The following is a 57,671-nucleotide window of genomic DNA, read 5'->3' on the forward strand; positions in this document are numbered from 1 at the left end:
GCCCAGGCCCCCGCGCAATGCCGCCCCCGCACCGTCCCGGGTTCGCGCGCGTGGCGTCGGGCCGGTTCGTCGTTGGTTGGGCTCCGGCCATGAGCGATCATGTGCGGCTGCCCTGCATGCGGCACGCGGAGTCGGAGAACGTCGTCGCCGGGACCCGCTCTCACCTCGATCACCGCGGCGCATCCCGGCGCGACGGTCGTCGTGGTGGGCCACGTCGCGAGCCTGACGACGGGGCTCAACGCCCTGTGCGGGCTGGGCGCGCGGGTGTGGGGGGCGCCGTTGCCGCACGCGGAGTCGTTCGCCGTGAAGTGGGACGGGCGGTCATGGCGGTGCGGGACGTGGCCCGGCTGAACTCGCGTGCAGAATGTGCGGTGTGATCTACCTTGCCGAAGGCCCTCGCGTGGCGCTGCGTTTCATCGGCCTGCAAGACTTCGATGAGCTGGCCGCGCTGCACAAGGAGAGCGCGGACCTGCTCGCCCCCTGGATGCCCGGCCGGCCGGTCACCGCGTCGTACGCGTCGTACGAGTCCTACGTCGCCCGCTTCGACCAGCCGTCGCACGAGGGCTTCCTGATCTGCCTGCGCGGCACCGGCGCGATCGTCGGCCGGGTCAACATCAACAACATCGTGCGGGGCACCCACCAGTGCGGGGTGATCGGTTATTCCGCCTACGCGTCCACGACCGGCCGCGGATACATGACGGAGGGGCTGGGCCTGCTCATCGCGTACGCGTTCGGCGAGATGGAGTTGCACCGGCTGGAGGCGAACATCCAGCCGTCGAACGCGCCGTCCCTGAGGCTGATCAGGCGCCTGGGGTTCGAGCGCGAGGGGTTCTCGCCGAAGTTCCAGTTCATCGACGGGGCCTGGAGGGACCACGAGCGCTGGGCCATCACCGTGGAGATGACCGCAGCAGCTCGTACGCCACATAGGCGGTGAGCCCGTACGCGAGGTGCGGGACGACGTCCGAGATCCAGGACGACACCGGCCATTCGCGCGGGTCGGTGACGCCCAGCACCGTCATCGGCACGTTGGAGCCGGCCATGGCGAGCGCCGTGAGCGCGCCCACTCCGGCGGGCCAGGAGGGCCGGCGCCGCGACGAGAGCAGCCCGTAGCAGAGGGCGGCCCCCGCGCCGGTCGCGTAGCCGGTGAGCGCTCCGAGCGCCTCCTTGCGGTGGCCGGCGCGCTCGTCGTGCCCGAGGTCGACGTCGGCGAGGCCGGCCAGCCGTTCGACGGTCTGCTGCGGCGTGGTGCTGGCGGCCCGCGCCCTGATCGCCATGTCCAGGTAGGTGGCGAGATTGAGCGCGCTGGTCCCGGCGGCGCCCGCGATCAGGCTCTTCACGATGGTGTGCATGAAACCGGTGCTACCCCTGGTTCAGCCCTTGATGGCCCCCACGATGACGCCCTTGGTGAAGTGGCGCTGCACCAGCGGGTAGATGATCAGGGCGGGTACCACGGCGATCACCACGATGGCCATCTTGATCGCCAGCGTCGGCGGGGCGTCGCCCGTCACCCCGGCGGTGGCGCTGGGCAGCGGGTTGGAGTCGACGACGTACTGCCGCAGGATCAGCGCGAGCGGCCACTTGCGGGTGTCGTCGATGTACAGCATCGCGTTGAACCAGGCGTTCCAGTAGCCGACCGCGTAGAACATCGCGATGACGGCGGTGACCGCCTTGGACATGGGCAGGACGATCCGCCACAGGATGCGGAACTCCCCCGCCCCGTCGATGCGCGCGCTGTCGAGGATCTCGCCGGGGATGTTCATGAAGAACGAGCGGAGCACGACCACGTTGAACGCCGAGACGGCCGTCGGCAGGATGAGCGACCAGTAGCTGTCCTTCAGCCCGAGCCCGCTCACCATCAGGTAGACGGGGATGATGCCGGGGAAGAACACGAACATCAGCAGCACGCTGAACAGCAGCGGCCGGTGCAGGAACGAGCCGGGCCGCGACAGCGAGTAGGCCCCCAGCACGCTCACCCCGGTGCTGATCAGCGTGCCCACGACGGTGACGCCGGTGCTGACGAGCACGGCCTTGCTGACCACGGTGTCGGAGAAGATCTGCCGGTACGCCTCGAACGTGATGCCGTCGGGCACCAGCACGAGCCCGCCCACCCGGTTGACGGTCGCCGACGAGCTGAGGCTGGTCAGCACGATCGTGTAGAGCGGGCCGAGCACGGCGAGGACGATCAGCGTCACGAGCGTGCCCTTGCCGAGCCGGGCGACCGGCGAGGGCCGTTCCTCCCAGGGCGCCAGCCTGGCGGGCGTGCTCCTGCGGCGTCTGGACGTCAGCACTGTCATGATCGTGAATACACCCCTCGCTCGCCGAGCGCGTGCGCCACCCGGTTGGCCGCCAGGATGAGCAGTAGGCCCACCAGGCCCTTGAACAGCCCGGCCGCGGCGCCGTACCCGAGGTCGCCGGTGCGCAGGCCCGACCAGTAGACGAACGTGTCGAACACCTCGGACGCCTCGCTGCCGACGGCGCTGCGTTGCAGCATGAACTGTTCGAACCCGACGTTGAGCGCGTCGCCCAGCCGCAGGATGAGCAGCAGCACGATGACCGGCCGCAGTCCGGGCAGGGTGATGTGCCACATGCGCCGCCACCGGCGGGCGCCGTCGACGGCCGCGGCCTCGTACAGGTTCGGGTCGATGGTGCTGAGCGCGGCCAGGAAGATGATCGCGCCCCAGCCGGCGTCCTTCCAGATGGTCTGTGACGTGATGAGCAGGATGAACGTGTCGGAGTTGGTCATCCAGTCGACGGCCTCGCGCCCGTTGTCCCGCAGGATCTGCGCCAGCAGCCCGGCGCCGCCGAACATCTGCTGGAAGATGGCGACGACCAGCACCCAGGAGAAGAAGTACGGCATGTAGACCACGCCCTGCACGAACGCCCTCAGCCGGACCGAGACGATGCTGTTGAGCAGCAGCGCCAGCATGATCGGCACGGGGAAGTAGAAGACGAGCTGGAAGGCGGTGATCGACAGGGTGTTCAGCATCGCGCGCAGGAACTGCGGGTCCTGGAAGAGCAGCGCGAAGTTGGTGAACCCGATGACCGGGCTGCCGGCGATGCCGCCGGTGTAGGGGTTGTAGTCCTGGAACGCGATGACGTTGCCCAGCGCGGGGATCCACCAGAAGGCCAGGACGACCAGCAACATCGGCAGGTTCATCACCAGCAGCGGCCAGTCCCTGCGCGCCTTGGCCCGCCAGGAGAGCCTGTTCGGTGGTGCGGCGTGCCCGGGTGTACGGGTGCCGCGCCGGACGGGCCGCTTGGCCGTCATCGCTCCCATGGGAGGTCCTTCGCGCCCATGGACTTCAAAGCCTGCCGTTCTCGCGGGCGACCTTCATGTAGAACTCGCGCGCCTCGTTGCCACCCTGGTCCTGCCACTCCTTGACGATCTTGGGCCATTCGGAGAGCGGCCGCTTGCCGCGGAACACCTCGTTCATCTTGTCCTCGGTGGGCGTCGCCAGGGCCGCCATCTTGGAGGGGGTCTCCACGCGCATGCCCACGAACGGGTCGTTCTCCAGGATCGCCGCGGCCTTGGTCTGCCAGTCGTGCTGGGCCTGGACGAGGCCGTCGTACTGGCTCATGGAGTTGGCCGGCGGCCGGCCGGACAGGAACATGTACGTGGGCGCGATCTCCTTGCGCCCTAGCGCGGTCTGCTTGACCTTGCCGTCCTCGACGTCGTAATGCTTGCCTTCGACGCCGTTGTTGACCAGCTCGTACTCCTGCGTGCCGAAGGGCCCGGAACACCAGTTGGCCAGCGCGAGCAGCTCGCGTGTGCGGGCGTCGCCGAGGCCCTTCCTGATGAAGCAGAACATGCCGGCCGGCTCGTTGCGCCACATGATGTTCCTGCCGCCCGGCTTGGCCGGGTAGGGGGCGACGGCCTGCATGTCGAAGGCGGAGTTGTCGGGCAGGAACCGGCTGAGGCTCTCGTGCCAGGCGCCCAGCCCGTCGCGGTAGATGACGATCTGCCCGCTGCCGAAGATGCCCTTGTTGTCGGCGTCCTTGTTGGCGACGACGTCGGGGTGCACCTGGCCGGCCTCGAAGAGCTTGACCATGAACTCGACCGACGCGGCGAACTCGGCGGTCTCGTACTTGTACTCCAGCGTGCCGTCGCTCTTCTTGCGCCACTCGCGCGGCGCTCCGAAGGCCCGCTGCAGCTCCTGTTCCATGCCGCCGCCGAAGGCCCAGCGCTTCTTCCTGGCGTCGGTGATGGCCTTGCCGAGAGTGACCAGGTCGTCGCCGCTCTTGGGCTGCTCCAGGGCCAGCTTCTCCAGGATGTCCTGGCGTACGAAGGTGGCGAACGGGAACGGCTCGTTCTGCCAGGGGATGCCCTGCAGGACGCCGCCGAAGACGCCGTACTGCCAGGCCGCGGTGTCGTAGTTGGCCAGCAGGGGGAACTCCTTGGCCTTGTCGCCGGCCAGGTAGGGCGACAGGTCGGCGAACAGTTTGTTGGCCGCCTCGGTGAACCGCGCGATCGTGATGATCTCCCAGCCCGGGATCTGGATCATCTCGGGTACGTCGCCGCTGGCCAGCAGGGTGCTGACCTTCTGCCCGTAGGTGTTGCCGTCGGAGATGTTGAAACGCACGGTCCCGCCGAGGCGTTCGTTGACGGCGTCGTAATAGGAGTTGTCGCCCAGGCCGGGCGGCACCGTGCCCCACAGCGGCGTCATGGCGGTCACCTCTTTGCCGCTGGTCAGCGGCTTCGTGGTGACGGCCTGGACCATGGTGGCGGGGCGGGTCAGGAAGCCGGGCGCGACGAACTCGCTGCCGGGCAGGTCGGGTTTGAGCCCCGGGATCTCGAACGGCACGCGGGTCGGCACCAGGCCCTTGAGCTTGTCGGCCGCCACGGCCGTGCCCTTGGAGGTCGCTTTCTTCTCGGCGCAGCCCGCTACCAGAACACTCGCTCCGACCAGGCCGAGGAACCCGCGGCGAGTCGTGGTGGTTGGCATGGCTCGCTCCCTTCTCCGAGTGAGGGATGGCCTTCTAATTAGTTGGTATTTCAGCCAAACAAATTAGTAGACTGTCGGCACAGGCCACAAGGATCGGGACGGTCACAGGTTGGTACTGATGGGAAACCTGCTACGCGGAGGGGCCTCCACGAGCACGTTCCTCGTTAGGGAAGGGAGCCTGCGATGCGGCATGCTGGGGTCATCTGGGAACGGGGCTCATATTGATCACTTCTACGACCGGCCCGCAGCCGGCCGACTTCGCCGACGTGCGCGCCACCAACCTCGCGGTCGTGCTGCGCTTCGTGCGCGAGCACGCGCCCTGCTCGCGGGCCGACATCGCCGCGTCCACCGGGTTGAACAAGGCGACGGTGTCGAGCCTGATCGCCGACCTCATCGACCGGAGGCTGGTGCGCGAGACGGGCCTGACGGAGAACCGCGTCGGGCGACCGGCCACGATGCTCGTGCTCGACGGCTCGCCGTACGCCGCCATCGGCGTCGAGATCAACGTCGACCACGTGTCGGCGGTGGCCACCGGCCTGGCGGGCGAGCGGCTGCTGACGTGGCGGCGCGCGTTCTCCGGGGGCGAGTCCGTCAACCAGGGCATGGCCAATGTCGGCGCGATCATCAGGCGCGTGCTCGGCCGCATGGCCAAGGAGGAGCGCCAGGTGCTGGGCCTGGCCGTGGCCGTGCCCGGCCTGGTCGACGTGCAGGGCACCGCGCGCATCGCGCCCAACCTGGGCTGGCGTGACGCCGACATCGGCGGCGACCTGGCCAAGGCGCTGCGCGACCCCGGCTTCCCCATCCAGGTCGACAACGACGCCAACCTCGCCGCGCTGGCCGAGCAGCGCTTCGGCGCGCACGCCGGAGCCTCCGACCTGATCTGTCTCACCGGCGAGATCGGCGTGGGGGCGGGCATCATCCTCGACGGGCGGCTGCGCAGGGGCCGCCTCGGCTACAGCGGCGAGATCGGCCACGTGCAACTCGATCCCGACGGGCCGGCGTGCCACTGCGGGCGGCACGGCTGCCTGGAGGTCATGGCGGGCATCGGCGCCGTGCTGCGCAGGGAGGTGTCTCCCGCCGAGGTGCAGATGGAGATCGAGGAGGCGGTGCGGCTGGCCCGCGCCGGCGACGCCGGCACCCTGGCCACGCTCGACGCGGTGGGCAGGAGCCTGGGCAAGGGCGTGTCCATCCTGGCGAACCTCCTCAACCCCGAGGTGGTGGTCCTGGGAGGCTACTACGTTCCGCTGGCGCCCTGGCTGCTCCCGGCGGTGCACGACGAGATGGGCGAGCGGGTCATCGCCTTCGAGGCCGGCGGATGCCAGGTCGTGGCCTCGACGCTGGGGCACGACGCGGCGGCGCTCGGGGGTGCGGCGCGGGTGCTCGACTCGATCGATTCGGGAAGATTGCCGGGAGGATTGTCGCGAATCCCTTGACCTTGGTCACCGGGGCGTGCACCCTTCAGTCAACCCACCGAAATGTCCGCGTAACTTCGCCAGGCCGGTCGTCGAAGCGCTTCGACACTCTCCGAGGGATGACCATGCAAGAACCCTTCCGCGACCCAGCGCTCCCGCTCTCCGCCCGGATCGACGACCTGATGCGCAGGCTCACCCTTGAGGAGAAGACGGGCCTGCTCCACCAGTACCAGGCCCCGGTCGAACGGCTGGGCGTCGGCGCTTTCCGCACCGGCACCGAGGCGCTGCACGGCCTGGCCTGGCTCGGCCCCGCCAGCGTGTTCCCCCAGGCCGTCGGGCTGGCCTCGACGTGGGACCCCGACCTCGTGCGCCGGGTGGGCGAGGCCGTCGGCGACGAGGTGCTGGCCTTCCACCACAAGGACCCGGCCGGCGCCGGGCTCAACGTGTGGGCCCCGGTGGTCAACCCGCTGCGCGACCCCCGGTGGGGGCGGAACGAGGAGGGCTACTCAGAGGACCCGTGGCTCACCGGCGTCACTGCCACGGCGTTCGCGCTCGGGCTGCGTGGGAGCGCTCCCGAAACGCTGAAGACCGCCCCCACGCTCAAACACTTCCTCGCCTACAACAACGAGACCGACCGCTGCACGACCTCCAGCAGCCTGCCGCCCCGGGTGCTGCACGAGTACGAGCTGCCCGCCTTCAGGCCCGCCATCGAGCAGGGCGCCGCGGTGGCCGTCATGCCGTCGTACAACCTGGTCAACGGCCGGCCCGCGCATCTCAGCCCGCTGATCGGGCAGGTGCTGCGGGCCTGGGCGCCCGGCGACCTGCTGGTGGTCAGCGACGCGTACGCGCCCGGCAACCTCACCACGCTGCAGGGCTACCACGACACGCTGCCCGAGGCGTACGCGCACGCGGTCAAGGCCGGGATCGACAGCTTCACCCAGGACGACGACCGCGCGGAGGCCACGCTCGGGCACCTGCGCGAGGCGCTGCGGCTCGGCCTGCTCACCGAGGCGGACGTCGACACCGCCGTACGTCACGCGCTGTCGATCCGGTTCCGGCTCGGCGAGTTCGACCCCGCCACGCCCTACGACGGCATCACCGACAACGTGGTCAACTGCCCCGAGCACCAGGCGCTGGCCAGGGAGGCGGCACGGCGCTCCTTCGTGCTGCTGAGGAACGACGGCCTGCTCCCGCTCGACGGGACCGGCACGGTCGCGGTGATCGGGCAACTCGGCGACGCGCTCATGGAGGACTGGTACAGCGGCACCCTCCCCTACGCCGTCACCGCGCGGGCCGGGCTGGCCGAACGCTGCCGGACGGTGTTCTGCGAGGCCGTGGACCGGGTGACGCTGACCGCCGAGGCCGGACCCGTCACCGCCGACCCCGCCGGCGGCCCGCTCGGCGTGGGCGGTGCGGCGCCGGAGCCGGCCGCGGGCGGGTTCGACCTGTTCGACTGGGGCGGCGGCGCCTACGCGCTGCGGGCCGTGACGACCGGACGGTTCGTGTCGGTGGACGGCCGGACGCTGGTCAACGACCAGCCGGGGCCGAACGGGTGGGAGGTGCGCCAGACGTTCCGCATGGAGGAGCGCCCGCGCGGCACCCTCGCCCTGCGCCACATCTCGACCGGCTGCTACGTCGGCGCGGGCCCCGAGGGCGTGCTGCGCCTGGTCGACGACGCCGACCAGGCGGTCTGGCTGGCCATGGACGTCGTCAGGAGCGGCGCGGAGCAGGCCGCGAGGCTCGCCGCCGGCGCGGACGTCGCCGTCGTCGTGGTCGGCGACCACCCCCTGGTGAACGGCAGGGAGACCGAGGACCGCATGACCCTGGCGCTCGCCCCCGCCCAGGACGCCGTGGCGCGGGCCGTACGCGCGGCCAACCCACGTACCGTCATGGTCGTCACCAGCGGTTACCCGCTCACCTGGACCGCCAGTGAGGTGCCCGCCGTGATCTGGTCGGCCCACGGCGGCCAGGAGTACGGCCACGCCCTGGCCGAGGTGCTCCTCGGCGACGCAGACCCGGAGGGCCGCCTCACCCAGACGTGGTACCGCTCGGAGCAGGAGCTGCCCGACCTGCTCGACTACGACATCATCGCCTCCGACGCCACCTACCAGTACTTCCGGGGCGTGCCGCTGCACCCGTTCGGCCACGGCCTCAGCTACACCACGTTCGGCTACGCCGGCCTGCGCGTGCGCCTCGACGGCGGCGTGCTGCGCGCCGAGGTCACGGTCACCAACACCGGCACGCGGCCCGGCGTCGAGGTCGTGCAGTTCTACACCCACCAGCGGCGCTCGCGCGTCAAGCAGCCGCTGCGCCGCCTGCGCGGCTTCGAGAAGGTACGCCTCGCGCCCGGCGAGAGCCGTACCGTCACCCTGGCGCTGCCCGTCTCCGAGCTGGCCTTCTGGGACGTGACGAGGAGCAGGTTCGTCGTGGAGCGCGCGCCGCACCGGCTCATGGTCGGCCGCAGCGCCACCGACCTGCGCCTGAGCGCCGCCTTCGAGGTCGAGGGCGAGACCATCCCGCCCCAGACGGGCCCGCTGCGGGCGGCCTGCCACGACGAGTACGACGCGATCACGTTCGTGGACGAGACGAAGGAGGACGGCGACGCCGTAAGGTCCGACGCGGAGGGCGCCTGGATCCTGTTCCGGCAGGTCGACGTGACCGGCAGGGTGTCGTGCGTGGCGACGGCCGGCAGCGCGGAGGGCGGGATGATCACCATCCGCCGCGGCGACCCGCTCTACGGCCCCGCCCTGGCCACGCTCCCCGTGCCGCGGACCGGCCGCCACACCTACCACTCGGTCACGGCTCCCCTTGCGGACGCGGACGGTGTGCACGATCTTTATGTCGTGTTCGAGAACGACGGTGTGAGGCTGTCCCTGCTCGACTTCGGAGCCGGGGCTTGAGCGGGCGCGCGGTCACGATCTCCGAGGTCGCCAGGCACGCGGGCGTGGCCGTCAGCACGGTCTCCTACGTGCTCAGCGGCAAGCGGACGATCTCGGCCGGCACCAGGCGGCGGGTGCTCGACAGCATCAACGCCCTCGGCTACCACCCGAACGCCGGGGCCCGCGCCCTGGCCAGCCGGCGCTCCAACGTGATCGCGCTGGTGCTGCCGCTGCGGGCCGGCATGCACGTGCCCGTCCTCATGCGCTTCGCCAGCGCGGTCGTCACCGCCGCCCGCCGTTTCGACCACGACGTGCTGCTGCTGACGGCCGACGAGGGCACCGCCGGCATCCGCCGGGTGGCGGCCAGCGCGCTGGTGGACGCGCTCGTCCTCATGGACGTGGAGCTGGACGACCGCCGGGTGCCGCTGCTGCGCGAGCTGGCCGAGCCGAGCGTGCTCATCGGCTTCCCCGCCGAGCCGGCCGGTCTTACGTGCGTGGACCTCGACTTCGCCGCGGCCGGCGCGCGCTGCGTCGAGCACCTGGCCGAGCGCGGTCACGACGAGATCGCCCTGCTGGGGGCGCCGTCCGTGGTCTACGAGCGGGGCACCGGCTTCGCCAGGCGCACCCGTGAGGGATTCGTGGAGGCGGTGGACGCCCACGGCATCAAGGGGGTGGCGCTGGCGTGCGAGGAGACGTTCGACGAGGTGTACGAGACCGTACGCGACCTGCTCCTCGACCAGCCCGGCCTGTCGGGGCTGGTCGTGCACAACGAGGCCGCCGTCGGGCACGTGCTCGCGGCGCTGCGCCAGCTCGACCGGCGGGTGCCGCACGACGTGGCCGTGGTGGCGATCTGTCCCGACGACGTGGCCGAGCGCGCGAGCCCGCCGCTGACCTCGGTGCTGATCCCCGCTGAGGAGGTGGGCAGGGAGGCCGTCCGCCTGGTCATGGACAAGCTGGAGGGCCGCGCGGTGCCCGAGTCCACCCTGCTCACCCCGCAACTCGCCGTACGGGCCAGCACCTGAGCCCGCCGCCGGTCAGCGCCGGTGGGCGATGACGCCGACGGGGACGGCGGCGGCCTCCACGGCGCGGATCACCGGCGCGGCGGCGTCCGGCCCCGGCGTGCCGTAGAGCTCGATGAGCTGTAGGTCGGCCGCCATCTTCCCGGCCAGTTCCGCGGCCGCCTCCGTGTCCGGCACCCCGACCACGGTGGTGGTGCCGCCCTCGTCCTTTTCGAGCACGACCCGGTCGGTCGCGGGGTCCGCGCCCTCGTGCACGATGATGAACGCCTCCGACAACGCGTCGCCGGCTTCGTAGCGCGCCTTGAAGGACGCGATGGCGGTCAGCGACTCGAAACCGTAGTAGATCGCGCCCACGGGCACCCTGCCGCCCACGGCCCTGACGGCGTCGGCGTGCGGGAGGGCGCCGAACCCGCCGCAGAGCTCGATCTGGTCCACCCCCTCGGCCACCAGGCGGCTCACCAGTTCCAGCATCTGGGCGGGTTCCTCCACGGCGCGTAGGCGGGTACGTCCGCTCGCGTTCTCGATGACCAGCGCGTCGGTCGTCGGGTCGGCGCTGCCCGCCTCGAAAATGATCACTTTGTCGTCAGCCATGGTGCTCTCCTTGTCTCTCACGATCTACTCTGCAACCTCGATCATGGTTGAGGTCAACCCCCGCGGTGGTCTGGCGCGACACCTGGATCGAGGGAGGTTGATGAATATGGCCCGCCACGGCCTTCGTCAGCATGCCCTTGACCGGGTCGCGCGAGCGTAGCGCCCGCGACCCGGTCGTCCCATCGACGACCAGGAGTGTCGCGTGTCCATCATCACCACTTGACCACTGGCCGCAGGACCGCGAGGTGCTGCTGATGATCGCCTGGGCCGATCTCCGCTACGAGGAGGTGGCGCGGGCGCTGGGCATCCCCGTCGGCACGGTGCGTTCCCGCCTGCGCAGGGCCAGAAGGAGGACCCGTACGGCGCTGGGCGGCGTCGACCCTTCGGCCGTCGCCGGCCCGGCTTGCGGGGGAGATTCTTGCTGTTGCCGTCGGTCCTGGCCGCCGCGACGGCCACCGCCGCTGTCGTCGTGGCCGTGAACGGCACGCACGATCCGCACGAGATGCGGCCGGCCACCAGCGTGGAGACCATGCCGTTGCGGGCCGAGACCGTGCTGGCGAAGGCGGCTCGGGTCGCCCAGCGGCGCGAGCCGGCCGGGGCGCCCCGCCCCGACCAGTGGCTCTACCGGAAGGTCGCCGTCAGGCAGGCAAACGGGGAGGCGAACGAGATCCAGGAGTACTGGACCCGCTACGACGGCACACGACAGGCCGCCCGCCTGGGTGAGCGCCCGATGCGCACGCAATCGATCACGCCCGACGAGGACGGCGGCAACCTGGGGCCGCGGGCCTACGCGGCCAAGTTCGCCGCGCTGCCGACCGACCCTGGCGAACTTCTCGACCACGTCAGAGTCGACCGGCACTGGATCGACAAGCCGAAGGAGGACCCCGGCGGCGCGGAGCACCCCGACGCGCGGGCGTACCGCGTGTTGTCGGTCTGTCTGTCGCAGGAGGTCGCCATGCCCCCCGGGCGGGCATCGGCGTCGCCTACGATCCCGGCGGCAGGCACGACGCGCAGGGGCGGCTCGTCGAGCGGACGTACACCGTGCTCGACCCCACGACCTTCCACTACCTCGGCCGACGCAGCGACAACCTGCAGGACGTCGTGATCGACGGCGAGGTGGCCTTCCCCAAGGGCAGCTTCCACGCCACCGCCGAGCTCGCGGCCGGGGTCGTCGACGGGGCCGCAGGTGCCGTAAAGCGGGCGGTCCTGCGCGGAAGAGCGTCCTGGCGACGTCCTAGCATCGGACGGGTGGAGGTTCCCGGCGCGGAGGAGCGGCTCCCGGCGCCCGTGGCCGTGTTCGAGCAGCAGCGGCCGCGGTTGTTCGCCTTGGCCTACCGCCTGCTCGGCTCGGCCGCCGAGGCCGAGGACATGGTGCAGGAGGCGTACGTCCGGTGGAGCCAGGCCGGGCCGGTCGAGGTGCCCGCGGCCTGGCTGACCAGGGTGGTCACCAACCTCTGCCTGACCCAGCTCGCCTCGGCGCGGCGGCGGCGGGAGAGCTACGTGGGGCCCTGGCTGCCCGAGCCGGTGCTGACCGGCGACGGCGCCCTCGGGCCGCTGGAGACCGTCGAGCAGCGCGAGTCGGTGTCCCTGGGCGTGCTCATCCTGCTGGAGCGGCTGACCCCGGTGGAGCGGGCGGTGTTCGTGCTCCGGGAGGCGTTCGGGTACGGCCACGCGGAGGTCGCCGGCATCCTCGGCATCACCGAGGCGCACTCCCGCCAGCTGCACCGCCGGGCCAGGGCGCACGTCGGCGAGCCGCGCAAGCGGTTCGAGAGCGACCGCGAGCACCATCGCCGGATCGTGCGGGGGTTCCTGCGGGCGACGCTCGGCGGCGACGTGGCGGAGCTGGAGCGGCTGCTCGCGGACGACGTGGTGGCCTGGGCGGACGGCGGCGGCACCGCGACCGCCGCCCGCCGCCCGGTGCTCGGGAGGGCGAAGGTGCTGCGTTACCTGCGCGGGCTCGCCGGCCGGCGGGAGGCGGCCCGGATCGCGTGGGACATCGTGGAGGTCAACGGCGAGCCCGCCGTGGTCGTACGCGACGCCGGCGGCGACCTGTGGGCGATCTTCACCGTGGAGATCGCCGACGGGCGGGTCAGCGCGATCAGGACCATCCTGAGCCCGGCCAAGCTCGCCTTCGCCGCCACGCAGCTCATGTGAGCACCGTCACAGGCCGGAAGTGTCACGAACGGCCCGGCTCGCCGGTTCAGGTGGGGACTCGATCGGAGGAACCATGACGAACCACATCGTGGTGCTGGGAGCCGGATACGCGGGGCTGGGGGCGGCCAAACGCGCCGCCCGCCGGCTCCGCTCGACGGGCGGCCGGGTGACACTGGTCAACGCGGCCGGCCGGTTCGTGGAGCGGGTGCGGCTGCACCAGCTCGCGGCCGGGCAGCGGCTGCCCGATCTGCCGCTGGCCGGGCTGCTCGGCGGCACCGGCGTCGAGTTGGTCGTGGCCCGGGTGACCGGCCTCGACCTTCATGCGCGGACGGTCCTGCTGGACGGACCGCCGTACACGCTGGGCTACGACGTGCTGGTCTACGCCCTCGGCAGCGCCGCCGATCTGGACACCGTGCCGGGCGTGCGCGAGCACGCGTACCCGATCGCGACGGCGGGCGACGCCGTACGGTTGCGGGCCCGGCTGGCCGGGCCGGGGCCGGTGACCGTGGTGGGCGGCGGGCTCACCGGGATCGAGACGGCGGCAGAGCTCGCCGAGACCCGCCCGGGGCTGCGGGTCGAGATGCTCTGCGCCGGCCCCGTCGGCCCTGACCTGTCCGTACGGGGCCGCCGCCACGTCCACCGGGCCTTCGCCCGCCTGGGCGTCGTGGTCCGCGAGCACGAACCCGTCGCCAAGGTCGGCCCCGACGGCGTCCTGCTGGAGAGCGGCGGCGAGGCGCCCGCGCGGACGGTGGTGTGGGCGGGCGGGGTCCGCGTCTCCCCGCTGGCCGCCGCGTCGGGGTTGCGCACCGACGCGGAGGGCCGCCTGGTCGTCGACCGGTCGCTGCGCTCGGTGTCGCATCCCGAGGTGTTCGGCATCGGCGACGCGGCGGCGCCGCCCGGCGAGCGGTCGAGCATGTCGTGCCAGATCGGGCTGCCGATGGGCCTGTGCACGGGCGACGCCGTGGCCGACCTGGTGGCCGGGCGGGAGCCCGGGCCGGCCTGGTTCCGCCACGTCTGGCGCAACGTCAGCCTGGGCCGCCGCGACGGCGTCACCCAGTTCACCCGCGCCGACGGCAGGCCGCTGGACGTCGTGCTCACCGGGCGGGCCTCCGCCGCGTTCAAGGAGCGCATCATCCGCGGCACCGTCCAGGCCATGCGCCATCCCGGCCCCTACCGTCCCTGGGCCTGACGGCCGGTCCCCCGTGCCCGGCCGCTCGGGTCAGGACGGCGTGCAGGTGAGGGTGGCGGGTGGGGTGTGGGTGGCGCCGGAGCCGCCGTTGAAGCCGAACGACGCGGTCCCGTTCGGTGACAGGTTGCCGTTGTAGGCGGCGTTCCTGACGCTCACGCCGGCGACCGTCCGGCTCACGGTGCCGTTCCAGAGCTGGGTGATCTGCTCGTCACCCGCCCATGTCCAGGTGACGGTCCAGCCGTTGATCGCGGATGCGCCGGTGTTCGTGACCGTCACCTCCGCCTGGAACCCGCCCGGCCACTGGTTGCCCACCTCGTACGTCGCCGCGCAGCCCGCACCCGATGTGGGCGTCACGGTGGGCGTGGCGGTCGGGGTGACGGTGACGGGTGGGCCCGTGCGGTCGCCGTAGATGATGCCGCGGCCGTTGGTGCCGAGGTAGACGCGGCCGTGGACGCGCGGGTCGCCGGTGAGGGCCTCGCCCATGTTGCCCCACTGGTGTTCGTCGTCGTTGATCCTGACCCAGCTCGCCCCGGCGTCGTCCGAGCGGTACAGCCCGGTGACGCCGTCGATGGTGGCCACGGCGAAGACCGCCATGTACGTCCCGCCGGGGGCGGCCTTGCCGAAGCCGATGTTCACCGACCCGCTGATGCCGGGCACGGCGGAGAAGGACGTTCCGCCGTCCGTGGAGCGCCACAGGCCGCCCTCGCCGGCCAGCCACAGGTCGCCCTCGCGGCCGGGCACAGCCTTGAACTTGCCGCTGGTCGGCAGGCCGGTCGCGGGGGTGGCGGCGAACGTGGCACCGCCGTCGGTGCTGCGGTAGAGGCGGCCGCCGCTCAGGCCGTAGAACGTCATCGGGTCGGCCCGGTCGGACTCGACGACGGCGTCCGTGGGCAGGCCTGAGGCGGGCTGCCAGGTGTTGCCGTAGCCGGCCGAGTAGACCGGCGCCACGCCCTTGGGGGCCCAGACGAAGCGGGATCCGTCTGCGGCCGCCGCGACCGTGCCGCCCTCGTCGACGCCGCCCGGCTCGCTGCCCTGGAACCAGGTGGCGCCGCCGTCCGTGGAGAAGGCGACGTGGCTGTCGTCCGGCCGGTCGGCGTCGGTGAAGTTTCCGGCCCGTACCATGACCGACGAGTTCTGCTCGGCGTAGTCGAGGCTGGTGGTGGAGGTGAACGTCGGGGAGGTGAACATCGTCGGCGGCACGGCGTCGAGGTCGGTGTGGCGGAAACCGGCGATGTCACCGAGGCCGCTGACCAGGGGGGCGCCGCTCGGCGGGCTGATCAGGTCGAGCACGGCGGTCTCCTCCAAGCCCCTGGCCATGGGCTTGATCGTGAACTGCCCGCCGGTGTCCCACCGGGTGAGGTTCTCGGAGCCGTAGACGGTGGCGCCGGTGCCGTACATCATCCTGTCGGAGTCGAACGGGTCGATCTCCAGCGACTCGGTCATCCAGCCGAGTTTCGGCGCGGTCTCGGGCGGCTGCGGGTTGCCGCCGAACGTCAGCCACGGGTTCTCCGAGATGTCCATCGTGTAGCGGAAGCTGCGGTTCGGGTACGACGTCCAGTCCCACACGCGGGTCCACGTGGCGCCGGAGTCCGTTGAGCGGAAGAAGATCACGTCCGGCCACCAGGAGATCTGCGTGGCCACCATGATCGTGGACGGATTCCGCCGGTCGATGGTCAGGCCGCTGTAGCCGAAGTAGTCGTCCTCGCTGGAGGACGGGATGGGGCTGATCTGCGTCCACGCGCCGGTCGCGGTGGTGTAGCGCCACACGTCGCCCTTGGCCCCGTCGTACGGCCCGCCGGTGTCGCTGGTGGCGATGTACAGGTAGCCGTTCTCCGGGTCGAGCACGCCTTTGTGCGGCAGGTAGCCGGTGGGCTGGCCGGCCACCCGCTGCCAGGTGGCGCCGGCGTCCGTGGTGCGGTAGACGCTGTTGTCCTTGTCGGCGACGCCCACGTAGATGGTCCTGGTGGCGCTGCCCGCGGCGGACGAGCGCGGGTCGTAGGTGACCCAGAGCACGCCGGGCTCGTGGCTGAGGTAGCCGTTGGGGTCGTTCGGGTCCTGGGCGTAGTTGCCGGGGTTGGGGAAGCTCGTCACCTCCGACCAGGTCGCGCCGTGGTTCGTGCTGCGCCACAACCCGTTGCCGTTGGGGGCGCCGAAGTACAGCACGCTGTTGTCGTTGGGGTCGACGGCCAGCGCCTCGCCCATGCCGCGGCCGGGCATGTTGCCGCCGAGCTTGAACGGCAGCTCCGTGACCTGCCAGTTGTCGCCTTTGTCGGTCGAGCGAAGGATGGCGCCGTTGTTCGGGTCCCAGCTGTTGGTGTACATGCCGACGGCGGCGTACACGCGGTCGGTGTCGACGGTGTCGGTGGCCAGGCTGATCACGCCGTTGTAGCCCCACTTGTCCCAGCCCACCCAGTCGAGCAGGGGCTTCCACGAGCGGGTGGACGGATTCCAGCGGTAGGCCCCGCCGATGTCGGTGCGGGCGTAGATGAGGTCGCGCTCCGACGGGTTGAAGATGATGCCGGGGACGAACCCGCCACCGTCGATCCTCACGTTCTTGTACGTGTACGGATCCGAGGCGACGGCCGACACCGGTGACATCCGCACGACCCCCGCCACGAGCAGCAGGGTGGCGGTCGCGAGCAGGATGAGCAGTCGTCTTCGCATGCGCGGCTCTTCCTTTCCAGGGCACACCGGCAGGGCGCCCCAAAGGCGTCAGATGACCCGCCATGCACGAGCAGAGTGCAGGACCCTGACCGTCGCCGCGCCTTCGCGCATGAGCTCATCAGAAGGCTCACACACGCTCGCGCTCACGGTCAATAGTTTGGATGGACGACGAATTAAATCGCGCCCACAGAGCCGCCGGACGTTCCGCGGCCCAGAGTGCGATCCCGATGTAGAGCACCTGCTCGGGGATCCGCTGCCACAGCGGCGAGGCCTCACCGCCCGCGAACGGCACGTCGGCCAGCGCGGCGTGGATGTTTGCCGGCAGCATCGCCACGAACAGCAGCGCCAGACAGGTGCCCGCGGCGCCGCGGGTGCGGGCGAGGACGAGCCCGGCCGCCCCGGCCAGCTCCAGCACGCCGGTCAGGTACACCATCAGCGCGGGGAACGGCACGAACGGCGGCACCATGGCAACCATGTCGGCATGGTTGGGCATGACGGTCACCCCCGCCGGCACGAAATGGGCACTGGCGGTCATGACGAGCATGACGGCCAGCCCGTGGGCGGCACTGACCCGCCACGTGGCGAACCGTCGCACCTTCAGCATCCCGAGCAGCCGGAACACCAGCGTGGCGACCAGCAACACGATCACAGTCATACGCACCCTCCTGTTGGATAGCACCACTATCCCATAAAATGGATAACCGCGCTATCCAATTATTTGACGGCGCCGACCGTCACCCCCCGGGTCAGCGTGCGCTGGAAGATCAGGAAGAAGGCGATCGCCGGGACGACGCCGAGCAGGGCCGAGGCGCTGGACATGGTGGCGTCCATGTACCTCTCGCCCTGCAGAACCCCCAACGCGACCGGCACCGTCTGGGTGTCGTTCGACACGAGCAGGATCAGCGGCAGGAAGAACTCGTTCCAGGTCCAGATGAAGAAGAAGATCAGCAGCACGCTGAGCGTGGGCCGGCTGATCGGCACCACGATCCGCACCAGCGACCGCAGCCGGCCCGCGCCGTCGATCGCCGCCGCCTCCAGGATCTCCTTCGGGAACCGGCCCAGCACCGCGCTCAGCAGGTACGTGCCGAACGCCGCCTGGATCGCCGTCATGACGATGATCACCGACAGTCGGGTGTCGTACAGGCCTGCCGCCTTGGCCAGGTAGTAGAGCGGGTAGGCCAGCGACTCCTGCGGCAGCGTGTTGGCCACCAGGAACACCACGAGGATCGACAGCCGGCCCTTCACCCTGCCGATGCCCAGCGCGTACGCGTTGAGCACCGACAACACCACGGCCAGCACCGACACCGACGCGCTGATGACGAAGCTGTTCCAGAGCTTCGTGCCGAACTCCACCCGGTTCCAGAAGTCCACGATGCCCTGCCAGTAGAGCCCGTCGGGCAGGCTCAGCGGTCCCTGGGAGCTGTACTCCGCCGGCGACTTGACCGCGTTGATCGCCACGATCGCGAACGGGAAGAGCATCACCACCGCCAGCACGGCCAGCGCGAGCACCACCGCCCAGCGCCCCGGCCCTCTCATGGCTCACGCTCCTGCACGCGCAGGAACAGGAACGTCACCACGACGATGACGAGGGCCAGCACCGTGGCGATCGCGGAGCCGTACCCGACGTTGCTCTTCTGGAAGAAGTTCAGGTAGGAGAAGTACGACGGGACCATGGTGGCGTTGCCGGGGCCGCCGCGGGTCAGCACGAAGATCGGCCCGAACACCTTGAGCGCGGCGATCGTGCACGTCAGCAGCACCACGAAGATCTCCGGCCGGATCTGCGGGATCGTGACGTGCCAGAACGTACGCCACCACGAGGCCCCGTCGATCTCGGCCGCCTCGCGGTAGGACGGGTCCGTCCGCTGCAACCCGGCCATGAAGATCACCACCGGATAGCCGAGCTGGAACCAGACCATGACCGCCATGACGGTGGCCAGGGCCAGGTCGGGATCGCCGAGCCAGTCGAGCTCCAGCCCGAGGATCTGGTTGACCGCGCCGTACGACGGGTGCAACATCCAGCCCCACACCACGCCGGCGATGGCGACCGGCAGCACCTGCGGCAGGTAGTACGCCGCCCGCATCGCCGAGGCCGTCCGCGGGCCGAACCGCCTGCCGACGTAGTCGAACAACGCGGCGGCCAGCACGAGGCCGAGCGCGGTCGGCACGACGGCCATCGCCACGATCAGCCCCACGTTGTGCTGGAACGACTCCCAGAACCGCTCGTCGCCGAGCAGCCTGGTGTAGTTGTCGAGGCCGATCCACCGCGGCGTGCCCACCCCCGACCAGCGGGTGAAGCTCACGCCCACGTTCATCAGGAACGGCACGACGATGACGGCGAGGAACAGCAGCAGGCTGGGGACCAGGTAGAGCCAGTACCCCCTCGTACGCTTCCTCATCTAGAAGCCGAGGTCGGCGAGGTTGTCCTCGTACGGCCCGGCGATCTCGTCCAGCACCTCGGCGGTGGTCTTGCTGCCGTTGATGAGGTTCTGGACGCCGGCCACGAGCACGTCGTAGTAGCCGGGCGCGGGCCAGTCGGGGTAGAAGGCCAGGCCGTCGGCGGCGGTCAGCTTGTTGAAGCTCTCGATGAGCTCCTTGCTCTTCTCGTCGCTGATCGCGGCCGGGTCGGCGGCCACGGGCACGCCGCCCGAGTTGCCGAGCAGGTTCTGGATCTCCTTACTCATCGTGATGTCGATGAAGTCGTAGGCCAGGTCCTTGTTCTCCGACCGCTCGGGCACCACCCAGAGGTTCCCGCTCGAACCGGGCGACATGGTGGCGCCGGGGAAGAGGAAGTGGCCCCACGCGAAGTCCTTGATCTCCGTGGCGAGGCGGCCGTACCACCAGCTACCGCTGATCATGATGGGGAACTCGCCGTTGATGAACGCCACGCCCATGTCCTCGGCCTTGAGCCCGGAGGAGTTCTCGGCGAGGTATCCCTTCCCCACCCAGTCGGCGAACGTGTCGGCGCCGTAGGTGAACTCGGGGCCGTGGAAGTCGACCTTGCCCTTGTAGGACTGGAACGCCTCCAGCCACGGCTTCTGCGCCTTGGTGAGCGCGAGCTGGTAGAGGATCTGCTGGGCCGGGTATTCGGCGCCGGCGTTCGCGATGGGCGTCACCCCGGCCTTGACGAACGTGTCGAGCGCGGCCGTGAACCGCTCGAACGTCTCGGGCACCTCGACCTTGTGCTTCTCGAAGAGGTCCTTGTTGTAGTAGACCATCACGAACTCGCCGTAGTTGGGGATGCCGTACCACTGGCCGGAGCCCATCACGCCGCGGTCGTCGTACCTCGCGGTGGTCTGCAGACCGCCGGTCAGCAGCTTGTCCCAGCCACGCTTGGTGGTCTCCTCCGTCAGGTCGGCCAGCAGGCCCTGCTTGGACAGCAGGCCGGCGGTGGCGTTGCCCTTGTTGTACTCCATGAGGTCGGGCGCCTCGTCGGAGTTGAGCACCATGCTCGCCGTCTTCTGGATCTGCTCGAAGCTCTTCTCCTCGAACTCGACGGTCACGTTCGGGTGGGACGCCTCGAACTTCTTGATCGCTTCCGCCCACGCCCTGCCCATGGCGCTGCCGGCCGACTCGTAGTGCCACAGTCTCAGCACGCGCGGCTGCCCGCTGTCCGCGGGCGACGGGGCGTCGGAGCCCGAGCCGCACGCCGACAGAGCCAGCACCACGGCGGCCAGCGCCGCGGCGCCTCTCAACTTGACCATGATCTCTCCAGGGGTTCACACGATGACGGTTCGCGCGGGGGCTCCGGGCACCGGGACGATCTCGACCCCGGTGACGCGCTTCGGGCCGGTGACGGCGACGCGGAGCTCGTCGCCGTCCCTGGTGGCGACGGCGACCGTCACGCCGTCGGTGTCGTGGATCTCGGTGCTCCCGTCGCCGCCGCCGAAGGCGACGAGGGTGATCTCCGCCGGCACGCCGACGGTCTCCCGCGGCTCGGTGACGGGGATGAGGGCTCCGCGGCGTACGTACAGGGGGACCTGGTCGAGCGGCTTGGCGGCCCGGACGTAGCGGGAGCCCTCCAGCACCTCGCCCGTCCAGTAGTCGACCCACGTGCCGCGCGGCAGGTAGACCTGCCTGACCCCTTCGGGCGCGGTCATGGGGGCGACCAGGAGGTCACGGCCGAGCAGATATTCCAGGTCGGCCTGCCAGGCCACCGGGTCGCCGGGGTGGTCCACGCACAGCGCCCGCATCATCGGCGCACCCGTGCGCGCGGCCTCGACGGCGGCCGAGTAGAGGTAGGGCATGAGCCGGTAGCGGAGCCTCAGCGCCGCCACCGCCGCCTCCTCGACCTCGGGGAACTCCCAGGGTTCGCGGGTGGTGGTGCCGTGCAGGCGCAGCAGCGGGGAGAGCGCGCCGAACTGGGTCCAGCGCACGTACAGGTCGTCGGTGGGACGGCCCGTGAAGCCGCCGACGTCGTGGCTCCAGAACGGCACTCCCGACAGGCCGTGCGCGAGCCCGCCCCTGATCGTGCTGCCCATGGCGGCGTAGCTGGTGTAGGTGTCGCCGCTCCACTGGGCGCTGTGGCGCTGCCCCCCGATGTACGACGAACGCGCCCACACCAGGTCGTGGCCGCGGACCTCGCGGGTGACGGCGGCGACCGCGTCGTTGAACAGCAGGGTGTAGACGTTGTGCAGGTCGGTGCCGGTCATCCCGTTGGCGGCGACCGCGTCGCTCGGCACGCCCTCGGCGAAGTCGGTCTTGAACGCCGCGACGCCCTGGCGCAGCAGCCCGCGCAGCAGGCCGGTGAACCAGTCGACCGCCGCCGGGTCGGTGAGGTCGACGATGCCGCAGGGCGGGAAGGAGCCGTGCCAGCAGTCGGCGACGTAGACCTCACCATCATGATTTTTCAGGAAATATCCGGCTTCAGCGGCTTCCTCGAAGGCGGGACTCAGATGGGAGACGTACGGATTCATCCACAGGCAGACCTTGAACCCCATCCCGTCCAACTCGGACAGCATCCCCTCCGGATCGGGAAAGTTCACCGGATCCCACCGCAGATCCGACCAGTGCCCGTCGGCCTGCCAGTACGTGTCCAGATGCAGCACGTCGCACGGGATGCCGCGCTCCCTGATCGTGCGCGCCCTGGCCAGCACCCGCTCCTGGCTGTCCACGCAGAACCCGGAGGAGATCCACGTGCCGAACGCCCACTTCGGCGGCAGCGCCGGCCGGCAGGTCAGCCGGTCGTAGCGGTCCAGCACGTCGGCCGGCGCCGGCCCGGCGATCACGTAGTAGTCCATCACGTCGTCGGGCACCAGGATCTGCACGACGCTGTGGGTCGACTGGCACACGTCGAACTCCACGGGCGCCCCGCTGTCGACGAGCAGGCCGTACCCCTTGCTCGACAGATAGAGGGGCACGTTCTTGTACGCCCGCTGCGACTCCGCGCCGAAGGCGTCGAAGTTCCACATCACGGGCCGCTGGCCGCGTTTGTCCAGCCGGGTGAACGACTCGCCGAACCCGGTGAACGCCTCGTCGGGGGCGGCGGCGAAGCTCTCGTGGTAGGCCACGGGCGCGCCGCCCGCCGAGGAGCGGCCGAACGGCAGCGTACGCAGCCTGCCGCTGATGTCGATGTGCCCGCGGTCCTGCTCGGTCAGCATGGCGCCGGAGGCGTCGGTGAATCGCAGGTGCCACGGCGCGAGGCTGATCTCGGCGCGCAGCGAGCCGGCGTCGATCACGATGGGCTCGCCCGGCGACACCTCGGCCGTGGCCTCCGGATAACCGCCGGGCGTCACCAGGGAGATGGCCCTTTCCGAGCGCGGCCTGGCGGTCGGGTCCTCCGACAACCGCACCCGGATGACGCCCTCCCCCGCCACGCCCACCTGGACGACCAGGGTCTCCTCCGCCGAGGTGACCGCCTTCAGCATCACCTCGGCGCCGTCGGCCGCGACCACCTCGGCGGCGGTCAGCACCGACGGGCCGCCCTCGCCTCGCGCGCGGACCGGCAGCTCGGGCGGGTCCGCCACGAAGTACTCGTGCGCGACCAGCGGGGGGCGGTAGGGCATGGAGGCTCCTTCGAACGGCTGCGCCAACTCGTGAATTAGTTTGCTGTCCATACCAACAAACGTCAACGGTCAGGCGGCTGGCCAGTTTGAAGTCCATCCCAAGTAGACCGATCTGAGCGCCCGACGGCGGTAACAGTTCGTACGCCCGTCCCGGACACATCGCTTGCCGGCCCGCGCACAGCCGGCACGGTGCCCTGCCCTCAACCTTCCGGACTGCGAACCCAAGCTTTCGAGCCGCGTACGATCGTTGGCAGCGCTATCGCGCGCGCCCCCAAGGAGGTTATGCCACAAGAGCGTCGCCTCCTTGTCTCGAAGCCAGGGGCTTTCACTGGCACGTTCGCCCTTGGCCGTCCTCTCCGTCCGGCGTATATGACCCAGCCCACCCGCCGCACACAGTTCGTACACCGTCAGTCGCACGTGTAGCTGCGGACTCTGACGGAGCCGCTTCTACCCGTCGCTGTGGACCAGGCAATTTGAGCGCACCCTTCCTGCGGGGGTTTCGTATGGAAGTCGCTGACGGTTTAGGGTCTGCTTGTGGTGCTGCCCAATACGTCGTGGAATGCCGACGACTGGAACCCCGAGTTCTATCGCTACGAGCAAATTGCCGACTGGATCGGAGAACGGATCGAGACCGGCGTGTACCGGCCGCGCACCGTGTTGTCCGAGATACAACTCCAGAACTACTTCGGCGTCGGCCGTGCGACCATCCGCAAGGCGTTCGCGATCCTCCGTGATCGCGGGCTCATTATCACCAAGCCCGGCAGGGGATCCGTCGTTCTCCATCGCGGGGACGAGGCCGGATCGTGAAAACCGCCTACACGTGATGCTCAGGTTCCGATGCCAGCGCGGCAGCGCTGACGTTCTTTGCGCAACCTGGGGCTCATCCTCGTCTGCCCGACACCGGCGTCCGCGTTCTTCGAGCGCAGGGCTTGGGCTTCCTCCGCATCAGGGAACGCGCGATCAGGACGTCGATCCGCACGACAGGTCTGTCCGTCGTGGGTCTGCCTACGGTTCGCATTGAAGTGGCCAAGGCCGTGATGATCGGGCTTCCCCACTCGGCGGTGCTGGCCGCTGCGGGCTCTGGCTGGTCATGCCAGCACCGCCCACGCATTGTCCAGCCTGGTATTCATCTGGCTACTTCTTGGACATGCCCCAGCCCCACCTCTTGCCCCTCGATGGCGAGCTGCCGCTCCAGTCCCTCCAGGCCAGGCACCAGCATGAATAGCTGAAGTGCTCGCCATCGACGAGCTCCTTCACAGGAGGCTCGGCCCCCTGTTCCATTCTCCGTCGAACGGCCTTGGCTACCCGATCGACGTTGGACAGCAGGGTCTCCGCGACCTCTTTCACATCGGCGTCAGTGGGGACAGCGAGCAGCACACTGCCGTCCGGTGATACCTCGATACCCAGAGTGCGCCTGCGTGGACGGATCTACACCCGTACTCGCCACCCAGGCGGCAAAGGTAGGGCGGACATGGCGTCTTCCAGCGGAGAGCTCACGCCCCCTTGCTATCACCCGACGGAGACAGTCAACCGTTCGCCTCGCCCCAACGCCGGAAATCCTCCATGCGCCGAGCTGCGAGATCAACCAGCTGGGTCGCCAAGTACACGGGATCGGCATCGGCGAGACCGAGGTCGTCTTCCAGATAGTGGAGCAGCCGGCGTCGTGCTCTCCGCTGAACGTCCGGGTTCTCCGCGAAATGAGGCGGCCTCACTTCGACGGCCAGACGGCTGACGATGCCGGCGGCGGCCTGATTCAGATCCACCGGGAGAACCTCGGCTTCGAGCCCCGCCTCCTGGAGCAGGGCTTCGAGAAGGCTGCGCACGGGTTGGACGGTGAAGTGATCGAGCCCGGCTGCGGTTTCCCAGCGTGCCGCCTCGCGTGATCAGCGCGATCGATTGACGCCGATCGGGACGAGCGTCTCAGCGAAGGTGTGCAGAAGTTCCGACCGCACATCCCGCAGTCGGCGGTGAACCGGAAGCGCGGAGATGGCACCCGCGTGCTCCTGCCACCACTCTCCCAAGAGCTCCACCAGGTTCTGCTCCGCAACCGCAGTGAGATCGGGGATGCGCGCGGCCGTCGCCGACGGCCCCTCGTGCAGGAATTCGAGGAACGCCTCATCACGCTCGTTGAACAGGTCAACCGCGGTGACGCCGTAGGCGTTGAACCGTATGATCTCCGCTGCAACCGGTCTGCCCTTCGACAGATGTGTCTTGGTGTGCATCCCAGATGCGCATTGAAGCCTGGACGGATGCGGAGGAAGCCGCTGCCATCTCGGCAAGCAGCCGCCTCCTCATTCTGTGTCCGTGTGAATACCTAGTGCAACCAGTAGGCGCCACACATCGGTGGATGGATCACGCTGGAGAACTGGGCACTCCGAGGCATGCCCGGAGCGGGCCGCCCATTGCTGGGGGGACTGCGGCTTGGCATGGTGATCGACCTGCTCAGCCTTCGCATGAGCAGGCTTGCATCGTCCATGGGAGCAGGAAGCGATCAAGCTTCGGGCGTGCGCCACCGCCTTGTCCTCCCTTCCTTTCAAGGCGTCGCGCCGTGCACCCTTGATGCTCTTGTCGTTCCTCTTGTCGTAATTTTTGAAGGCGTCCGCGCCCTTCGCCTGCCGCAGCTTCTCGATCACGAGCTTGCTGCCACCACCCTGTTCCCCGCCGAATGCCTGGAAGTGCAGCAGTAGCCACAGGTCGAATGACGGATGCGAGAACGCGACTTCGACCCTGGACTCTGCTGCGTGCTTGACCGCCTGCGGGATGTCATCCCACTGGTCGCGGTCGAAGAGTGCCCATGCCTCGTCCTCGCCGGCAGCCGTCCGTGCGGCTTCGACGACCCGGGAAGGCATCAGCCCGTTCCTGCGATATACCGGCTGGATCCGGAAACGCTGCCTACCCTGGCCGTCGCCGTCCCCGAACTGCTCGTTCAGATACTGAAGATAGTCCGGTTCTGTGGATTCACCCTCGCAGGCCACGTACAGCACCCGTACCTCTCGAGAATGCAGCCCGGACCTTGGCGCCAGCGGACGTTCGTCTTCCAGGCGCCCGCGTCTTCTCCGTCTTCCTTGTTCCTGCTCTCTTCTCAACCGCCTGCTCACGCCGTCGCCCTCGTCCCGTGCCAGGACAGTTCACGGACGATCTCTCCTGCGGTCACGCGTGGCACGCCACCGTAACGACCACGTAGATAGCCACGTTCGAGGTTCTCCTCCTTACGCGGCTTGGCTTCTGTCAGCGGATAGAGTTCGGTCTCTCCTGAGCGCCGCTTCACTGTGATCCACACCTGATCGCGTTTGAGCGGGCGGTCAAGTACCTCACTGCCCAGCAAGGTCGCATCGTGCGTGGTAAACAGCAGTTGCGCGCCACGCGGATTAGATGCGGGATCTTGGAAGACGCGTACGACCTCGGCCGCGAGCGTGGGGTGCAGGCTCGAATCCAACTCGTCCACCAGCAGCACCGATCCCTGGTCCAGCACGGTGAGCATGGGTCCCAGAAACGCGAACCAAGCGTGAGTACCTAGAGACTCTTCCGTGCGGAAGTCCAGCGGGAATTCTCCACCGTCCGGTGTACGGTGCCAAAGCCTGATTTCACCAGTTTCAGGATCCGTGTCAAGCCGGGTAACTCCCAAGTCAGCCGATTGCAGCATCTGCACGATCCGCTGAGGGTAACCCGCACGATCTGGGCGCGTCAGGAGTTGCCTGGTCCAGTCCACCCGTGCGCTGAGGTCTCGTCCCGGTGTCACCAACCACAGGTTGTTGAGGAACCACCGGTGTATCGCTGACAACTGGGGATCGTTGAGAGTCGCACCAACGGACAAGAAGAGAGCATTCGGACGGGTCAGTCTCACTAGGGCTTCCCGTTCTCCTTTGAACCCCTCTCCCCTGAAGATGAATTCTCCGCCTTCCGATTCAGGACGCTCCGCCTCTCGATCAAACCAGACATTGCGGCGGCCATACGGATATGCATGCAGCCACTCCGCCTCCACCCGCTCATCCGACAGTTCGAAGCCATAGGTGAAGCGGACAGGATCCCGGCCTAGTGCAAGGTCCACTTCGAACAGGGTCGTCGCCTCACGGGACGCCGGATCGAGCTTGAAGGGCTGGCGGGGAACCACCTCCGGCACCTTGGCCCAGTCCGCGAAGGAGTCTCGCACCGCGTCACGCATGAGCCGGAATCCACTGAGCAGATTGGACTTCCCCGACGCGTTGGCTCCGAATACGCCCAGTACGGGCTGCGCCGAGACGTCTCGCCCCCGGTGCTTGAGACCAGTCCTGCGTCCCGCACCCTCATCGAATTCGGTCGCGATCAGAGACAGCTCATGCTCGTCACGGATGGACCGATGGTTGGCCACCCTAAAACGGATCAGCACCGTAGACCTCCTACTGAGACAGGCTCTGCGCCCGGTTATCTGCGGTCTGGTGCACAGAGCCTGCATGGAACAGCCTATGACGCCCTTTCGAAGGATGCCAGCATAGGGCCGGATCGGCCGTGAGCCGCCCTGATCCTGGGGCCGGTCAGGTGCGTAGGAACTCCAGCAGGTCGGCGTTGAAGCGCTCCTTCTGTCCCGGGACGAGGGCGATGCCGTGGGAGCCGCCCTCGTACACCTTGTACGAGCAGTTCTCGATGAGTTGTGAGGACTTGTCGCCGGACGCCGCGATCGGCACGATCTGGTCGTCGTCTCCGTGCACGACCAGCGTCGGGATGTCGAACTGCCTGAGGTCCTCGGTGAAGTCGGTCGAGGAGAAGGCGTCCACGCAGAGCACCCCCGCCTGGATGTTCTCGGCCATGCCCATCAGCCAGAAGGCGTCCTTGTTGCCCTGCGTCACCGTGTTGCCCGGCCGGTTGGCGCCGAAGAAGCTCTCCGCGCTGTCACGCCAGAACTGCGAGCGCTCGGCGAGGATACCGGCCTTGAGCTGGTCGAACACCTCCTGCGGCGTCCCCTCGGGGTTGGCGTCGGTCTTGAGCATCAGCGGCGGGATCGCCGACAGCAGCACCGCCTTGCGCAGGCGGGACGTGCCGTGCCTGCCGACGTAACGGGCCAGCTCGCCGCCGCCCATCGAGTGGGCCACGAGCGTGACGCCGGTGAGGTCGAGTGCGGTGATGAGGTCGTTCAGGTCGTCGGCGAAGGTGTCGAAGTCGTAGCCGTCCCACGTCTGGCTGGAGCGGCCGTGCCCGCGCCGGTCGTGCGCGATCGCCCGGAAGCCGTTGTCGGCCACCAGCTTGAGCTGGTCGTGCCAGGCGTCGGCGTTGAGCGGCCAGCCGTGCGAGAAGACGACCGGCGGGCCGCTGCCCCAGTCGTAGAAGAAGATCTGCGTGCCGTCGCGTGTGGCCACGTAGGGCATGGCGCCTCCCCGTCGGTGATCGCGTCGATGCGTGCCGGTGCGCGTGCTCCCGCATACGGGAGCACCCCACCCGCGAACGAGCCATACCGCAGTTCGCCGTCGGGTAACGCCAAGCCCGGACCAACGGGTCTTTGCCGGAGAAAAGCGCCTAGATGGCGACGCCCGGCTGCATGAGGCGGCGGGCGGCCTCGGTGATGGAGCCCGACATCGAGGGGTAGACCGCGAACGTGTGCGCCAGCTGGTCGACGGTGAGCCGCTGCTGCACCGCCACCGACACCGCCAGGATCAGCTCGGACGCGCCCGGCGCCACCACCACCCCGCCCAGCACGATCGCCGTGTGCGGGCGGCAGAACAGCTTGACGAACCCGTCGTTGAAGCCCTGCATCTTGGCCCGCGCGTTGGTGGCGAGCGGCAGCTTGACCACGTTGGCCTCGACCTCGCCCGCCTCGATCGCCCGCTGCGCGACCCCGACCGCCGCGATCTCCGGGTCGGTGAAGATGTTGGAGGCCACGGTAGACAACCGCAGCGGCTGCACGGCCTCGCCGAGCGCGTGCCAGACCGCGATGCGGCCCTGCATGGCGGCGACGGAGGCCAGCATGAGCACGCCCGTGCAGTCGCCGGCCGCGTAGACGCCCGGCGCGGACGTGCGGGAGACCTTGTCGACCTTGACGAAGCCGCCCGCGTCGAGCTGGACCCCGGCCTCCTCCAGGCCGATGCCGGAGGTGTTGGGCACCATGCCGACGGTCATCAGCGCGTGCGAGCCCTCGGCCGTGCGGCCGTCCTCCAGCGTCACCACCACGCCGTCGTCGGTACGCTTGACGGAGGCGGCGCGCGAGCGGCCCATGACGTTCATGCCGCGCCGGCGGTAGACCTCTTCCAGCACCTCGGCGCCGTCGGCGTCCTCGTTGGGCATCATCCGGTCGCGGCTGGAGACCAGCGTGACCTCCGCCCCCAGCGAGCGGTAGGCGCCGGCGAACTCCGCGCCCGTCACGCCGGAGCCGATCACGATCAGGTGCTCGGGCAGCTCCTTCAGGTCGTAGAGCTGACGCCAGGTGAGGATGCGCTCGCCGTCGGGCTCGGCGCCCGGCAGCACGCGCGGGGTCGCGCCGGTGGCCACGAGCACGACGTCGGCCTGGATCGTACGGTCGCCCGCGCGCACCACCCGCGGGTCGACCAGTCGCCCGCGGGCCTTGACGATCTCGACGCCCTCGGCCTCCACCCGCGTGGCGATGTCGGCGGACTGCGCCTGCGCCAGCTCCTTGACGCGCCGGTTGACCTGCGGCAGGTCGACGCCCACCACGCCCGCGTCACCGTCGGGGCCACCGGTGAACGACACCCCCAGCGAAGGAGCGTCGAGCAGCGCCTGCTTGCGGACCGAGGTCGCGATCAGCGTCTTGGACGGCACACAGTCGGTCAGCACGCAGGCGCCGCCGGGACCGTGCTCCTCGACCAGGGTGACCTGCGCGTCTAGCTGCGCGGCGACGAGCGCTGCCTCGTAACCGCCTGGTCCGCCACCGATGATCGCGATCCTTGTCACGTCCCCATTGTCCCGTACGCGGTGGGGCGGGCGGCAACCGGGCCACGCCACCTGAACCGGATGGATCGGCTGCGGCGACCGGCGTGGCAGTATGGCGCGGTAGCTGGATGGCGAAGCAGCACCCGGCGAGAGGGGTGGATCGTGGCGTGGCTTTCGAATCCTTCGGGCAAGTCCAATGACCTCAGGCTCTATGCCGCCTACGGCACCAATATGGACCCGGAGCAGATGGCCATGCGTGCCCCCCACTCCCCCATCTGGGGAGTCGGCTGGCTGCCAGGCTGGCGCCTGACGTTCGGCGGGATGGACCTCGCCTGGGAGGGCGCCGTCGCCACGATCGTCGAAGACCCCGACGAGCACGTGTTCGTCGTGCTCTACGACGTGCCCGAGTGGGAGGAGACCTCCCTCGACCAGTGGGAGGGCGCGGTCCGCGGGCGCTACCACAAGGTGCGCCTGCGGGTGCAGACCCTCGACGGCGAGGTCGTGGCCTGGTTCTACGTGCTCGACGGCTACGAGGGTGGACTGCCGTCGGCGCGCTATCTCGGCAGCCTGGCCGAGGCGGCCGAGCGGGCGGGCGCCCCTGACGACTACGTCAAGGAGCTGCGGGAGCGCCCCTGCACCTCGATCGGCGGTTAGCGCAGCGGCTGGTCCTTGGTCTCCGGCAGCACGAAGATGTAGACCAGCGTCGAGATGAGCGCCAGTCCCGACATGTACCACGGGAAGAGCCCCGGGTTGCCCGCCTCCTGCATCGTGGTGCCGATCAGCGGGGCGGTGCCGCCGAAGAGCGCCACGGTCAGCGAGTAGGGGAAGCCCGCGCCTGCCGCGCGCACCCGGGTGGGGAAGAGCTCCGAGTTCACCGCCGCCGAGATCGAGGTGAAGCAGCCCAGGAAGACCATGCCGATGAGCTGCACGGTCAGCAGGCTGCCGTACGAGTCGGTCAGCAGGCTCAGCAGCGGCACGGGCAGCAGCACGAACCCCAGCCCGAACGTGATCAGCATCGGCCTGCGCCCGATCCGGTCCGACAACATGCCGAGCAGCGGCTGCAGGATCATGAAGAAGACCAGCGAGATCGTGCCGATCTGCAGCGAGTTCGCCTCGTCGAAGTCCACGGTGATCTGCGCGTACGTCGGCAGGAACGTCGTCCAGGTGTAATAGGCGACGGTGCCGGCGATCGTGATGCCCACGATGGTGGCGGCCGACCTCGGGTGCAGTCTGAGGAACTCGAACATCTTCTGCCGTTCGGCCTTGCCCTGGCGCACCTCCTCCACCACGGCCGAGGTCTCGTCGGCGCCCCTGCGGATCCACAGGCCCACGAGGCTGAGCACGGCGCCCACGAAGAACGGGATGCGCCAGCCCCACGCGTCCATGTCGGCCTCGATCAGCGTGGTGGCCAGCACCGCCGCGAGTCCTGAGGCGAGCAGCTGACCGATGGTGGTGCTGACGTACTGGAAGCTGGAGAACAGGCCGCGGCGGCGGGGCGGGGCCGACTCCACGAGGAACGTGGTCGCGGCGGCGAACTCCCCGCCCACCGACAGGCCCTGGATGAGACGGGCCACGACGAGGATGATCGGCGCCAGCACGCCGACGGCCGCGTAGGTGGGGGTCAGGCCCACGAGCAGGGAGCCGACGCCCATCAGCACGATCGTGCCCGTCATCGCGAGCTTGCGCCCGTACCTGTCGGCGAACGCGCCGACCAGCAGGCCGCCCAGCGGGCGCATGAAGAAGCCGACGGCGAACACCGCGAACGAGCTCAGCAGCGGGACGAGACTGTTGTCCGCGCTCTCGGGGAAGATCTGACGGGAGAAGTAGATCGCGAGGAAGCTGTAGGCGTACCAGTCGTACCACTCGACGACGTTGCCGATGCTGGCCGCCGTCAGCTGGCGGACGCGGCTTCTGGGGATGCCGAGTGGTGACTGCTGGCTGGGGGAAGTCGCCACGGATGGCTCCTTTGCTGAACAGTGCGGTGATGGCCTACTGTGCATGGGACGACCGAAACAGTCAATTACCTGGGAATTTATTTACATACCCGACATTGAGATGGTTGTAGGTGGATGTTCTCGACCGGCGTCTGGTCGCCGCGCTGCAGGTCAGCCCGCGCGCCTCGTGGGGCGAGCTCGGCAGGGCCGTCGGCGAGCACGAACGTACGGTCGCCCGTCGCCTCCAGCGGCTCGTCTCCGAGGGCATCGTCCGGATCACCGCCATCTACGACGACCTGCGCACCGGGCACGGCCGTCCCGTCCACCTCCACGTACAGGTGCGGCCCGGCACCGCGGGCAAGGTCGCGCGGGCCCTGGCCGAACGGCCCGACACGCGCTCGGTCTACTCGCTGACCGGCGCCGCCGACCTCGGCAGCGAGCTGGTCTCCCCGTCGCGAGAAGACCTGCACCACATCGTCTCCGCCCAGATCAGCGACATCGACGGCGTCGTACAGACCCAGACCCAGGTCGTCCTCCACACCTTCACGACCGTCGCGGAGTGGCACGCCCCCTACCTCACCAAGCGGGAGGTCGCCCAGCTCCGGCCCCCGCCGCCACCCGAGTGCCTGCCCGACGAGGACGGCCTGTCGCCGCTGGAGGAGGAGATCGCCCAGTTGCTCACCCTCGACGGCAGAATCGCCTTCACCGCGGTCGCCGAGCGGCTCGACATCTCCGTACCCACCGCCCGCCGGCGCGTCACCTCACTGCTGGAGCGGCGGCTGCTGCGGCCGCGGGCCGAGGCCGAGCCCGCGCTGCTCGGCCTGGAGGTCGAGGCCATGCTCTGGCTGAAGGTACGCCCCCACGGGCTCGACCAGGTGGGCCGCCGGCTCGCCGCGCACGAGAGCGTACGGTACTGCGCCGCCACCACAGGCACCCATTCCCTCGTCGTGCAGGTGGTGGCGGCCCACGAGGCCGACCTCTACCGTTTCCTGACCGGCGTCGTCGGCAGGCACGACGAGATCACCGACATCGACCTCACCCTCATCACCCGCGCGCACAAGCGCGGCCACCTGCACAAGTCCGGACTGCTCACGCTGGATCACCGTTGGGAGAAAACGCCATGACACCTGCCGAGAAGGAAGTCGCCGACCTCTGCGTGGAGCTGATCCGCGTCGACAGCAGCAACTACGGGGACGGCAGCGGGCCCGGCGAACGCGCCGCGGCCGAGGTCGTCATGGCCAGGCTGGCCGAGGTCGGGATCGAGTCCACCTACGTCGAGAGCGAGCCGGGCCGCGGCAACGTCGTCACCCGCGTCGAGGGCGCCGACCCGTCCCTGCCCGCCCTGCTCGTCCACGGACACCTGGACGTGGTGCCGGCCAACGCCGCCGACTGGTCGGTGGACCCGTTCGCGGGCGAGGTGCGGGACGGTTACATCTGGGGCCGCGGCGCGGTCGACATGAAGGACATGGACGCGATGATGCTGGCGGTGCTGCGCCAGATGAAGCGCGAGGGCCGCAGGCCGCGCCGCGACATCGTCTTCGCCTGGCTGGCCGACGAGGAGGCCGGCGGCGTGTACGGCGCCAAACACCTCACCGCCAACCACGCCGAGCTCTTCGAAGGGGTCACCGAGTCGATCAGCGAGGTCGGCGGCTACTCCCTGGAGATCGACCCGTCGCTGCGGCTCTACCTCATCGAGACCGCCCAGAAGGGGCTGGCCTGGATGAAGCTGACCGCCGACGGCACCGCGGGCCACGGCTCCATGCTCAACGACGACAACGCCGTCACCGAGGTCGCCAGGGCGGTGGCCAGGATCGGCGAGCACGACTGGCCGCTCACCTACACGCCCACGGTCCGGCGTTTCCTCACCGAGGTCGCCGACGCCTACGGCATCCCGTTCGACGAGAACGACCCGCAGCCGGTCCTGGACAGGATCGGGCCGCTGGTGCGTTTCGTCGGCGCGACGCTGCGCCACACCACCAACCCGACCCAGCTCGACGCCGGATACAAGTCGAACGTCATCCCCGGCCAGGCCACGGCCGTGGTCGACGGGCGGTTCCTGCCGGGCTTCGAGGACGAGTTCTTCAAGACCGTCGACTCGCTGCTCGGGCCGAAGGTGCGGCGCGACTTCGTGCACCACGACATCGCGCTGGAGACGACGTTCGACGGCGCGCTGGTCGAGTCGATGATCGCGGCGCTGAAGGCCGAGGACCCGGCGGCGCGGGCGATCCCGTACTGCATGTCGGGCGGCACCGACAACAAGACCTTCTTCGCCGACCTGGGCGTGCGCGGCTTCGGGTTCGTGCCGCTGCGGCTGCCGGCGGACATGGACTTCGCGTCGATGTTCCACGGCGTGGACGAGCGGGTGCCGGTGGACGCGCTGCACTTCGGCGTGCGGGTTCTGGACCGGTTCCTCCTAAACTACTGAAACGTGAGTGAAGACCCGTACACCCTGGCCGGCGAGGCCGCCGCGGCGCTGCGCGCCGCCACCGGCCTCGACACCTTCGACGTGGCGCTCGTCATGGGCTCGGGGTGGGTGCCCGCCGCCGACGCGATCGGCGAGACGGTGAGCGAGGTTCCGTTCACCGGCCTGCCGGGGTTCCGCGCTCCCGCCGTGGCCGGGCACGGAGGCAGGATCCGTGCCGTACGCACCTCCGCGGGGCGGCACGCGCTCGTGTTCCTCGGGCGTACGCACCTCTACGAAGGGCTGGGGGTCGACGCGGTGACGCACGGCGTGCGTACGGCCGCCGCTGCCGGGGTCCGCACTGTCGTGCTGACCAACGCGGCGGGCGGGCTGCGCCCCGAGACGCAGAACGTCGGCGACCCCGTCCTGATCAGCGACCACATCAACCTGACCGGGTCCAGCCCGATCACCGGCACCACGTTCCTCGACCTCACCGAGGTCTACTCCCGCCGCCTGCGCGAGCTGGTCCGCGAGATCGACCCGGCCCTGGCGGAGGGCGTCTACATCGCCTTCCGCGGGCCCACGTACGAAACGCCCGCGGAGATCCGCATGTGCCGCACGCTGGGCGGCGACCTGGTCGGCATGTCGACCGTGCTGGAGGCCGTCGCCGCCCGCGAGGCCGGGCTGGAGGTGCTCGGCATCTCCCTGGTCACCAACCCGGGCGCGGGCCTGTCCGGCGAGCCGCTCGACCATGAGGAGGTCCTGGAGGTCGGCAGGGCCACGGCGGCCCGCATGGGCGTGCTGCTGGCCAAGGTGGTGGACCGCCTGTGAGCGTGCTGCGGGAGGCACGCGAGTGGCTCTCCCAGGATCCCGACCCCGACACCCGGGCCGAGCTCACCCGCCTCATCGAGGAGGACGACCTGGCCGCGCTGGAGGACCGCTTCGGCGCCCGGCTGGAATTCGGCACGGCGGGTCTGCGCGGCGAGCTCGGCGCCGGCCCCAACCGGATGAACCGCGTCACCGTCATGCGCGCCGCCTCCGGCCTGGCCACGGTGCTCGGGCCCGGCAAGCACGTCGTCATCGGCTACGACGCGCGGCACAAGTCCGACGTGTTCGCCCGCGACACGGCCGCCGTGCTGACGGGCGCCGGGGTGCACGCCTCGCTCCTGCCCTCCACCCTGCCCACGCCCGTGCTGGCCTTCGCCGTACGCCACCTCGGCGCGGACGCGGGCGTGGCGGTCACCGCCAGTCACAATCCGCCGCGCGACAACGGCTACAAGGTCTACTGGGCCGACGGCTCCCAGATCGTGCCGCCGATCGACCGTGAGATCTCGGCCGCCATCGACGCCGTGGGCCGCGTCGACCAGCTGCTGATCGACGGCCCCGGCACCCTGACGGAGCTGGGCGAAGGCATCATCGACGACTATCTCGCCGCGGTGAAGTCGCTGCCGCTGGGCGAGGCCCGTGACCTGAAGGTGGCCTACACGCCGCTGCACGGGGTGGGCGCGGCCACGCTGACGGGCGCGTTCCTGGCCGCCGGGTTCGCCTCGCCGCTGGTGGTCGAGGAACAACGCGACCCCGATCCCGACTTCCCCACGGTGCCCTTCCCCAACCCGGAGGAACCGGGAGCGATGGACCTGGCCGTGGCCCTGGCCGCCAAGGTGGGCGCGGACCTGGTCCTGGCCAGCGACCCCGACGCCGACCGGTGTGCGGTGGGCGTGCCGCTGCCCGGCGGCGGCTGCCGCATGCTGACCGGTGACGAGGTCGGGGGCCTGCTGGCCGAGCACGTCATCACGCACACCACCGGCGACCGCATGGTGGCCACCACCATCGTCTCCTCGACGCTGCTCGGCAGGATCGCGCGGGCGCACGGCGTGCGCTACGGCGAGACGCTGACCGGCTTCAAATGGATCATCAAGGCGGGTCCCGGGCTGGTCTTCGGCTACGAGGAGGCCCTCGGCTACAGCGTCGGTTCCGACGCCGGCCTCCCGGTCAGGGACAAGGACGGCATCGGGGCGGCGCTGGCGGTGGCGGGCATCGCGGCGACCGCCAAGCGCGCCGGGCGTACGCTGCTGGACCTGCTCGACGACCAGGCCCGGCGCTACGGGCTGCACGCCACGGAGCAGCTCTCCTTCCGGGTGTCCGACCTGTCGCTGATCGACGGCGCCATGGCGCGGCTGCGCGCCGCCCCGCCGACGACGCTCGGAGGGCGCGCGGTGTCGCGGGCGGACGACCTGTCCAGGGGCATCGGCGACCTGCCGCCGACCGACGGGCTGCGCTACACGCTGGCGGGGGACGCCCGCGTGGTGGTGCGTCCCTCGGGCACGGAGCCCAAGCTCAAGTGTTACCTGGAGGTGGTCGTGCCGGTTGCGGGCGAGGTGACCGAGGCGCGCGCCGGAGCGGCCCGCGAGCTCGACCTGCTGAAGACGGAACTCACCGCCCTGCTCGACCTCTGAGGATCGTTACTCTCCGTTATTCCAGCGGAACGTACGGTGATATTCCAGCGGGTCCGCAACACGCCGACGCGGGCCCGCCATAAATTTTACTCAGGCCACCCGCAGGCCCTGGTGACACACCTCGGAGAATGGCATCGCATTTCCGTTCTCATTCGCTCTCCATTTCTCGCCGATAAATCCCGGCACGTCACGCGTACATCATCACCGGCGGTAGATGTAAAACGCCGGTTATCCTGTCGCGCCCTACGGAGAATGACACGATGAAGGCCCTCTCCCGCTCAGCCGCAAAATCCCCTCATACCTCCCCATAGCGCTTCATCCCACCCGAAGCCATCAATTATTCTCAGTTCACACGCAAACCCGTCCCACACACCGCACAATCGAGTCATTTCACCGCCACAGCGGGCCCCGGTAGCGGGGACATTCGGCCGTTTCACCTGTACAATTGCAGTCATGACCTTGGGTCCGAGCTTGTGGACGCAAGGCCGAGAAGGGGCACGGCGGCCCGCCTCGACGCGAGCAGGCCCTGCCCCCTCCTCTGATTCCGGATGATTGTCCGCTGACTCCAGGTGGGCGCCGGAAAACCGTTGGAAGAAGAGGTCTCCTGGGCAAACGGGAGACCTCTTCGTCTTTCTCCCGAACGCACGGAGACAAATGCAGAAGGCTCGTTCACGCCCCGGTCACCTAGCGTGAGCACGAGCCGTCATGCCATGCTTGCCGCACTACGAGGAGCTCTCGCTCTCCTGTTTGCCCAGGAGTCGAGAAACACGAGCGCCTCATAGTCCCGGCGCCGAAAAGCGGTCGCATTCCGTGTCGCGCTTCGACGCATCACCTGGAGTCACGACCAAACACTGACATATCCGGATTCAAGGAGGTCGCGATGGCGACATCGCCCGCACGTTCCCGCAGCAGCCGCCGCCCACAGGCCCCCGCCCCCGTTCAGCCGTCCGGCGGGACCGCGTCCTGGGCGATCGCATTCATGAGCGCGCTGGCCACCTACCCGGTCTTCGTGGAGATGCTGCTTCCCCAGGGCTACAGCCTGTGGGTGGCCGTGGCCGTCGCGTCCGCGGCCTGCCTGGGCGCGGGCCGGGCCACGCAGATGATGTCGTCCGGCCCGGCCCGCCAGGGCGCGGCCGGCGCCGTGCTCACCCCTTCGTTCATCGCACGGGTGGCGACGCTGGTCATCCGGGCCGCCGTCACACCGCGCCTCCAGGACAACGACCCGCCGGACACAACGCCATAGCCGTTCTGGGGCGCTCAGGCAAGGCCCGCCCGTGGTTGAACCACTGGTGAACCATCCACAGGTGGATGCACCAACGTCGGTGGTCTCATCCGTGAGACCACCGACCCGCTCTGGGCCACAATATGCCCACCTTGATACCAATAGCTGCGTTAGTCTCATCGTTGAAACTAACCGGAGGAACGGTGGAACCCTTCATCGGCAGGCGACGAGAGCTGGCTGCCCTCGCGCGTGCGCTCGAAAAGACGAATCGCCGTCACTTCGATCGGCCCGGACGCGCACTCCTGATGAGAGGACGCCGCCGGGTCGGAAAATCCAGGCTGGCGGAGGAGTTCATCCGGCAGGCGCAGGTGCCTCACCTGTACTACACGGCGACGGGGCAGACGCTCCGTGAAGAACTCCACATCTTCACGGACGAGGCGTCATCGTCGAACCTCCCCGCCGCTTCCGTCTTCGATGTCGAGCACCCCGAATCGTGGCACGACGCGCTTTCCCTCCTGGCACGCGCCCTGCCCGAACACTCCCCTAGCATCGTGGTCATCGATGAGCTCCCCTACCTTGTCAAGGCAGATCCCACGCTGGAGAGCGTGCTGCAGAAGCTCTTCGACAGGGAGTTCTCGAGACTGCCGGTCCTGCTTCTCCTCATCGGCTCGGATCTGTCGATGATGGAGGCCATCAACACCTATGGCCGCCCCTTCTACCAGCGGGCCGCCGACTTCATCGTGGGCCCCCTCACACCGTACGACGTCGGACAGGCTCTTGATCTGCCCCCTGAGGCGGCGTTCGACGCACACCTGGTTTCAGGCGGGTTGCCGATGATCTGTGAGGAGTGGCCCAAGGGCGCCCCACTCTGGGCATATCTGGAGCAGGCACTCCACGACCCGCTGTCGGCTCTGGTCGTCAGCGGCGAGCGGGCCCTCGCCGCCGAATTTCCACCAGAAGCGCATGCCCGCCAGACCCTGAACGCCATCGGGTCGGGCCAGCGCACACACTCCAACATCGCGGCCGCCACCCAGGGGATTTCGCGCGCGACGATGAACCGCGCACTTCAGCTTCTGCTCGAGAAGCGCATGATCGCTGTGGACCGGCCCTTGTCGACGCGCCCCTCACGAGAGTCGCGCTACCGCGTCATCGACTCTCACTTGCGCTTCTGGATTCCCTTCATCGCCAACCGCCTGACGGACATCGAACGCGGCCGGGGAGACAAGGTCCTGGAGCGGATCCGCAGCTCTTGGACATCATGGCGCGGAGTCGCCGTCGAGCCCCTGATCCAGGAGTCGCTTCGCCGTATGGACGGCCTGCCCGAGGCGACGGGAGCGATCGGAGGCTTCTGGACCAGGACCAACGATCCGGAGATCGACATCGTCGGCGCAGACCGGGAGCCGGTCGCTAAGCAGATCACGATGGTCGGGTCCGTCAAATGGCTGGAGAACCGCCCGTTCGATCATCATGACCTGAGCGAGCTCATCGTCCACCGGTCCAAGATGCCCGGAGCCGACTCCTCCACGCCGCTCTACGCCGTCTCCCGCAGCGGCTGCGAGGTGGAGGGCGTCACGCACATCACCGCTGAACACCTGGTCGACGCCTGGCGATGAGCACGGATGGTCTCAGCGATGAGACCAACGCCGAATCAGGTCCGCAAGAAACCGGGGTTGAGACCAACGGATCGGGTTGGTCTCAACCATGAGACCTGGTCAGACGATGCGGAACTGCAGGTCAGTGTCCCAGTTGTGCATGTCCGGCTCGGCTCTCGGGTCGGTCCGGAAGAGTTCGAGGCGGCAGCCCCAGTGCTCCGTCCCGTCCTTCTCCGTGATGTCCCAGGCCAGCCCCTGCTCAGCGCCCCACTGCAGCAGCGCCTCGATGACGCCGAAGAGCTGGTCGGGGTGGCCGTGGTGCGACTCGGTGGCGTAGCGGCCCGCGGGCAGGGAGGCGGCGAAGATGTCGCCCTCGCCCTCCACCGGCCCGCCCACCGGCACGCCCACCGGCACGCCCGCCTGCACCACCAGCCGGTCCTCCGGCAGGTTGATGGCCTCGTACCTGAGGAAAGGCGCACCCGCGGGAGCGTGGCCTCGGTCGGCGAGCCAGCCGACCATCTCACCGATCCGGTCGGCGACCAGGCCGAAAGTGGTCATGGTGATGGTCCCGCGCACCCCGACGTAGGGCCGCTCGGGGAATTCGACGATCTGTGGCATGTTCTGTTCCTCCTTCATCAGCGTGTACGGAGCGGCGCCGCGAAACTCATCGGCAGGCCGAAGAACGGGAACAGGCCGGGATCCAGGAAGGTGGCCTCGCCGGCGATGCGGCCGCCGGCGACGTCGAGAACCACCAGGGCGAACGGCTCGCCGTACAGGTACTGGCCGAAGGCCGGGGAGCCGTTGGCTCTGACCGGCAGCAGGCGGGAGCCCTGGCACGGGGCTTGGCCGCTCGCGGCGGCCGCGGTCAGGACCGTGTGGATGTGCTCGCGCCCGCGCAACCACCACGCGAACGGCGGCATCTCCGACGTCGCGTCCTCGTGCAGCAGCGACACCAGCGCGGCCACGTCGTACCGCTCGAACGCCGACACATAGCGGGTCAGCAGGCTCTCGTCCACCGTCTCGTCGGCCTGCCCGGCCGGGTCGAGCACCTTGGCGTCCGGGACGGGCTGGATCCAGCGGCCGTGCGGGAGCGGCTCGCCCAGGGCGTCGCCGGGGGTGGCGGCGGGCCCCAGGTCCATGGCGCGGGCGCGGCGCTGCGAGCCTCTCAGCATGTCGAGGCAGACGTTGGTGGCCAGGTGGAACAGCCACGTGCGCAGCGTGCCCCGAGCCGGATCGTAGGTCTGCCAGGCTCTGACGAACGTCTCCTGCACCGCGTCCTCAGCCTCGAAGCCCGAGCCGAGCATGCGGTAGCAGTAGCCGGTCAGCGCCACCCGGTGGTGTTCGAGCTCGACGTCGGTCATCCGGCCGGCGTCACCTCGATCTGGAGCTCCGTCACCCATTCGTCCGGGTTCTCCGGGCAGTGCAGGGAGACCTCCCTGGCCAGCGCGCGCGAACGGTAGCCGTGCTCCTCGATCCAGTGGGCCAGGGTCTGGAACGTCTTCCCCACCTCCTCCATCGACCCGTGGTGGATGATCGTGGCCGCCGTCTCGATAGCCGGCAGGTCGAGGACCTGGAAGTCGTGGTGGCCGGGCGCCGCGGACACCGGCAGGCAGGCGTGGACCATGACGGAGCCGTCGTCCCGCTCCTCGTAGTAGGCGACCCCCGGGCCCACGACCTTGACCGCGGCCTCTTCCACGCGGCGGCAGATCTCGGCGAAGAGAGGCTGGATGACCGGGCCGATGTCCTCTCCCTCGTAGCTGGCCGCCCTGGCGCTGAGCTCGGCGACCCTGATCGGGGCGACGCGCTTCAGCACGACCTCCGCGCTTTCCATGTAGCCCTCCGTCTCGATGGTCCGCAGGCGTGCCTCGACGCTGCGCAGCCTGGCCAGGTCGGTGTTGATCCGGGCTTCGAGCTGGGCGCGGCGCATGCGTACCATGCCGTGCAGCTCCTCCGTGCTGACCTTGTCGTCGAGGATGGCCCTGACCTGCTCCAGGGTGAAGCCGAGGTCCTTGACCGCGACGATGCGGTTGAGCCGGGACAACTGCGCGGCCTGGTAGGAGCGGTAGCCGCTGACCGGGTCGACGTGCGCGGGGCGCAGCAGACCGATCGCGTCGTAGTGCCGCAACATGCGTACGGACACCAGCCCCAGCCTGGCGAACTCTCCGATGCTGAACATGACGTCTCCGGTTTAGGGCCTCACACGGTGTCAGAGTCAACTATGGCGATTTTTCGAGAGTTGGGGTAGCGTCCGAAACGACCGAACGTTCGGTAGGAACCATGATCACAGACCTCACCGACCCCGGCACGGACGCGCACGAGCGGATCAGAACGGCGGCGGTGCTGCTGTTCGCCCGGCAGGGTTACGCCGCGACGAGCATCAGGGACCTCGGCCGGGCCGTCAACATGACCAACGCCGGGATCTACCACCACGTGGGAAGCAAGGAGGCGCTGCTCGCCGATCTCATGCGCGTCGCCCAGCAGGGCCTGAACAGCGCCACGGAACGCATGCTCGCCACGGCCGGCGGCCCCTCCGACCGGCTGGCCCTGCTGATCGGCTCGCTCACCGCCGTCCACGCCTGCGCTCCCCTGACCACCAGCGTCATGGACGGCGAACTGCGCTCGCTCACGCCGGGCTCGGCCGCCCGCGACGAGATCATCGTCCTGCGCGACGCGTACGAGGCCCACTGGAAGCGCACGCTGGCCGACGGCGTGGCGGAGGGCACGTTCCGAGTCGCCGACCAGAAGCTGACCCGTCTCGCCCTGATGTCCATGTGCACCGGCACCAGCGAGTGGTATCGCCCCGACGGGGACTCCACGCTGGAGCAGGTGTGCGCCGAGTTCGTCACGATCGGCCTGGCCGCCGTACGCGCCCCCGTCCAGGTCACTACAAGTCCTGACTTCTCCCTGCTGCCCGACCTTCCGTGGGAGCCACCGGATGTACAGCACGATCCCCGACCTGATGAGGCACGCCGCTAGAACGTACGGCACGCGCGAGTTCCTCCGTTTCCCCGACACCTCGTTGACCTTCGACGCCGCGGACGCGCGGTCGGACCGCCTGGCCGCCGCCCTGACCGACCTGGGCGTGCGTCCGGGCGACCGGGTGGCCATCATGCTGGACAACGTGCCGGAATGGCCGCTGAGCTGGCTCGCGGTCCTGAAGGCCGGGGCGATCGCCGTCCCGGTGAACGTGCGCTACCAGGCGGCCGACCTCGCGCACGTGCTCGACGACTCGGGCGCGGTGCTGACGCTGACCACGGACGATCACGCCGTGATCAACCCGGGCCCGTGCCACGACCCCGGGAGGCTGATCCGGCAGGCGGGCGACCAGCCGGCCAAGGTGACCGTCAAAGCCGACGATGTCGCGAATTTTCAGTACACGTCGGGGACCACGGGCTTCCCCAAAGCCTGCATGCTCACCCACGACTACTGGCTCAGAACCGCCCAGATCGTCGCCGAACAGGCCCGCCTCCGCGACGACGACGTCATGATCATCGCGCAGGCGTACTCGTACATGGACCCCCAGTGGCTCACCGTGCTCTGCCTCACCGGCGGCATCCCGCTCGTCGTGCTCCCCCGCTTCTCCGCCTCCGGCTTCTGGAAGTCGGCCGGGGAACACGGCGCGACGCTCACGTACGTACTCGGCACCATGCCCCTGCTGCTGCACAAACAGCCGCCGCACCCGCGCGAGCGCCACCACCGCATGCGGCTCGTGCTCTGCTCGGGCATCCCGCCCGAACTGCACCGGACGTTCGAGGCGCGGTGGGGCGCACCGTGGCGCGAGTTGTACGGCTCCACGGAGAGCGGCCCCGACCTGGTGGCGCACATAGACGCGGACGACACGGTCGGCACCGGCGCCATGGGCGTCGCGCCGCCCGGCAAGGAGGTCAGGCTCGACGACAACGGCGAGATCCTGGTCAGGGGCGTGCCCATGATGCGGGGCTACTGGAACCACCCCGAGGCGACCGCCCAGGCTTTCAGGGACGGCTGGTACCACACCGGCGACCTGGGTTTCCGCGACGACCACGGCTACCTCCACCACGCCGGCCGGCTGAAGGACATGGTGCGCAGGGGCGGGGAGAACATCTCCTGCGCCGAGGTCGAACGTGTGCTCGCCCAGCACCCGGCCGTCCTCCAGGCGGCCCTCGTGCCCGTCCCCGACGACCTGTGGGGCGAGCTGCCCAAGGCGTTCCTCCAGCTCCGGCCCGGTCACGACCCCGACGCCCGCACCGCCATGGACGTGATCGAACACGCCCGTGACCGGCTGGCCCGCTTCAAGCTCCCGGCGTACGTGGAGTTCGTCGAGTCGTTCACGCTCACCCCGTCGGCCCGCATCGAGAAACGCCACCTGCTCCGCCCGGAACGCGACCAGCGCGCCGCCCCCGCCATCCCCGTCGGCAAGGAGAAATCATGATCGACGTGACCGAACGCGACGAGGTGGCTCTGATCACCCTCGCCCGCCCCGCCAAGCTGAACGCCCTCACCGCCGGCATGCGCAGGGACCTCGCGGCGGCCGTACGCGACCACGGCGACGGCAAGGGCGCCAGGGGCATCGTGGTCACCGGCACCGGCCGGGCCTTCTCCGCCGGAGAGGACATCCACCAGGCCGCCGGCCGTTCCCTGGTCGACGAGGTGGCCTCGTTCCACGACATGACCAGGGCCGTGCTGGAGACGCGCGTACCGGTCGTGGCGGCGGTCAACGGCCTGGCCGTCGGCGGGGCCGCCGAGTGGACGCTGTGCTTCGACACCCGCATCGGCACCCCGTCGGCCGAGTATTTCCTGCCCGAGAACCACATCGGCCTGTCGGTCTCGAACGCCACCAGCTACCTGCTCCCCCGCCTCGTGGGCGCTCGGGCGCTGCGGCTGGTGCTCGGCTCGGCCCGCATGGGCGCGCAGGACGCCCTGGCCGCGGGCCTGCTGGACGAGATCGCCGACCCGGAGGCGCTGCTGGAAACGGCGATCGCCCGTGTGCGCCACTGGACCGCGCCGGGCACGGCCACCACCGTGCACCTCGGGCTGCTGAGGCCGTCGAGACACGAGGTCGAGCGGGCCTTCGAGGCGGAGACGGAGGCGGCCAGGCTCGTGGAGGAGTCGGGCATCGCCCAGGCGGGCATGGCGGCGTTCATCAACCGCAGCCGCGGCCGAGACGCCCCCGGATAGGACAGAACAGCTAGACGACGATCGCCGCGACCACCAGGGCGACAGCGGCCACCAGCACGGCGATGGAGTCGTAGGACCAGGAGATCCGGGCCGGCGCCGCCTGCTCGTCGCGGCGCCTGGCCGCCTCGGCGCGCTCGCGGATCTGGTCGCCCACCCAGTCGGCGTGGGTCTTGCCCGCGAACGCCTCGACCGCCGCCTGCTCCGACCTGGAGAGCGTCGGCTCGGTGTTGAACCGCCCGCGCTGCTGCCTGGGCGCCCCGCGCCGCTGCGCCTTGGCCCGCTCTCTGGCGCTGCTCATGGGTGTCCACAACCGCAGCACCCGCTCGTCGCCGTGGTGCACGTTGATGGAGTGGGAGACCGTGACGTCGTCGATCGAGGCCCACGGCAGGACCGTCGTGCGGAACGGGTTGCGCCCCACCAGCCCCTCTTCGGTGAACACGGTGGCGGGCCGCAGCGCGACCGAGTAGACCAGCGCCGTCAGCACCGCGAGCACGGCCAGCGCCACCAGCGACGCCTTGCCGGTGTAGTGGGCGATGAGGTCCCACACGTTGAACGCGACGAAGGCCAGCCACACCCACGCCAGCGCGAACGCGGTCTTGGAACGGTAGGACTCTTTCACGACTGCCACTTGATCTGTGCGAACCCGGGTTTGATGACGCCGTTGATCAGTGCCAGGCGCTCGTCGAACGGGATGAACGCCGACTTCATCGCGTTGACCGTGAACCACTGCAGGTCGTCCCAGCCGTAGCCGAACGTCTCGACCAGCTTGTGGAACTCCTGCGACACGCTCGTCGAGCTCATCAGCCGGTTGTCGGTGTTGACCGTGACCCGGAAGTGCAGCCGCCGCAGCAGCCCGATGGGGTGCTCGGCGATCGACGCGGCGGCGCCGGTCTGCAGGTTGGAGGTCGGGCACATCTCCAGCGGGATGCGCTTGTCGCGTACGTAGGCAGCCAGCCGCCCGAGCTTGGCGCTCTGGTCGCCGGCCACGGTGATGTCGTCGATGATGCGTACGCCGTGGCCGAGCCGGTCGGCGCCGCACCACTGGATGGCCTGCCAGATCGAGGGCAGCCCGAACGCCTCGCCCGCGTGGATGGTGAAGTGGGCGTTCTCCCGCTGCAGGTATTCGAACGCGTCGAGGTGCCGCGTGGGCGGGTAGCCGGCCTCGGCGCCCGCGATGTCGAAGCCCACGACGCCCACGTCGCGGTAGCGCACGGCCAGCTCGGCGATCTCCATGGAGCGCGCCTGGTGCCGCATGGCCGTCAGCAGCGTGCCGACGCGGATGTCACGCCCTTCTGAGCCCTGCCTGAACCCGTCGAGCACCGCCTCCACCACCTGGTCGAGGCTCAGCCCTCTGGAGGTGTGCTGCTCGGGCGCGAAACGCACTTCGGCGTAGACCACCCCGTCGGCGTCCAGATCCTGGGCGCACTCGGAGGCTACCCGCGTGAGCGACTCGCGCGTCTGCATGACCCCGACCGTGTGGTCGAACGTCTCGAGGTAGCGCTCCAGCGAGCCAGAGTCGGACGCCTCCTCGAACCACTGACGCAGGTTGTCGGGATCGGTGGTGGGCAGCCGGCCGTAGTCGGTCTCCCGGGCCAGCTCGACGATCGTCTCGGCGCGGAGCCCGCCGTCGAGGTGATCGTGCAGCAACACCTTGGGAGCCCGCCGGATCTGGTCAAGCGTGGGACTCATCACGCCATGATACGAGCACTGCCCGGTTTTCGGGTTACGGCTCAGTCGCGGCCGGCCGTTTCCGGGCTGAACGCGGGCAGGCACAATCTCTGTCAGTGGGCCACGTCGACCACCAGCCGGCTGGGCGCTTCCAACTCCTGGATCTGGAACGCGGCCCGCCGGTCCAGCACCAGGCCGATGCCGACGCGGGCCTCGAAGTCGCCGGTCCTGACGACGTCGGTGAGGTTGCGCAGGCCGGCGTGGTAGATCGGGCCGCCCTCCCACGTGGGCGTGCCGTCCTCGTCGTGGGCGTTGCTGGGGAAGAGCGTGACGAGAAGGTACGCGCCGCCGCGGATCTCGATCGGCCGGCCGGAGCCGTCCTCCACGAACTCGTCCACCCATCGCACGTTGTAGCCGGGGATCTCGCCGTCGAGGTCGATGACGACGCGGTCGTACGTCCTGTGCCTGGCGTACCGTACGCCCGTCACGACGGCGGGTTCGATGCCGTCGCGCCGGACGTCCACCTCGGAGGTGCTCGTGGGGGCGTTGGGGCCGGGTGTGTCGCGGGCCGTGGCGGACGACCTGGTGGGGCCGGGTGATCCGGGCAGGGCGGTCTGCTGGGCCGGACCACAGGCGGTGAGAGCGGTGAGACAGGCCAGCGAGGCGAGGGCGCGCGAGCGCGGCGACCGGCGGCCGGGCGGGGATGGCGAGCGCATGCCCGGTAGATGCCCCGCCCCGTGTCGCCGCAAGCGGTGTTTCCGCAGATCGCGCGGCTGTTTCCGGCCGGCAACCGGGCGAACCGCGCAAAGGCGCTCGCATCGCGGCACGGTTCACCACTCGGGCCGTCCGGTTCACCTTCCGTACCGAAACATATGCAAATGCATTTACCGAGGTGGTAACCTCCGCGACATGGACGAGCGATTCGTGGTCGACACCTGGCATTACGTCCTGGCCAGGCACGCCAAGGCCATGTGCGCCCTGGAACGCGAGCTGGGCGACCGGCACGGTCTGGGGCCCAGCGAGTTCGAGGTGCTCGACCGCATCGTCCACCACGACAGGAAGCTGCGCATCCAGGAGCTCTGCGACGAGGTGCACCTGAGCCAGAGCGCCCTGTCACGGGTGGTGGCGCGGCTGGAGAAGGCCGAGCTGGTCTCGCGCGGCGTGTGCGACGCCGACCGGCGTGGCGTCTACGTGTCCATCACCGACGCGGGCCGCACCCGGCACACCGAGGCCCTGCCCACGCATCGCGCCGTCCTGCTCCAGATCTTCGCTGACGCTCCCGCCCCGGGCGGCACCGTCAGCCGGCGGTGACGCGCTCGATGACCAGCGGGAGCCGTTCGGCGTCGGCGGGGGCCACCGCGTAGCCGCCTTCCAGCGCCTCCAGCGCCCGCTCGAAGCGGTCCGCCTCGTCCGCGTGGAGCGTCAGCAGCGGCTGTCCCTCGCGCACCGTGTCACCCGGCTTGGCGTGCAGCGTGACGCCCGCGCCCGCCGACACAGGGTCCTCCTTGCGCGCCCGCCCGGCGCCGAGCCGCCAGGCGGCCAGCCCGACCGCGTACGCGTCGAGCCGGGTGAGAACGCCCGACGCGGGCGCCTGCACGGTGGCGGTCTCGGCCGCCCTCGGCAACAGGGCGTCGGGATCACCGCCCTGGGCGGCGATCATGCGGCGCCAGGCGTCCATCGCCGAGCCGTCGGCCAGCGCCCTCGCCGGGTCCTTGCCGGACACCCCGGCGGCGGCCAGCATCTCCCGAGCCAGGCGTACGGTCAGCTCGACCACGTCGGCGGGACCGCCTCCGGCCAGGACCTCGACGGCCTCCTCGACCTCCAGGGCGTTGCCCACGGCCAGCCCGAGCGGCCGGTCCATCGCCGTCAGCAGCGCGACCGTGCGCACGCCCGCGTCCGTGCCGAGCGCGACCATGGTCTCGGCCAGTTCCCTCGCCGTCTCGGTGGTCTTCATGAACGCCCCCGAGCCGACCTTCACGTCGAGGACGAGCGAGCCGGTGCCCTCGGCGATCTTCTTCGACATGATCGAGGAGGCGATCAGCGGGATGGACTCCACGGTGCCGGTGACGTCGCGCAGGGCGTACAACTTCTTGTCGGCGGGCGCGAGTCCTGAGCCGGCGGCGCAGACGACCGCCCCGGCCTCGCGCAGGACGTGCAGCATCTCGTCGTTGGAGAGCGAGGCCCGCCAGCCGGGGATCGACTCCAGCTTGTCGAGCGTGCCGCCGGTGTGTCCGAGGCCGCGGCCCGACAGTTGCGGCACGTACGCGCCGCACGCCGCCACGAGCGGCGCCAGCGGCAGGGTGATCTTGTCGCCGACGCCGCCGGTCGAGTGTTTGTCGGCGGTGGGGCGGTCGAGGGCGGACCAGTCCATACGCTCGCCCGAACGGATCATGGCCTGGGTCCAGACGGCGATCTCGCGCCGGTCCATCCCGTTCAGCAGGATCGCCATGGCCAGCGCGGACATCTGCTCGTCGGCCACGCCGCCGTTCGTGTAGGCGTCGATCACCCAGTCGATCTGGGCGGCGGTCAGCTCGCCGCCGTCGCGCTTGGCGCGGATGACCTCGATGGCGTCCATCACGAGCTCCGGCTGAGGTCCTGCGGGCCGAACGCGTACGGCAGGATCTCGCCCATCGGCTTCGGCCCGTCGACGGTCTCGACCAGCAGGTCGTCACCGCCGAACTCGTAGAGGAGCTGGCGGCAGCGCCCGCACGGCATCAGCAGCTCGCCGTGGCCGTCGACGCAGGTGAAGGCCACCAGCCGGCCGCCGCCCGATTGGTGCAGCGCCGACACCAGGCCGCACTCGGCGCACAGGCCGACGCCGTAGGAGGCGTTCTCGACGTTGCAGCCGGTGACCACCCTGCCGTCGTCAACCAGCGCCGCCGCCCCCACGGGGAACTTGGAGTAAGGCGCGTACGCGTTGCGCATGGCCTCGGCGGCCCTGGCCCGCAGGCTCTCCCAGTCGATGCTCAATGTTGTTCCCCCCTGCGGTAGCGCACGCCGTCGGCCTTGGGCATGCGCAGCCGCTGCGAGGCGACCAGCAGCACGATCAGCGTGAGCACGTGCGGCGTGATGAAGACGAACTCGTTCGGCAGCTGGTCGACGGTCAGCCAGAGCCAGAACAGCACGACCATACCCGCGGCGGCGGCGGCCATCGTGGTGTACTGCCTGGCGCCTCTTGTCACCATCTCGGCCGGTTCGCCCGAGGCCAGCAGGCGGCGGACCCGCTGCCCGAGGTAGATGAGCAGCAGCACGGCGCCGAACAGGAAGAACGAGGTGACCGCACCGGAGCTGCGCAGTTGCAGGCCGTTGGCGTAGCCGAACAGCCCGGCGCCGGTCGCGAGCCCGCCGGGACGCCAGTTGCCGAAGATCATGGCGGCCAGGCCGATGAAGCCGCGGCCCGCCGTCTGGCCCTCGACGTATTTCGTGGAGACGAAGACGAGGAACACGCCGCCGAGCCCGGCGAACGCGCCGGAGATGACGACGGCGACGTACTTGATCAGATAGACGTTCACACCGAGCGACTCGGCCGCCCACGGGTTCTCGCCCGCCGAGCGCAGCCGCAGGCCGAAGGCCGTGCGCCAAAGAATGAAGAACGTCAGCGGCAGCAGGAGGACGGCGAGGACCACCAGCACGTTGACGTTGTGGGTGAGCCCGCGCAGGAGGCCCGCGAGGTCCGACAGCAGGAACCAGTGGGTGCTCTCCAGCCGTCCGAGCAGGTCGGGTCCGTCCGACAGCAGTGGCAGGCTGACCTCCGGCGGCAAGGTGACCGCGGGCGACGTGGTGATGCCCGCCCCCATCTCCGCCGCCTGGGTCCCCTCCTTGTAGAGCACCTCCGACAGGAAGCGGGTGACGCCGGGGCCGAGCAGGTTGATCGCGACGCCGCTGATGATGTGGTCGACGCCGAACGTCACGGTGGCGATCGCGTGCAGCAGGCCGCCGAGCGCGCCGCCGAGCAAGCCCGCGACCAGCGCCGCGACGGCGCCCCACTGGTACCCGGCCCAGCCGGCGAACCAGGTGCCGAGCACCATCATGCCTTCGAGGCCGATGTTGACCACACCGGCCCGCTCGGCCCACAACCCGCCCAGCCCGGCCAACCCGATCGGCACGGCGAGCAGCAGCGCGGACGCGAACGTGCCGGACGAGGTGATGTCGGCGTAGCCCGTGACGACACGTACCAGCGACAGCAGCAGGAGGAGCACGGCGACGCCGACGAGCGCCACATGGTATTTCCCGACCCTGGTCATGCTCCCACCTCAACCGGAGAGTTCCCGCCGAGTTGCCGGGCGGCCCGGCGTTCTTCGAGTCTGAGCGCGAGGCGGTTGGTCACCTCGTTGGCCACCACGACCAGCAGCACGATCACGCCCTGCATGATCGTGATGACGGACGGCGGCACATCCGCGATCTGCAGCGCACCCTGCGCCCGGTCGAGGAACGCGAACAGCAGCGCCGCGATCGCGATGCCCAGCGGCTTGTTCCTGCCGAGCAGCGCCACCGCGATGCCGAGGAAGCCGAGCCCGGCGGTGAAGTTGGAGTTGAAGGCGCCACGGTCGCCGAGGATCTCGGGCAGGCCGATGAGCCCGGCGATCGCGCCGGACATCACCATCGTCGCGATCACCATCGTCTTGGGGTTGACGCCGGAGGCGAGCGCCGCCGGGCCGTTGAGCCCGCTGGCCTTGACCTCGAAGCCGAACCGGGTGCGTTCGAGCACCACCCAGACCACCAGGCCGAGCACGACCGCCACGAGCAGGAACCCCCACACGCCGCCGCCGCGGGTGGGCGCGAGCATGCCGAACCAGTCGAAGACGAAGTTGAGGTCGGGGAACATGGCCGACTCGGGCAGGTCCGGCGTGGTCGTGGTGAGCTCGCCCGCGGCTCGCTGCCCGGCGAACGGGCCGCGCACGAGGTAGGAGGTCAGGCTGATCGCGATGTAGTTCAGCATGATCGTGGCGATGACCTCGTTCACGCCCCTGGTCACCTTCATCACCGCGGGGATGAGCGCGTAGAGGCCGCCGACGGCCGCGGCGACCAGGATGATCACCGCGATCTGGATCGGCTTGGGCGCCGTGAACGTCGAGCCCACGTAGGCCGCGCAGATGGCCGCCAGACGATACTGGCCTTCCACGCCGATGTTGAAGAGGTTCATGCGGAAGCCCACCGCCACCGCCAGACCGGCGATGAACAGCGGCACCGCGCGGTTGAGGAAGGCCGCGATGCCGTTCGACTGCGAGCGGGCGCTCGCACCGAAGTCGAAGAAGGCGGCGAACGCGGTGAGCGGGTCGGCTCCCGCGGCGACGATGGCGACACTGCAGATCGCGATCGCGAGGATGATGGCGATGACGGCGCCGGCGACGGTGAACAGCGCCCGGTTGAGCCCGGCGGGCATCACGACTCCTCGGTTCCGGCGATCGCGCCGGTCATGTAGCCGCCCAGCCGCTCGGGCGTGATGTCGGACGGGTCTAGCGCGGCCACGAGGCGGCCGCGGTAGATCACCCGGATACTGTCGGAGAGACCGATCAGCTCGTCAAGGTCGGCGGAGATGAGCAGCACGGCCAGCCCGGCCGCGCGGGCCTCGCGCAGGTGGTCCCAGATGGCGGCCTGGGCGCCGACGTCCACGCCCCGGGTGGGGTGGGCGGCGATGAGGAACGCGGGCTCGCCGCTCATCTCGCGGCCCACGATGAGTTTCTGCTGGTTGCCGCCGGACAGTGCCAGGGCCAGCGTGTCGACGCCGGGTGTGCGTACGTCGTAGTCCCGGACGATGCGCCAGGTGTCGGCCTTGGCGGCCCCCCGGTTGATCCAGATGCCGCTGCGCGCGGGCCTCCTGGTCTGGTGGCCGAGCACGCGGTTCTCCCAGAGCGACGCCTCCAGCAGCAGTCCCTGCCGGTGGCGGTCCTCCGGGATGTAGCCGATGCCGGCCTCCCGGCGTTTCAGGGTGGACCAGCCGCTGAGGTCCTGGTCGCCCAGCGTGATGCCGCCGTGCGACAGGCGGATGCCCATGATCGCCTCGATCAGCTCGCTCTGGCCGTTGCCCTCGACGCCGGCCAGGCCGAGGATCTCGCCTTTGTGGATCTCGAACGACACGTCGTCGAGGAGCAGCCGCCTGCCCTCCTCACGCAGCAGGTCGATGTAGCGCTCGACCGGCATGTCCTTGGGCACGGCACGGTGGCCGTCGGCCTCCATGGTGAGGTGCGACACCTTCAGCATCACCGTGTCGGTGACGGTGGACTCGCGCGTCTCGGGTGTGGGCAGTTCGCTGCCCACCATGAGCTCGGCGAGCTGCCGGGCGGTCACCTCTCTCGGGTCGACGCTCGCGACGGTGGTGCCGCGCCGGATCACGGTGATCTCGTCGGCGATGTCGAGCACCTCGTCGAGCTTGTGGGAGATGAAGATGACCGTCAGGCCCTCGGCCGTGAGCTCGCGCAGGTTCTGGAAGAGCTCGTCGACCTCCTGCGGGACGAGCACGGCCGTCGGCTCGTCGAGGATGAGGATGCGGGCGCCGCGGTAGAGCACCTTGAGGATCTCGACGCGCTGCCGGTCGCCGACGCCGAGGTTCTCCACCAGCTTTCCGGGATCGACGCGCAGGCCGTGGGCGCTGGCCAGCTCGGTGATGCGCTTCCTCGCCGCGGCGACGTCGAGCCTGCCCCCCTTGGCCGGCTCGGCGCCGAGGACGATGTTCTCCAGCACGGTGAGATTGTCGGCCAGCATGAAGTGCTGGTGGACCATGCCGATGCCGGCGTCGATGGCGTCGCTCGGCGAGCGGAAGCTGACGTCCTTGCCGTCGACCTTGATCGTGCCCTCGTCCGGCTTCTGCATGCCGTAGAGGATCTTCATCAGCGTCGACTTGCCGGCGCCGTTCTCCCCGACGATGGCGTGCACGGTGCCCTGCCGGACCGAGATGCGGATGTCGTGGTTGGCGACGACGCCGGGGAAGCGTTTGGTGATGCCCGTGAGCTCGACGGCGGGTCTCGCCGTGGCGAGGGTGTCCGAGCTCATGTGCTCACCGCTCCCAGATCGTTGGTCGGTGCTGGCTCACTTCGCCTCTCCTAGAAGCAGGGCGGCATGACCGAAGGCCCGAAGTTGCGGACTCCGGGCCCTCGGCTGTCGGTCGCGCCCCTGACTACGGCTTGGCCGGGACCGTGATCTTGCCCTCGACGATGTCCTTCTTGGCCGCGTCGAGTTCGTCCTTGATGTCGTCGATCTCGCCGCCCGTGGTGGCCAGGCCGACGCCGTCGACCTTGAGATCGTAGGTGATGTCGGTGCCGCCCTTGGCGCCACCCTGGAAGGCCTTGATGAACTCGAACACGCCGACGTCGACGCGCTTCAGCATCGAGGTCATGATGACCGACTGGAGGTTGCTCTCCTTGACCGTCTGGCGCTGGTCGGAGTCGACGCCGATGGCCTTCTTCTTGGCCGCGGCCGCCGCCTGGAACACGCCGAGGCCGGAGTCGCCGGCGGCGTGGTAGACGATGTCGGCGCCGTCCTGGAACATCTTCTCGGCCGCGACCTTGCCCTTGTCGGGGGCCTTGAAGCCGGAGAAGTCGCCGTCAGGCGTCAGATACTTCACGTCGATCTTGGCGTCCGACTTGACCGACTTCACACCGGCCTCGAAGCCCGCCTGGAACTTTTTGATCAGGTCGTTCTCCACGCCGCCGACGAAGCCGACGTGGCCGCTGTCCGCCTTGGTCGCGGCGGCGACGCCCGCCAGGTAGGAGCCCTGCTCCTCGGCGAACAGCAGGCCCGTCACGTTGGCCGCGTTGGAGGCGGAGTCGACGACCGCGAACTGGAGGTCGGGGTATTCCTCCGCCGTCTTCTTGATGTCCTCGCCGTAGGCGAAGCCGACGCCGATGATGGGGTTGTAGCCGGCGTCGGCCAGCTGGCGCAGCAGGTCGCCGCGGTTGGAGCCGTCGGGGGCCGGGCTCAACTCCTTGATCTCCGCGCCGAGCTCCGTCTTGGCCCTTTCGAGGCCCGCGTACGCCGCGTCGTTGAACGACTTGTCGCCGCGTCCGCCGATGTCGAAGGCCAGCCCGACCTTGAGCGTGCCCTCGGCCTCGCCGGCCGGCGCCTCGCTCGCCGTGGTGCCCCCACCAGTGTCTCCGCCGCAGGCGGCCGCTGCCATGAGCATGACGCCGGCCACCGTGCCGACCGCCATCCTGCTGAATCGCTTGCCGAGCAAGGCGACTCCTTCCATTTCCCGCCGTCTTCCTCCGCTGCGAGTTCGTCGCGCGCGTCAAGGAGCGTACGGCACCTGCACGGAAGATAGTTGCTTGACCAGGGCAGACCAAACCAGCACACAGGGTCGCAACCGCTCCGTTATCGACATCAAGCGCGTCCGTGACCTGAAGCGAACGTCAGGCCTGCGACAAGTTTCGCCCAAGTTCGGGTCTCGATCACTCTTGCCCCCGACCAGATCATGGCGGACATTCCCAGCGACGGCGGAATTTTCCTATCGGAGCACCGTATGCATCCTTGCAAGGTCTTGTCCGTGCCCCTGGTCGCGTTACTCGTCGCGACCTTGACCGGCACCCCGCCCGCCACAGCCGACACCCCCGCCATCAAGATCGACGGCAACGCCACCCAGCCGATCTTCTCCAGGGCGGACGCCATCGCGCAGACCGTGTTCGTCGAGGTCGAGGGGACCGACAGCGACAACGACGGCAGACCGGACCGCGTCGCCGTGGACATCCTGCGGCCCAAGGAGACCGACGAGGGCCTCAAAGTGCCCGTGATCATGGAGGCCAGCCCCTACTACGCCGGCGGCAACGACGTCTCCAACCACCCCGTGGACGTCGACGAGAACGGCGACCCGCTGGCCGGACTGCGCGCCGACGCGGCCAAGACGGTGCCCCAGCCGTTCGACGGCTACTACGACAACTACTTCGTCCCCCGCGGCTACGCCATCGCGCTGGTCGAGAACCTCGGCAGCGGCCGCGCCACCGGCTGCCCCACCTCCGGTGACCGCAACGAGACGGCCGGGCCCAGGGCAGCGATCGACTGGCTGAACGGCCGCGCCAAGGGCTTCGACGCCGACGGCTCCCCCGTCGAGGCCACCTGGTCCACGGGCAAGGTCGGCATGATCGGCGTCTCGTACAACGGCACCCTGCCGAACGCGGTCGCCGCGACCGGGGTCAAGGGACTGGAGACGATCGTCCCGATCGCCGCGATCTCCAGCTGGTACGACTACTACCGCGCCAACGGCGGCGTCCTGGCGCCGGGCGGTTTCCAGGGCGAGGACCTGGACGTGCTCGCCAAGTACGTACTGACCAGGGAGAACGGCCAGGAGGCCTGCGGCGCGCTGATGGACCGGCTCACCGCCGAGCAGGACCGGGTCACCGGCGACTACAGCCCGCTCTGGGACGCCCGCAACTACATGAACGACGTCGGCAAGGTCAGGGCGAGCGTCTTCCTCGTACACGGGCTCAACGACTGGAACGTCAAGACCAAGCAGTTCGCGCAGTGGTGGTACGCCCTGGCCAAGCGGAACGTGCCGCGCAAGATCTGGTTGCACCAGGGCACCCACATGAGCCCCTTCAACCTGCGCACCGCCGAGTGGCTGCGCCAGTTGCACGGCTGGTTCGACCACTGGCTGCACGGCATCGACTCGGGCATCATGCGCGAACCCCAGGCGGACGTGGAGAGCGCGGCCGGCCAGTGGGGCCGGCACGCCAGGTGGCCGCTGCCCGGGACGTCCACGGTCCCGCTCTGGCTGGGCTCCGGCTCGAAGCTGAGCCTGCTGCCGCGCCCGCTGTCCCGTAAGGAGTCGTTCACCGACCAGAAGACCAGGACGGCCGAGCAACTCGTCGAGGCCACCGGCTCCGATCCGAACCGGCTGGCGTACTCGACGGGCGCGCTCCCCGCCGACGTGCGCATCTCCGGGACACCCACGGTCTCGGTGCGTGCCTCGCTGAAGGACGGCGCGTCGCCGTACCTTACGGCCTTGCTGGTGGACTACGGCACGGACGAGCGCCCGAACGGCTCCCTCGTCCCGACCGGCCAGAGCTACTGCTACGGCGAGAGCGTCCCCGACGACTCGGGCTGCACGACGCTGAGGAGGCTCGGCACCGCCGTGACCCCCTACAAGATCGTCACCCGGGGCTGGCTGGACGTGCGCAACCGGCACCGCCCGGACCGGACGGAGCCGCTGCGGCCCGGCAAGGAGTACGGCTTCACCTGGGACTTCCAGCCGACCGACTACGTGTTCAAGAAGGGGCACCGGCTGGGCCTGGTGATCCTTTCGACCGACGTCGACTACACCCTGCGCTACCCGCCGGGCACGAGGATCACGGTCGCGCCGGGACGCTCGTCCCTGCGGCTGCCCGTGGTGTGGGGCCGGCTGATGTGACGGCGAAGGCCCGCCGCGCGTGCGGCGGGCCTTCGTACCGGTTCAGGCCAGAGCGGAGGTGATGGAGTCGAGCGGGCCGACCTCCCACAGCGCGGTGAGCGCGGTGGTGGCCATCACCCGCACGCCCATCGAGATCGCCTTCTCGTCGACGTCGAACGTGCCCTGGTGGATGTCGTAGGTGTAGCCGTCGGGCGAGCGTGTGCCGAGGCGGGCGAACGCGCCTGGGATCGACTCGAGGTACCAGGCGAAGTCCTCGCCGCCGAGCGACTGCTGCGTCGGGACGACCGCGCCCGCGCCGAGCGCGCGCTCGGCGGCCTCGCTCAGCATCTCGACGCTCACCTCGTCGTTGACGACGGGCGGCACGCCACGGGTGTAGTCCATCGTGGCCTCGACGCCGTAGGCGCCTGCCACCGACTCCAGCAGCGACTTGATCAGGTCGGGGGCGGCGTGCCAGGCGTTCTCGTCGAGGCAGCGCACCGTGCCCTCGGCGATGCCGTCGTCGGGGATCGCGTTGGCGGCCGAGCCGGCCACGACCTTGCCCCAGACGAGGCTGAGCGACGAGCGCGGGTCGACCCGGCGCGACAGCGCGGCGGGCAGCTCGGTGAGGATCTTGGCCAGCGCGAAGACGAGGTCGGCGGTCAGGTGGGGGCGGGCGGTGTGGCCGCCGGGGCCCGAGACCCGGATGGACAGCTTGTCGCAGGCGGAGGTGATCGGGCCGTTTCTCAGCCCGACCTGCCCGACGTCGACGCGGGGGTCGCAGTGGAGGCCGAAGATGCGGTCGACGCCGCTGATGCCGCCGTGGGCCATGACCTCGAGTGCGCCGCCCGGCAGTTCCTCTGCGGGCTGGAAGATCAGGCGTACGCGGCCGGGCAGCAGGCCGGCGGCGGCCTGCTGGGCGAGGAAGAGCGAGGTGCCGAGCAGGATCGTGGTGTGCACGTCGTGGCCGCAGGCGTGGCAGGCCCCCGCCACGGTCGAGTGGTAGGCGACGTCCTTCTCGTCCTGCAGCGGCAGCGCGTCGATGTCGGCGCGCAGCGCGATGGTCGGGCCGTCGCCGCTGCCCACGTCGCAGATCAGGCCGGTGCCGCGGGGCAGCACCGAAGGGGCCAGCCCGGCGGCCGTGAGCCGCTCGGCGATGCGTTGTGTCGTGCGATATTCGGCGAAGGCCAGCTCAGGATGCATGTGCAGGTCGCGGCGGAA

53 protein-coding genes (1 of these 53 running past the window's edge) are annotated in these 57,671 nt (G+C 69.7%); 22 read left to right on the top strand and 31 right to left on the bottom strand.

Annotated features, from left to right (window positions below):
- The first annotated feature begins 204 nt into the window (after positions 1-204).
- Together E1267_RS47815 and E1267_RS04225 are read left to right on the top strand one after the other, a co-directional pair.
- Positions 205-351: a hypothetical protein gene (locus E1267_RS47815; RefSeq protein WP_246063442.1), complete on the top strand. Its 147-nt coding sequence runs from the start codon at positions 205-207 to the stop codon at positions 349-351.
- 22 nt (positions 352-373) lie between these two features.
- Positions 374-934 carry a GNAT family N-acetyltransferase gene (locus E1267_RS04225; RefSeq protein ID WP_220449337.1) on the top strand — a complete coding sequence of 187 codons (561 nt, stop codon included), beginning with the start codon at positions 374-376 and terminating at the stop codon, positions 932-934.
- Here E1267_RS04225 and E1267_RS04230 read toward each other — a convergent pair.
- Genes E1267_RS04230 through E1267_RS04245 form a run of 4 tightly spaced genes read right to left on the bottom strand, consistent with a single transcriptional unit; the run spans position 888 to position 4,943 of the window.
- Entirely contained in the window at positions 888-1,349 is a 462-nt protein-coding gene (locus tag E1267_RS04230) for a hypothetical protein (RefSeq protein ID WP_132329960.1), read from the bottom strand. The genes E1267_RS04225 and E1267_RS04230 overlap by 47 nt on opposite strands.
- A gap of 21 nt (positions 1,350-1,370) precedes the next feature.
- Entirely contained in the window at positions 1,371-2,294 is a 924-nt protein-coding gene (locus tag E1267_RS04235) for a carbohydrate ABC transporter permease (RefSeq protein ID WP_132329962.1), read from the bottom strand.
- Complete coding sequence (locus E1267_RS04240; RefSeq protein ID WP_132329964.1) at positions 2,291-3,277, bottom strand: ABC transporter permease; 987 nt, start codon at positions 3,275-3,277, stop codon at positions 2,291-2,293. Before E1267_RS04240 ends, E1267_RS04235 begins: the two co-directional genes overlap by 4 nt.
- Before the next feature lie 25 nt (positions 3,278-3,302).
- Positions 3,303-4,943: an extracellular solute-binding protein gene (locus E1267_RS04245; RefSeq protein WP_132329966.1), complete on the bottom strand. Its 1,641-nt coding sequence runs from the start codon at positions 4,941-4,943 to the stop codon at positions 3,303-3,305.
- 221 nt (positions 4,944-5,164) lie between these two features.
- Between E1267_RS04245 and E1267_RS04250 the strand changes: the two genes are divergently transcribed.
- The 3 genes from E1267_RS04250 to E1267_RS04260 all read left to right on the top strand — a co-directional run bounded on the left by E1267_RS04250 (position 5,165) and on the right by E1267_RS04260 (position 10,256).
- Positions 5,165-6,376, top strand: a complete 1,212-nt coding sequence (locus E1267_RS04250; RefSeq protein ID WP_132329968.1) for an ROK family transcriptional regulator — start codon at positions 5,165-5,167, stop codon at positions 6,374-6,376.
- Positions 6,377-6,480: 104 nt separating this feature from the next.
- A complete protein-coding gene (locus E1267_RS04255; RefSeq protein ID WP_132330081.1) occupies positions 6,481-9,255 on the top strand; it encodes a glycoside hydrolase family 3 protein in 2,775 nt (924 codons plus the stop codon).
- Positions 9,252-10,256, top strand: coding sequence for a LacI family DNA-binding transcriptional regulator (locus tag E1267_RS04260; RefSeq protein ID WP_132329970.1), 1,005 nt, complete (start codon positions 9,252-9,254; stop codon positions 10,254-10,256). The genes E1267_RS04255 and E1267_RS04260 overlap by 4 nt, the downstream gene beginning before the upstream one ends.
- A gap of 12 nt (positions 10,257-10,268) precedes the next feature.
- Here the strand turns inward: E1267_RS04260 and E1267_RS04265 are convergent, their stop codons facing one another.
- Complete coding sequence (locus tag E1267_RS04265; RefSeq protein ID WP_132329972.1) at positions 10,269-10,844, bottom strand: DUF6506 family protein; 576 nt, start codon at positions 10,842-10,844, stop codon at positions 10,269-10,271.
- 131 nt (positions 10,845-10,975) lie between these two features.
- Between E1267_RS04265 and E1267_RS47820 the strand changes: the two genes are divergently transcribed.
- From E1267_RS47820 to E1267_RS04285, 4 genes are all read left to right on the top strand, one after another.
- On the top strand, positions 10,976-11,323 hold the full coding sequence (locus E1267_RS47820) for an RNA polymerase sigma factor (RefSeq protein WP_132329973.1): 348 nt from the start codon (positions 10,976-10,978) through the stop codon (positions 11,321-11,323).
- Entirely contained in the window at positions 11,263-11,949 is a 687-nt protein-coding gene (locus E1267_RS04275) for a hypothetical protein (RefSeq protein ID WP_132329975.1), read from the top strand. Before E1267_RS47820 ends, E1267_RS04275 begins: the two co-directional genes overlap by 61 nt.
- The gene (gene sigJ / locus E1267_RS04280) at positions 11,886-12,998 is read left to right on the top strand and encodes an RNA polymerase sigma factor SigJ (RefSeq protein WP_246063444.1); all 1,113 of its coding nucleotides are present in this window, start codon (positions 11,886-11,888) and stop codon (positions 12,996-12,998) included. Before E1267_RS04275 ends, sigJ begins: the two co-directional genes overlap by 64 nt.
- Before the next feature lie 73 nt (positions 12,999-13,071).
- Complete coding sequence (locus E1267_RS04285; RefSeq protein ID WP_132329977.1) at positions 13,072-14,187, top strand: NAD(P)/FAD-dependent oxidoreductase; 1,116 nt, start codon at positions 13,072-13,074, stop codon at positions 14,185-14,187.
- 30 nt (positions 14,188-14,217) lie between these two features.
- Here the strand turns inward: E1267_RS04285 and E1267_RS04290 are convergent, their stop codons facing one another.
- The 6 genes from E1267_RS04290 to E1267_RS04315 form a co-directional block, all read right to left on the bottom strand.
- Positions 14,218-16,851: a cellulose binding domain-containing protein gene (locus tag E1267_RS04290; protein ID WP_132329979.1), complete on the bottom strand. Its 2,634-nt coding sequence runs from the start codon at positions 16,849-16,851 to the stop codon at positions 14,218-14,220.
- Positions 16,852-16,978: 127 nt separating this feature from the next.
- A complete protein-coding gene (locus E1267_RS04295) occupies positions 16,979-17,506 on the bottom strand; it encodes a DoxX family protein (protein WP_246063447.1) in 528 nt (175 codons plus the stop codon).
- Positions 17,507-17,565: 59 nt separating this feature from the next.
- Positions 17,566-18,387: a carbohydrate ABC transporter permease gene (locus E1267_RS04300; protein WP_132329981.1), complete on the bottom strand. Its 822-nt coding sequence runs from the start codon at positions 18,385-18,387 to the stop codon at positions 17,566-17,568.
- Positions 18,384-19,247, bottom strand: coding sequence for a carbohydrate ABC transporter permease (locus E1267_RS04305; protein ID WP_132329983.1), 864 nt, complete (start codon positions 19,245-19,247; stop codon positions 18,384-18,386). The genes E1267_RS04300 and E1267_RS04305 overlap by 4 nt, the downstream gene beginning before the upstream one ends.
- A complete protein-coding gene (locus tag E1267_RS04310; RefSeq protein WP_132329984.1) occupies positions 19,248-20,552 on the bottom strand; it encodes an ABC transporter substrate-binding protein in 1,305 nt (434 codons plus the stop codon).
- 15 nt (positions 20,553-20,567) lie between these two features.
- Positions 20,568-22,853: a TIM-barrel domain-containing protein gene (locus E1267_RS04315; protein WP_132329986.1), complete on the bottom strand. Its 2,286-nt coding sequence runs from the start codon at positions 22,851-22,853 to the stop codon at positions 20,568-20,570.
- A 534-nt stretch (positions 22,854-23,387) separates the two neighbouring features.
- On the opposite strand from E1267_RS04315, the gene E1267_RS04320 reads away from it, so the two are divergent.
- Positions 23,388-23,660, top strand: coding sequence for a winged helix-turn-helix domain-containing protein (locus tag E1267_RS04320; protein WP_220449339.1), 273 nt, complete (start codon positions 23,388-23,390; stop codon positions 23,658-23,660).
- Between the two features lie 719 nt (positions 23,661-24,379).
- Here E1267_RS04320 and E1267_RS04330 read toward each other — a convergent pair.
- The 6 genes from E1267_RS04330 to E1267_RS04355 all read right to left on the bottom strand — a co-directional run bounded on the left by E1267_RS04330 (position 24,380) and on the right by E1267_RS04355 (position 29,729).
- Complete coding sequence (locus E1267_RS04330; protein ID WP_132329988.1) at positions 24,380-24,676, bottom strand: hypothetical protein; 297 nt, start codon at positions 24,674-24,676, stop codon at positions 24,380-24,382.
- 60 nt (positions 24,677-24,736) lie between these two features.
- Complete coding sequence (locus E1267_RS04335; RefSeq protein WP_132329989.1) at positions 24,737-25,075, bottom strand: hypothetical protein; 339 nt, start codon at positions 25,073-25,075, stop codon at positions 24,737-24,739.
- A 69-nt stretch (positions 25,076-25,144) separates the two neighbouring features.
- Complete coding sequence (locus E1267_RS04340; RefSeq protein WP_165959456.1) at positions 25,145-25,837, bottom strand: RloB family protein; 693 nt, start codon at positions 25,835-25,837, stop codon at positions 25,145-25,147.
- Between the two features lie 110 nt (positions 25,838-25,947).
- Positions 25,948-27,219, bottom strand: a complete 1,272-nt coding sequence (locus tag E1267_RS04345; RefSeq protein WP_132329993.1) for an AAA family ATPase — start codon at positions 27,217-27,219, stop codon at positions 25,948-25,950.
- Positions 27,220-27,364: 145 nt separating this feature from the next.
- Positions 27,365-28,192 carry an alpha/beta fold hydrolase gene (locus E1267_RS04350; protein ID WP_132329995.1) on the bottom strand — a complete coding sequence of 276 codons (828 nt, stop codon included), beginning with the start codon at positions 28,190-28,192 and terminating at the stop codon, positions 27,365-27,367.
- Between the two features lie 148 nt (positions 28,193-28,340).
- Positions 28,341-29,729 (bottom strand): NAD(P)H-quinone dehydrogenase, encoded by a 1,389-nt coding sequence (locus E1267_RS04355; RefSeq protein WP_132329997.1) that lies wholly within the window; start codon positions 29,727-29,729, stop codon positions 28,341-28,343.
- Between the two features lie 141 nt (positions 29,730-29,870).
- Between E1267_RS04355 and E1267_RS04360 the strand changes: the two genes are divergently transcribed.
- Entirely contained in the window at positions 29,871-30,362 is a 492-nt protein-coding gene (locus E1267_RS04360) for a gamma-glutamylcyclotransferase family protein (protein ID WP_281283588.1), read from the top strand.
- On the opposite strand, the gene E1267_RS04365 is transcribed toward E1267_RS04360, so the two are convergent.
- Positions 30,359-31,663 (bottom strand): MFS transporter, encoded by a 1,305-nt coding sequence (locus E1267_RS04365; RefSeq protein ID WP_246063449.1) that lies wholly within the window; start codon positions 31,661-31,663, stop codon positions 30,359-30,361. The genes E1267_RS04360 and E1267_RS04365 overlap by 4 nt on opposite strands.
- A gap of 110 nt (positions 31,664-31,773) precedes the next feature.
- On the opposite strand from E1267_RS04365, the gene E1267_RS04370 reads away from it, so the two are divergent.
- The 6 genes from E1267_RS04370 (at position 31,774) to E1267_RS04395 (ending at position 39,334) form a co-directional block, all read left to right on the top strand.
- Positions 31,774-32,766, top strand: coding sequence for an Lrp/AsnC family transcriptional regulator (locus E1267_RS04370; protein ID WP_132330001.1), 993 nt, complete (start codon positions 31,774-31,776; stop codon positions 32,764-32,766).
- The gene (locus E1267_RS04375; RefSeq protein ID WP_132330003.1) at positions 32,763-34,067 is read left to right on the top strand and encodes a M20/M25/M40 family metallo-hydrolase; all 1,305 of its coding nucleotides are present in this window, start codon (positions 32,763-32,765) and stop codon (positions 34,065-34,067) included. The genes E1267_RS04370 and E1267_RS04375 overlap by 4 nt, the downstream gene beginning before the upstream one ends.
- A 3-nt stretch (positions 34,068-34,070) precedes the next feature.
- Positions 34,071-34,874, top strand: coding sequence for a purine-nucleoside phosphorylase (locus E1267_RS04380; RefSeq protein ID WP_132330005.1), 804 nt, complete (start codon positions 34,071-34,073; stop codon positions 34,872-34,874).
- The gene (locus E1267_RS04385; RefSeq protein ID WP_132330007.1) at positions 34,871-36,499 is read left to right on the top strand and encodes a phospho-sugar mutase; all 1,629 of its coding nucleotides are present in this window, start codon (positions 34,871-34,873) and stop codon (positions 36,497-36,499) included. The genes E1267_RS04380 and E1267_RS04385 overlap by 4 nt, the downstream gene beginning before the upstream one ends.
- Positions 36,500-37,379: 880 nt before the next feature.
- The gene (locus E1267_RS04390; protein ID WP_132330009.1) at positions 37,380-37,742 is read left to right on the top strand and encodes a hypothetical protein; all 363 of its coding nucleotides are present in this window, start codon (positions 37,380-37,382) and stop codon (positions 37,740-37,742) included.
- Positions 37,743-37,924: 182 nt separating this feature from the next.
- Positions 37,925-39,334 (top strand): ATP-binding protein, encoded by a 1,410-nt coding sequence (locus E1267_RS04395; RefSeq protein WP_246063452.1) that lies wholly within the window; start codon positions 37,925-37,927, stop codon positions 39,332-39,334.
- Between the two features lie 99 nt (positions 39,335-39,433).
- On the opposite strand, the gene E1267_RS04400 is transcribed toward E1267_RS04395, so the two are convergent.
- Genes E1267_RS04400 through E1267_RS04410 form a run of 3 tightly spaced genes read right to left on the bottom strand, consistent with a single transcriptional unit; the run spans position 39,434 to position 41,489 of the window.
- On the bottom strand, positions 39,434-39,931 hold the full coding sequence (locus tag E1267_RS04400; protein ID WP_220449340.1) for a GyrI-like domain-containing protein: 498 nt from the start codon (positions 39,929-39,931) through the stop codon (positions 39,434-39,436).
- Between the two features lie 17 nt (positions 39,932-39,948).
- Complete coding sequence (locus E1267_RS04405; protein WP_132330014.1) at positions 39,949-40,674, bottom strand: sigma factor; 726 nt, start codon at positions 40,672-40,674, stop codon at positions 39,949-39,951.
- Positions 40,671-41,489 (bottom strand): MerR family transcriptional regulator, encoded by an 819-nt coding sequence (locus E1267_RS04410; RefSeq protein WP_132330016.1) that lies wholly within the window; start codon positions 41,487-41,489, stop codon positions 40,671-40,673. The genes E1267_RS04405 and E1267_RS04410 overlap by 4 nt, the downstream gene beginning before the upstream one ends.
- Before the next feature lie 101 nt (positions 41,490-41,590).
- Between E1267_RS04410 and E1267_RS04415 the strand changes: the two genes are divergently transcribed.
- From E1267_RS04415 to E1267_RS04425, 3 genes are read left to right on the top strand one after another with little or no spacing between them, the layout of a single operon-like run.
- Positions 41,591-42,289 (top strand): TetR/AcrR family transcriptional regulator, encoded by a 699-nt coding sequence (locus E1267_RS04415; protein WP_132330018.1) that lies wholly within the window; start codon positions 41,591-41,593, stop codon positions 42,287-42,289.
- Entirely contained in the window at positions 42,249-43,724 is a 1,476-nt protein-coding gene (locus tag E1267_RS04420; RefSeq protein WP_246063453.1) for a class I adenylate-forming enzyme family protein, read from the top strand. The genes E1267_RS04415 and E1267_RS04420 overlap by 41 nt, the downstream gene beginning before the upstream one ends.
- Complete coding sequence (locus E1267_RS04425; protein WP_132330020.1) at positions 43,721-44,470, top strand: enoyl-CoA hydratase/isomerase family protein; 750 nt, start codon at positions 43,721-43,723, stop codon at positions 44,468-44,470. The genes E1267_RS04420 and E1267_RS04425 overlap by 4 nt, the downstream gene beginning before the upstream one ends.
- 10 nt (positions 44,471-44,480) lie before the next feature.
- Here the strand turns inward: E1267_RS04425 and E1267_RS04430 are convergent, their stop codons facing one another.
- The 3 genes from E1267_RS04430 to E1267_RS04440 form a co-directional block, all read right to left on the bottom strand.
- Positions 44,481-45,089 carry a PH domain-containing protein gene (locus E1267_RS04430; RefSeq protein ID WP_132330022.1) on the bottom strand — a complete coding sequence of 203 codons (609 nt, stop codon included), beginning with the start codon at positions 45,087-45,089 and terminating at the stop codon, positions 44,481-44,483.
- Complete coding sequence (locus E1267_RS04435) at positions 45,086-46,159, bottom strand: adenosine deaminase (RefSeq protein ID WP_132330024.1); 1,074 nt, start codon at positions 46,157-46,159, stop codon at positions 45,086-45,088. The genes E1267_RS04430 and E1267_RS04435 overlap by 4 nt, the downstream gene beginning before the upstream one ends.
- Before the next feature lie 92 nt (positions 46,160-46,251).
- The gene (locus E1267_RS04440; protein ID WP_132330026.1) at positions 46,252-46,854 is read right to left on the bottom strand and encodes an AMIN-like domain-containing (lipo)protein; all 603 of its coding nucleotides are present in this window, start codon (positions 46,852-46,854) and stop codon (positions 46,252-46,254) included.
- Positions 46,855-47,047: 193 nt separating this feature from the next.
- Here E1267_RS04440 and E1267_RS04445 point away from each other — a divergent pair, with 193 nt between their 5' ends.
- Complete coding sequence (locus E1267_RS04445; protein WP_132330028.1) at positions 47,048-47,449, top strand: MarR family winged helix-turn-helix transcriptional regulator; 402 nt, start codon at positions 47,048-47,050, stop codon at positions 47,447-47,449.
- Here E1267_RS04445 and E1267_RS04450 read toward each other — a convergent pair.
- The 6 genes from E1267_RS04450 to E1267_RS04475 form a co-directional block, all read right to left on the bottom strand.
- Entirely contained in the window at positions 47,436-48,713 is a 1,278-nt protein-coding gene (locus E1267_RS04450; RefSeq protein WP_132330030.1) for a thymidine phosphorylase, read from the bottom strand. The genes E1267_RS04445 and E1267_RS04450 overlap by 14 nt on opposite strands.
- Positions 48,713-49,108: a cytidine deaminase gene (locus tag E1267_RS04455; RefSeq protein ID WP_132330032.1), complete on the bottom strand. Its 396-nt coding sequence runs from the start codon at positions 49,106-49,108 to the stop codon at positions 48,713-48,715. The genes E1267_RS04450 and E1267_RS04455 overlap by 1 nt, the downstream gene beginning before the upstream one ends.
- The gene (locus tag E1267_RS04460) at positions 49,105-50,382 is read right to left on the bottom strand and encodes an ABC transporter permease (protein ID WP_132330034.1); all 1,278 of its coding nucleotides are present in this window, start codon (positions 50,380-50,382) and stop codon (positions 49,105-49,107) included. The genes E1267_RS04455 and E1267_RS04460 overlap by 4 nt, the downstream gene beginning before the upstream one ends.
- Entirely contained in the window at positions 50,379-51,521 is a 1,143-nt protein-coding gene (locus E1267_RS04465) for an ABC transporter permease (RefSeq protein ID WP_132330036.1), read from the bottom strand. Before E1267_RS04465 ends, E1267_RS04460 begins: the two co-directional genes overlap by 4 nt.
- The gene (locus E1267_RS04470; protein ID WP_132330038.1) at positions 51,521-53,128 is read right to left on the bottom strand and encodes an ABC transporter ATP-binding protein; all 1,608 of its coding nucleotides are present in this window, start codon (positions 53,126-53,128) and stop codon (positions 51,521-51,523) included. The genes E1267_RS04465 and E1267_RS04470 overlap by 1 nt, the downstream gene beginning before the upstream one ends.
- A 124-nt stretch (positions 53,129-53,252) precedes the next feature.
- The gene (locus E1267_RS04475; protein WP_132330040.1) at positions 53,253-54,308 is read right to left on the bottom strand and encodes a BMP family lipoprotein; all 1,056 of its coding nucleotides are present in this window, start codon (positions 54,306-54,308) and stop codon (positions 53,253-53,255) included.
- Positions 54,309-54,617: 309 nt separating this feature from the next.
- On the opposite strand from E1267_RS04475, the gene E1267_RS04480 reads away from it, so the two are divergent.
- Positions 54,618-56,474, top strand: coding sequence for a Xaa-Pro dipeptidyl-peptidase (locus E1267_RS04480; RefSeq protein WP_246063455.1), 1,857 nt, complete (start codon positions 54,618-54,620; stop codon positions 56,472-56,474).
- Between the two features lie 42 nt (positions 56,475-56,516).
- Here the strand turns inward: E1267_RS04480 and E1267_RS04485 are convergent, their stop codons facing one another.
- On the bottom strand, positions 56,517-57,671 hold the 3' portion of the coding sequence (locus E1267_RS04485) for a M20 family metallopeptidase (RefSeq protein ID WP_132330044.1). The gene runs 69 nt beyond the window's last position; 1,155 of the gene's 1,224 nt are visible here — the last part of the coding sequence; its start codon lies beyond the right edge, outside the window — the gene reads right to left on this strand; its stop codon occupies positions 56,517-56,519.

Source organism: Nonomuraea longispora (assembly GCF_004348345.1).
In the GTDB taxonomy this organism is placed as follows: domain Bacteria; phylum Actinomycetota; class Actinomycetes; order Streptosporangiales; family Streptosporangiaceae; genus Nonomuraea; species Nonomuraea longispora.

Coding starts and splice junctions, on each gene's coding strand:
- E1267_RS04230 (WP_132329960.1), bottom strand. CDS start 1,349: ATGCACACCATCGTGAAGAGCCTGATCGCGGGCGCCGCCGGGACCAGC.
- E1267_RS04235 (WP_132329962.1), bottom strand. CDS start 2,294: ATGACAGTGCTGACGTCCAGACGCCGCAGGAGCACGCCCGCCAGGCTG.
- E1267_RS04240 (WP_132329964.1), bottom strand. CDS start 3,277: ATGGGAGCGATGACGGCCAAGCGGCCCGTCCGGCGCGGCACCCGTACA.
- E1267_RS04245 (WP_132329966.1), bottom strand. CDS start 4,943: ATGCCAACCACCACGACTCGCCGCGGGTTCCTCGGCCTGGTCGGAGCG.
- E1267_RS04255 (WP_132330081.1), top strand. CDS start 6,481: ATGCAAGAACCCTTCCGCGACCCAGCGCTCCCGCTCTCCGCCCGGATC.
- E1267_RS04265 (WP_132329972.1), bottom strand. CDS start 10,844: ATGGCTGACGACAAAGTGATCATTTTCGAGGCGGGCAGCGCCGACCCG.
- E1267_RS47820 (WP_132329973.1), top strand. CDS start 10,976: ATGCCCTTGACCGGGTCGCGCGAGCGTAGCGCCCGCGACCCGGTCGTC.
- E1267_RS04285 (WP_132329977.1), top strand. CDS start 13,072: ATGACGAACCACATCGTGGTGCTGGGAGCCGGATACGCGGGGCTGGGG.
- E1267_RS04290 (WP_132329979.1), bottom strand. CDS start 16,851: ATGCGAAGACGACTGCTCATCCTGCTCGCGACCGCCACCCTGCTGCTC.
- E1267_RS04295 (WP_246063447.1), bottom strand. CDS start 17,506: ATGACTGTGATCGTGTTGCTGGTCGCCACGCTGGTGTTCCGGCTGCTC.
- E1267_RS04300 (WP_132329981.1), bottom strand. CDS start 18,387: ATGAGAGGGCCGGGGCGCTGGGCGGTGGTGCTCGCGCTGGCCGTGCTG.
- E1267_RS04305 (WP_132329983.1), bottom strand. CDS start 19,247: ATGAGGAAGCGTACGAGGGGGTACTGGCTCTACCTGGTCCCCAGCCTG.
- E1267_RS04310 (WP_132329984.1), bottom strand. CDS start 20,552: ATGGTCAAGTTGAGAGGCGCCGCGGCGCTGGCCGCCGTGGTGCTGGCT.
- E1267_RS04315 (WP_132329986.1), bottom strand. CDS start 22,853: ATGCCCTACCGCCCCCCGCTGGTCGCGCACGAGTACTTCGTGGCGGAC.
- E1267_RS04335 (WP_132329989.1), bottom strand. CDS start 25,075: ATGCACACCAAGACACATCTGTCGAAGGGCAGACCGGTTGCAGCGGAG.
- E1267_RS04350 (WP_132329995.1), bottom strand. CDS start 28,192: ATGCCCTACGTGGCCACACGCGACGGCACGCAGATCTTCTTCTACGAC.
- E1267_RS04375 (WP_132330003.1), top strand. CDS start 32,763: ATGACACCTGCCGAGAAGGAAGTCGCCGACCTCTGCGTGGAGCTGATC.
- E1267_RS04390 (WP_132330009.1), top strand. CDS start 37,380: ATGGCGACATCGCCCGCACGTTCCCGCAGCAGCCGCCGCCCACAGGCC.
- E1267_RS04400 (WP_220449340.1), bottom strand. CDS start 39,931: ATGCCACAGATCGTCGAATTCCCCGAGCGGCCCTACGTCGGGGTGCGC.
- E1267_RS04405 (WP_132330014.1), bottom strand. CDS start 40,674: ATGACCGACGTCGAGCTCGAACACCACCGGGTGGCGCTGACCGGCTAC.
- E1267_RS04410 (WP_132330016.1), bottom strand. CDS start 41,489: ATGTTCAGCATCGGAGAGTTCGCCAGGCTGGGGCTGGTGTCCGTACGC.
- E1267_RS04415 (WP_132330018.1), top strand. CDS start 41,591: ATGATCACAGACCTCACCGACCCCGGCACGGACGCGCACGAGCGGATC.
- E1267_RS04420 (WP_246063453.1), top strand. CDS start 42,249: ATGTACAGCACGATCCCCGACCTGATGAGGCACGCCGCTAGAACGTAC.
- E1267_RS04425 (WP_132330020.1), top strand. CDS start 43,721: ATGATCGACGTGACCGAACGCGACGAGGTGGCTCTGATCACCCTCGCC.
- E1267_RS04435 (WP_132330024.1), bottom strand. CDS start 46,159: ATGAGTCCCACGCTTGACCAGATCCGGCGGGCTCCCAAGGTGTTGCTG.
- E1267_RS04440 (WP_132330026.1), bottom strand. CDS start 46,854: ATGCGCTCGCCATCCCCGCCCGGCCGCCGGTCGCCGCGCTCGCGCGCC.
- E1267_RS04445 (WP_132330028.1), top strand. CDS start 47,048: ATGGACGAGCGATTCGTGGTCGACACCTGGCATTACGTCCTGGCCAGG.
- E1267_RS04450 (WP_132330030.1), bottom strand. CDS start 48,713: ATGGACGCCATCGAGGTCATCCGCGCCAAGCGCGACGGCGGCGAGCTG.
- E1267_RS04460 (WP_132330034.1), bottom strand. CDS start 50,382: ATGACCAGGGTCGGGAAATACCATGTGGCGCTCGTCGGCGTCGCCGTG.
- E1267_RS04465 (WP_132330036.1), bottom strand. CDS start 51,521: ATGCCCGCCGGGCTCAACCGGGCGCTGTTCACCGTCGCCGGCGCCGTC.
- E1267_RS04470 (WP_132330038.1), bottom strand. CDS start 53,128: ATGAGCTCGGACACCCTCGCCACGGCGAGACCCGCCGTCGAGCTCACG.